The sequence below is a fragment of the Streptomyces sp. NPDC102274 genome (assembly GCF_044766385.1).
Classification (GTDB): Bacteria; Actinomycetota; Actinomycetes; order Streptomycetales; family Streptomycetaceae; genus Streptomyces.
Genome location: NZ_JBIWLW010000004.1, coordinates 169,729 through 225,945, shown reverse-complemented (window position 1 = coordinate 225,945; position 56,217 = coordinate 169,729). Strand labels below are relative to the sequence as shown.

The 56,217-nt window shown below is 68.4% G+C and carries 55 protein-coding genes and 4 tRNA genes (2 of these 59 cut by a window edge); 16 read left to right on the top strand and 43 right to left on the bottom strand.

From position 1 onward, the window contains the following. The 15 genes from rpmC to rpsL all read right to left on the bottom strand — a co-directional run. Positions 1-29 carry the start of a 50S ribosomal protein L29 gene (gene rpmC / locus ACIRQP_RS07600; RefSeq protein ID WP_129770858.1) on the bottom strand. 196 nt of this gene lie to the left of the window's left edge, so 29 of the gene's 225 nt are visible here — the first part of the coding sequence; the start codon lies at positions 27-29; its stop codon lies off the left edge, out of view. Further along, positions 29-448 carry a 50S ribosomal protein L16 gene (gene rplP / locus ACIRQP_RS07595; protein ID WP_014047785.1) on the bottom strand — a complete coding sequence of 140 codons (420 nt, stop codon included), beginning with the start codon at positions 446-448 and terminating at the stop codon, positions 29-31. The genes rpmC and rplP overlap by 1 nt, the downstream gene beginning before the upstream one ends. Before the next feature lie 5 nt (positions 449-453). Then, entirely contained in the window at positions 454-1,302 is an 849-nt protein-coding gene (gene rpsC, locus ACIRQP_RS07590) for a 30S ribosomal protein S3 (protein WP_030351439.1), read from the bottom strand. After that, on the bottom strand, positions 1,302-1,649 hold the full coding sequence (gene rplV, locus ACIRQP_RS07585; protein ID WP_004571827.1) for a 50S ribosomal protein L22: 348 nt from the start codon (positions 1,647-1,649) through the stop codon (positions 1,302-1,304). Before rplV ends, rpsC begins: the two co-directional genes overlap by 1 nt. Positions 1,650-1,689: 40 nt before the next feature. Beyond that, on the bottom strand, positions 1,690-1,971 hold the full coding sequence (rpsS, locus tag ACIRQP_RS07580) for a 30S ribosomal protein S19 (protein ID WP_030351437.1): 282 nt from the start codon (positions 1,969-1,971) through the stop codon (positions 1,690-1,692). Positions 1,972-1,983: 12 nt separating this feature from the next. Continuing rightward, entirely contained in the window at positions 1,984-2,820 is an 837-nt protein-coding gene (gene rplB / locus ACIRQP_RS07575) for a 50S ribosomal protein L2 (RefSeq protein WP_129770859.1), read from the bottom strand. A 50-nt stretch (positions 2,821-2,870) separates the two neighbouring features. Then, entirely contained in the window at positions 2,871-3,188 is a 318-nt protein-coding gene (gene rplW, locus ACIRQP_RS07570) for a 50S ribosomal protein L23 (protein WP_403884907.1), read from the bottom strand. Continuing rightward, positions 3,188-3,847 carry a 50S ribosomal protein L4 gene (rplD, locus tag ACIRQP_RS07565; protein WP_403884904.1) on the bottom strand — a complete coding sequence of 220 codons (660 nt, stop codon included), beginning with the start codon at positions 3,845-3,847 and terminating at the stop codon, positions 3,188-3,190. The genes rplW and rplD overlap by 1 nt, the downstream gene beginning before the upstream one ends. 8 nt (positions 3,848-3,855) lie before the next feature. Then, positions 3,856-4,500: a 50S ribosomal protein L3 gene (rplC, locus tag ACIRQP_RS07560; protein WP_030351433.1), complete on the bottom strand. Its 645-nt coding sequence runs from the start codon at positions 4,498-4,500 to the stop codon at positions 3,856-3,858. A 14-nt stretch (positions 4,501-4,514) separates the two neighbouring features. Further along, the gene (rpsJ, locus tag ACIRQP_RS07555; RefSeq protein ID WP_003948644.1) at positions 4,515-4,823 is read right to left on the bottom strand and encodes a 30S ribosomal protein S10; all 309 of its coding nucleotides are present in this window, start codon (positions 4,821-4,823) and stop codon (positions 4,515-4,517) included. Positions 4,824-5,472: 649 nt separating this feature from the next. Next, the gene (locus ACIRQP_RS07550) at positions 5,473-7,929 is read right to left on the bottom strand and encodes a GH92 family glycosyl hydrolase (RefSeq protein WP_403884901.1); all 2,457 of its coding nucleotides are present in this window, start codon (positions 7,927-7,929) and stop codon (positions 5,473-5,475) included. 235 nt (positions 7,930-8,164) lie between these two features. Next, positions 8,165-9,358: an elongation factor Tu gene (gene tuf, locus ACIRQP_RS07545; protein ID WP_129770864.1), complete on the bottom strand. Its 1,194-nt coding sequence runs from the start codon at positions 9,356-9,358 to the stop codon at positions 8,165-8,167. Between the two features lie 160 nt (positions 9,359-9,518). Beyond that, a complete protein-coding gene (gene fusA, locus ACIRQP_RS07540) occupies positions 9,519-11,645 on the bottom strand; it encodes an elongation factor G (protein ID WP_403884898.1) in 2,127 nt (708 codons plus the stop codon). Between the two features lie 38 nt (positions 11,646-11,683). After that, positions 11,684-12,154, bottom strand: coding sequence for a 30S ribosomal protein S7 (rpsG, locus tag ACIRQP_RS07535; protein ID WP_030351427.1), 471 nt, complete (start codon positions 12,152-12,154; stop codon positions 11,684-11,686). Positions 12,155-12,156: 2 nt separating this feature from the next. After that, positions 12,157-12,528 (bottom strand): 30S ribosomal protein S12, encoded by a 372-nt coding sequence (gene rpsL, locus ACIRQP_RS07530; RefSeq protein WP_003948652.1) that lies wholly within the window; start codon positions 12,526-12,528, stop codon positions 12,157-12,159. Positions 12,529-12,897: 369 nt separating this feature from the next. Here rpsL and ACIRQP_RS07525 point away from each other — a divergent pair, with 369 nt between their 5' ends. The 6 genes from ACIRQP_RS07525 to ACIRQP_RS07500 all read left to right on the top strand — a co-directional run bounded on the left by ACIRQP_RS07525 (position 12,898) and on the right by ACIRQP_RS07500 (position 19,669). Further along, positions 12,898-13,662 (top strand): Crp/Fnr family transcriptional regulator, encoded by a 765-nt coding sequence (locus ACIRQP_RS07525; RefSeq protein WP_403884895.1) that lies wholly within the window; start codon positions 12,898-12,900, stop codon positions 13,660-13,662. A gap of 146 nt (positions 13,663-13,808) precedes the next feature. Then, entirely contained in the window at positions 13,809-14,651 is an 843-nt protein-coding gene (locus ACIRQP_RS07520) for a hypothetical protein (protein ID WP_403884892.1), read from the top strand. Further along, entirely contained in the window at positions 14,648-16,858 is a 2,211-nt protein-coding gene (locus ACIRQP_RS07515) for a hypothetical protein (RefSeq protein WP_403884889.1), read from the top strand. Before ACIRQP_RS07520 ends, ACIRQP_RS07515 begins: the two co-directional genes overlap by 4 nt. A 55-nt stretch (positions 16,859-16,913) precedes the next feature. Beyond that, a complete protein-coding gene (locus ACIRQP_RS07510) occupies positions 16,914-18,338 on the top strand; it encodes a hypothetical protein (protein ID WP_403884887.1) in 1,425 nt (474 codons plus the stop codon). Continuing rightward, entirely contained in the window at positions 18,335-18,460 is a 126-nt protein-coding gene (locus ACIRQP_RS07505; protein ID WP_403884884.1) for a hypothetical protein, read from the top strand. The genes ACIRQP_RS07510 and ACIRQP_RS07505 overlap by 4 nt, the downstream gene beginning before the upstream one ends. A 279-nt stretch (positions 18,461-18,739) precedes the next feature. Then, positions 18,740-19,669: a M48 family metalloprotease gene (locus tag ACIRQP_RS07500; protein WP_403884881.1), complete on the top strand. Its 930-nt coding sequence runs from the start codon at positions 18,740-18,742 to the stop codon at positions 19,667-19,669. A 53-nt stretch (positions 19,670-19,722) separates the two neighbouring features. Here the strand turns inward: ACIRQP_RS07500 and ACIRQP_RS07495 are convergent, their stop codons facing one another. From ACIRQP_RS07495 to ACIRQP_RS07450, 10 genes are all read right to left on the bottom strand, one after another. Next, a complete protein-coding gene (locus ACIRQP_RS07495; RefSeq protein WP_403884878.1) occupies positions 19,723-23,637 on the bottom strand; it encodes a DNA-directed RNA polymerase subunit beta' in 3,915 nt (1,304 codons plus the stop codon). A 125-nt stretch (positions 23,638-23,762) separates the two neighbouring features. Then, positions 23,763-27,245 (bottom strand): DNA-directed RNA polymerase subunit beta, encoded by a 3,483-nt coding sequence (rpoB, locus tag ACIRQP_RS07490; protein ID WP_403884875.1) that lies wholly within the window; start codon positions 27,243-27,245, stop codon positions 23,763-23,765. Between the two features lie 590 nt (positions 27,246-27,835). Continuing rightward, positions 27,836-28,219 carry a 50S ribosomal protein L7/L12 gene (gene rplL / locus ACIRQP_RS07485; RefSeq protein ID WP_351396537.1) on the bottom strand — a complete coding sequence of 128 codons (384 nt, stop codon included), beginning with the start codon at positions 28,217-28,219 and terminating at the stop codon, positions 27,836-27,838. 84 nt (positions 28,220-28,303) lie between these two features. Next, positions 28,304-28,864: a 50S ribosomal protein L10 gene (gene rplJ, locus ACIRQP_RS07480; protein ID WP_403884871.1), complete on the bottom strand. Its 561-nt coding sequence runs from the start codon at positions 28,862-28,864 to the stop codon at positions 28,304-28,306. 247 nt (positions 28,865-29,111) lie between these two features. Further along, positions 29,112-30,032, bottom strand: coding sequence for a hypothetical protein (locus ACIRQP_RS07475; protein ID WP_403884868.1), 921 nt, complete (start codon positions 30,030-30,032; stop codon positions 29,112-29,114). 144 nt (positions 30,033-30,176) lie between these two features. Further along, a complete protein-coding gene (gene rplA, locus ACIRQP_RS07470) occupies positions 30,177-30,899 on the bottom strand; it encodes a 50S ribosomal protein L1 (protein WP_403884865.1) in 723 nt (240 codons plus the stop codon). Positions 30,900-30,980: 81 nt separating this feature from the next. Next, on the bottom strand, positions 30,981-31,415 hold the full coding sequence (rplK, locus tag ACIRQP_RS07465; RefSeq protein ID WP_030351419.1) for a 50S ribosomal protein L11: 435 nt from the start codon (positions 31,413-31,415) through the stop codon (positions 30,981-30,983). A 190-nt stretch (positions 31,416-31,605) separates the two neighbouring features. Beyond that, complete coding sequence (nusG, locus tag ACIRQP_RS07460; protein ID WP_403884862.1) at positions 31,606-32,493, bottom strand: transcription termination/antitermination protein NusG; 888 nt, start codon at positions 32,491-32,493, stop codon at positions 31,606-31,608. 85 nt (positions 32,494-32,578) lie between these two features. Then, positions 32,579-32,863 carry a preprotein translocase subunit SecE gene (gene secE, locus ACIRQP_RS07455; RefSeq protein WP_030351417.1) on the bottom strand — a complete coding sequence of 95 codons (285 nt, stop codon included), beginning with the start codon at positions 32,861-32,863 and terminating at the stop codon, positions 32,579-32,581. Between the two features lie 108 nt (positions 32,864-32,971). Next, positions 32,972-33,044: transfer RNA gene (locus ACIRQP_RS07450), tRNA-Trp, on the bottom strand. A gap of 227 nt (positions 33,045-33,271) precedes the next feature. Here ACIRQP_RS07450 and ACIRQP_RS07445 point away from each other — a divergent pair. Both ACIRQP_RS07445 and ACIRQP_RS07440 read left to right on the top strand, forming a co-directional pair. Further along, positions 33,272-34,498 carry a pyridoxal phosphate-dependent aminotransferase gene (locus ACIRQP_RS07445; RefSeq protein WP_403884859.1) on the top strand — a complete coding sequence of 409 codons (1,227 nt, stop codon included), beginning with the start codon at positions 33,272-33,274 and terminating at the stop codon, positions 34,496-34,498. Positions 34,499-34,612: 114 nt separating this feature from the next. Further along, positions 34,613-35,641: an adenosine deaminase gene (locus ACIRQP_RS07440; RefSeq protein WP_403884856.1), complete on the top strand. Its 1,029-nt coding sequence runs from the start codon at positions 34,613-34,615 to the stop codon at positions 35,639-35,641. A 70-nt stretch (positions 35,642-35,711) separates the two neighbouring features. Here the strand turns inward: ACIRQP_RS07440 and ACIRQP_RS07435 are convergent, their stop codons facing one another. The 8 genes from ACIRQP_RS07435 to ACIRQP_RS07400 all read right to left on the bottom strand — a co-directional run bounded on the left by ACIRQP_RS07435 (position 35,712) and on the right by ACIRQP_RS07400 (position 40,521). Beyond that, on the bottom strand, positions 35,712-36,767 hold the full coding sequence (locus ACIRQP_RS07435) for a UDP-N-acetylmuramate dehydrogenase (protein WP_403884853.1): 1,056 nt from the start codon (positions 36,765-36,767) through the stop codon (positions 35,712-35,714). Between the two features lie 90 nt (positions 36,768-36,857). Further along, positions 36,858-38,291: an MFS transporter gene (locus ACIRQP_RS07430; RefSeq protein WP_403884850.1), complete on the bottom strand. Its 1,434-nt coding sequence runs from the start codon at positions 38,289-38,291 to the stop codon at positions 36,858-36,860. Positions 38,292-38,383: 92 nt separating this feature from the next. Further along, a complete protein-coding gene (locus tag ACIRQP_RS07425; RefSeq protein ID WP_403884847.1) occupies positions 38,384-38,944 on the bottom strand; it encodes a TetR/AcrR family transcriptional regulator in 561 nt (186 codons plus the stop codon). Positions 38,945-39,070: 126 nt separating this feature from the next. Further along, positions 39,071-39,499 carry a MaoC family dehydratase gene (locus ACIRQP_RS07420; RefSeq protein WP_403884844.1) on the bottom strand — a complete coding sequence of 143 codons (429 nt, stop codon included), beginning with the start codon at positions 39,497-39,499 and terminating at the stop codon, positions 39,071-39,073. 5 nt (positions 39,500-39,504) lie between these two features. Beyond that, positions 39,505-39,957 carry a MaoC family dehydratase N-terminal domain-containing protein gene (locus tag ACIRQP_RS07415; protein ID WP_403884841.1) on the bottom strand — a complete coding sequence of 151 codons (453 nt, stop codon included), beginning with the start codon at positions 39,955-39,957 and terminating at the stop codon, positions 39,505-39,507. Between the two features lie 114 nt (positions 39,958-40,071). Continuing rightward, positions 40,072-40,236 (bottom strand): 50S ribosomal protein L33, encoded by a 165-nt coding sequence (gene rpmG, locus ACIRQP_RS07410; RefSeq protein WP_003956487.1) that lies wholly within the window; start codon positions 40,234-40,236, stop codon positions 40,072-40,074. A 92-nt stretch (positions 40,237-40,328) separates the two neighbouring features. Next, a tRNA-Met gene (locus ACIRQP_RS07405) sits at positions 40,329-40,401 on the bottom strand. Between the two features lie 47 nt (positions 40,402-40,448). Then, positions 40,449-40,521 (bottom strand) — tRNA-Thr (locus ACIRQP_RS07400). A gap of 217 nt (positions 40,522-40,738) precedes the next feature. On the opposite strand from ACIRQP_RS07400, the gene ACIRQP_RS07395 reads away from it, so the two are divergent. The 5 genes from ACIRQP_RS07395 to ACIRQP_RS07375 all read left to right on the top strand — a co-directional run bounded on the left by ACIRQP_RS07395 (position 40,739) and on the right by ACIRQP_RS07375 (position 45,362). Beyond that, positions 40,739-42,100, top strand: coding sequence for an amidohydrolase family protein (locus ACIRQP_RS07395; RefSeq protein WP_403884838.1), 1,362 nt, complete (start codon positions 40,739-40,741; stop codon positions 42,098-42,100). A gap of 49 nt (positions 42,101-42,149) precedes the next feature. Next, a complete protein-coding gene (locus ACIRQP_RS07390) occupies positions 42,150-42,809 on the top strand; it encodes an SDR family oxidoreductase (protein ID WP_403884835.1) in 660 nt (219 codons plus the stop codon). Positions 42,810-42,839: 30 nt separating this feature from the next. After that, on the top strand, positions 42,840-43,460 hold the full coding sequence (locus ACIRQP_RS07385; protein ID WP_403884832.1) for a GyrI-like domain-containing protein: 621 nt from the start codon (positions 42,840-42,842) through the stop codon (positions 43,458-43,460). A gap of 298 nt (positions 43,461-43,758) precedes the next feature. Further along, the gene (locus ACIRQP_RS07380) at positions 43,759-44,316 is read left to right on the top strand and encodes an RNA polymerase sigma factor (protein WP_403884829.1); all 558 of its coding nucleotides are present in this window, start codon (positions 43,759-43,761) and stop codon (positions 44,314-44,316) included. Then, entirely contained in the window at positions 44,313-45,362 is a 1,050-nt protein-coding gene (locus ACIRQP_RS07375; RefSeq protein ID WP_403884826.1) for a CU044_5270 family protein, read from the top strand. Before ACIRQP_RS07380 ends, ACIRQP_RS07375 begins: the two co-directional genes overlap by 4 nt. A 314-nt stretch (positions 45,363-45,676) precedes the next feature. Here the strand turns inward: ACIRQP_RS07375 and ACIRQP_RS07370 are convergent. Then, positions 45,677-45,758: transfer RNA gene (locus ACIRQP_RS07370), tRNA-Tyr, on the bottom strand. 218 nt (positions 45,759-45,976) lie between these two features. On the opposite strand from ACIRQP_RS07370, the gene ACIRQP_RS07365 reads away from it, so the two are divergent. The 3 genes from ACIRQP_RS07365 to ACIRQP_RS07355 all read left to right on the top strand — a co-directional run bounded on the left by ACIRQP_RS07365 (position 45,977) and on the right by ACIRQP_RS07355 (position 47,872). Beyond that, positions 45,977-46,465: a YajQ family cyclic di-GMP-binding protein gene (locus tag ACIRQP_RS07365; RefSeq protein ID WP_403884823.1), complete on the top strand. Its 489-nt coding sequence runs from the start codon at positions 45,977-45,979 to the stop codon at positions 46,463-46,465. A gap of 241 nt (positions 46,466-46,706) precedes the next feature. Continuing rightward, entirely contained in the window at positions 46,707-47,216 is a 510-nt protein-coding gene (locus ACIRQP_RS07360; RefSeq protein WP_403884820.1) for a methylated-DNA--[protein]-cysteine S-methyltransferase, read from the top strand. Next, positions 47,213-47,872 carry an alpha-ketoglutarate-dependent dioxygenase AlkB family protein gene (locus ACIRQP_RS07355; protein ID WP_403884818.1) on the top strand — a complete coding sequence of 220 codons (660 nt, stop codon included), beginning with the start codon at positions 47,213-47,215 and terminating at the stop codon, positions 47,870-47,872. Before ACIRQP_RS07360 ends, ACIRQP_RS07355 begins: the two co-directional genes overlap by 4 nt. A gap of 42 nt (positions 47,873-47,914) precedes the next feature. On the opposite strand, the gene ACIRQP_RS07350 is transcribed toward ACIRQP_RS07355, so the two are convergent. The 9 genes from ACIRQP_RS07350 to ACIRQP_RS07310 form a co-directional block, all read right to left on the bottom strand. Beyond that, a complete protein-coding gene (locus ACIRQP_RS07350; protein WP_403884815.1) occupies positions 47,915-48,184 on the bottom strand; it encodes a GlsB/YeaQ/YmgE family stress response membrane protein in 270 nt (89 codons plus the stop codon). A 187-nt stretch (positions 48,185-48,371) separates the two neighbouring features. Further along, complete coding sequence (locus tag ACIRQP_RS07345) at positions 48,372-48,764, bottom strand: YccF domain-containing protein (RefSeq protein ID WP_403884812.1); 393 nt, start codon at positions 48,762-48,764, stop codon at positions 48,372-48,374. After that, positions 48,761-49,624, bottom strand: a complete 864-nt coding sequence (htpX, locus tag ACIRQP_RS07340) for a zinc metalloprotease HtpX (protein WP_403884809.1) — start codon at positions 49,622-49,624, stop codon at positions 48,761-48,763. The genes ACIRQP_RS07345 and htpX overlap by 4 nt, the downstream gene beginning before the upstream one ends. Before the next feature lie 233 nt (positions 49,625-49,857). Further along, a complete protein-coding gene (locus ACIRQP_RS07335) occupies positions 49,858-51,396 on the bottom strand; it encodes an NADH-quinone oxidoreductase subunit N (RefSeq protein ID WP_403884806.1) in 1,539 nt (512 codons plus the stop codon). Next, the gene (locus ACIRQP_RS07330) at positions 51,393-53,030 is read right to left on the bottom strand and encodes an NADH-quinone oxidoreductase subunit M (RefSeq protein WP_403885379.1); all 1,638 of its coding nucleotides are present in this window, start codon (positions 53,028-53,030) and stop codon (positions 51,393-51,395) included. Before ACIRQP_RS07330 ends, ACIRQP_RS07335 begins: the two co-directional genes overlap by 4 nt. 27 nt (positions 53,031-53,057) lie before the next feature. Continuing rightward, a complete protein-coding gene (locus tag ACIRQP_RS07325) occupies positions 53,058-55,067 on the bottom strand; it encodes an NADH-quinone oxidoreductase subunit L (RefSeq protein WP_403884803.1) in 2,010 nt (669 codons plus the stop codon). Next, a complete protein-coding gene (gene nuoK / locus ACIRQP_RS07320) occupies positions 55,064-55,453 on the bottom strand; it encodes an NADH-quinone oxidoreductase subunit NuoK (RefSeq protein ID WP_403884800.1) in 390 nt (129 codons plus the stop codon). The genes ACIRQP_RS07325 and nuoK overlap by 4 nt, the downstream gene beginning before the upstream one ends. After that, positions 55,453-56,091 carry an NADH-quinone oxidoreductase subunit J gene (locus tag ACIRQP_RS07315; protein WP_403884797.1) on the bottom strand — a complete coding sequence of 213 codons (639 nt, stop codon included), beginning with the start codon at positions 56,089-56,091 and terminating at the stop codon, positions 55,453-55,455. Before ACIRQP_RS07315 ends, nuoK begins: the two co-directional genes overlap by 1 nt. Continuing rightward, a protein-coding gene (locus ACIRQP_RS07310; protein ID WP_403884794.1) for a NuoI/complex I 23 kDa subunit family protein crosses the window boundary here: on the bottom strand, positions 56,088-56,217 show its end. 431 nt of this gene lie beyond the right edge of the window; only the last 130 of its 561 coding nucleotides appear in the window; its start codon lies off the right edge, out of view — the gene reads right to left on this strand; its stop codon occupies positions 56,088-56,090. The genes ACIRQP_RS07315 and ACIRQP_RS07310 overlap by 4 nt, the downstream gene beginning before the upstream one ends.

Sequence of the window (56,217 nt, the reverse complement as noted above, 5' to 3'; positions counted from 1 at the left end):
AGTTCGGACGCCTTGGTCACGGCCGCCATCACGACTCACCTGCCTCGCGCCGAACGATCCGGCACTTCATCGGAAGCTTGTGAGCAGCGCGGGTAAGCGCCTCACGCGCAATCTTCTCGTTCGGGTAGGACAGCTCGAACATCACCCGGCCGGGCTTGACGTTCGCGATCCACCACTCGGGGGAACCCTTACCGGAACCCATGCGGGTCTCGGCAGGCTTCTTGGTGAGCGGACGGTCCGGGTAGATGTTGATCCAGACCTTGCCGCCACGCTTGATGTGACGGGTCATCGCGATACGAGCGGCCTCGATCTGACGGTTCGTCACGTACGCGGGGGTCAGCGCCTGGATGCCGTACTCGCCGAACGCAACCTGCGTCCCACCCTTGGACATTCCGCTGCGCTTCGGGTGGTGCTGCTTGCGGTGCTTGACCCTACGGGGGATCAGCATTTCGGTCAGGCCTCCGTTCCGCCGGTAGAAGAGGACGTCGCCTCAGCGGCCGGAGCAGCGGCGGCGTCGGCCTTGGGGGCCTCGGCTGCCGGGTTCTGCTGCGGCTTGCGGCCACGGCCGCCACGCTCGCCACCGCGGCCACCACGGCCGGCGGGACGGTCGTTGCCACCACCACGGGCCGGACGGTTGCCGGCGCGGGCCGCGGCGTTCTCGGCGCGCACCTCGGCGATGTTCTTGACGTCGCCCTTGTAGATCCAGACCTTCACACCGATACGGCCGAAGGTCGTCTTGGCCTCGAAGAAGCCGTAGTCGACGTTCGCGCGGAGCGTGTGCAGGGGCACGCGGCCCTCGCGGTAGAACTCCGAGCGGGACATCTCGGCGCCGCCGAGACGGCCACCGCACTGGATCTTGATGCCCTTGGCGCCGGCCTTCATCGTCGACTGCATGCTCTTACGCATGGCGCGACGGAAGGAGACACGCGAGGACAGCTGCTCGGCGACGGCCTGGGCCACCAGCTGAGCGTCCACCTCGGGGTTCTTGACCTCGAGGATGTTCAGCTGGACCTGCTTGCCGGTCAGCTTCTCCAGCTCGCCGCGGATGCGGTCGGCCTCGGCGCCGCGGCGGCCGATGACGATGCCCGGACGTGCGGTGTGGATGTCAACGCGGACGCGGTCGCGGGTGCGCTCGATCTCCACCTTGGAGATGCCGGCCCGCTCCATGCCCTTCGTCATCATGCGACGAATGGCGACGTCTTCCTTGACGTAGTCCTTGTACAGCTTGTCGGCGTACCAACGGGACTTGAAGTCCGTGGTGATACCGAGTCGGAACCCATGCGGGTTAACCTTCTGGCCCATTACCGGGTTCCTTCCTTGCTGCTGACGACCACGGTGATGTGGCTGGTCCGCTTACGGATCCGGTAGGCACGGCCCTGGGCACGCGGACGGAACCGCTTCAGGGTCGGGCCCTCGTCCACATACGCCTCGCTGATGACCAGCGAAGAGGCGTCGGTGTGGTCGTAGTTGTGCGCGGCGTTGGCGATGGCACTGTCAAGCACCTTGCCGACCGGCACGCTCGCGGCCTGCGGGGCGAAGCGCAGGACCGCCTGAGCCTCCGTGGCATCCATGCCACGGATGAGGTCCACCACGCGGCGGGCCTTCATGGGCGTGACGCGGATGTACCGCGCCTGGGCCCTGGCTTCCATGGTTGTCCCTTCGGTGTAAGTCATAGTCAGTCACCCCGCGTTAGCGGCGCTTCGACTTCCGGTCGTCCTTGACGTGGCCGCGGAAGGTGCGAGTCGGCGAGAACTCGCCGAGCTTGTGGCCGACCATCGACTCGGTGACGAACACCGGGACATGGATCTTGCCGTTGTGCACCGCGATCGTGTGGCCCAGCATGGCCGGGACGATCATCGAGCGACGGGACCAGGTCTTGATGACGTTCTTGGTGCCTGCTTCGTTCTGGACGTCCACCTTCTTGATCAGGTGGTCGTCGACGAAGGGCCCCTTCTTGAGACTGCGCGGCATCTAAACCCGCTCCTAGCGCTTCTTGTTCGTCTTGCGGCGGCGGACGATGTACTTGCTGCTTGCCTTCTTCGGCGAGCGAGTACGACCCTCCTTCTGACCCCACGGGCTGACCGGGTGACGTCCACCGGAGGTCTTGCCCTCACCACCACCGTGCGGGTGGTCAACCGGGTTCATCGCGACACCGCGGACGGTCGGGCGTACGCCCTTCCAGCGCATACGGCCGGCCTTGCCCCAGTTGATGTTCGACTGCTCGGCGTTGCCGACCTCGCCGATGGTGGCGCGGCAGCGGACGTCGACCAGCCGGATCTCGCCGGACGGCATACGGAGGTGGGCCATGGAGCCCTCCTTCGCCAGCAGCTGCACGGAGGCACCCGCGGAACGGGCGAACTTCGCGCCGCCGCCGGGCCGCAGCTCGATGGCGTGGATGGTCGTACCGACCGGGATGTTGCGCAGCGCCAGGTTGTTGCCGGGCTTGATGTCGGCGGCCGGACCGTTCTCGACACGCGCGCCCTGCGCCAGGCCACGCGGCGCGATGATGTAGCGCTTCTCGCCGTCCGCGTAGTGCAGCAGCGCGATGCGCGCGGTGCGGTTCGGGTCGTACTCGATGTGCGCGACCTTGGCCGGCACGCCGTCCTTGTCGTGACGACGGAAGTCGATCACACGGTAGGCGCGCTTGTGTCCACCACCCTGGTGGCGAACGGTCACACGACCGGCGTTGTTACGGCCGCCCTTGCTGTGCAGCGGGCGGACCAGCGACTTCTCCGGCGTGGACCGCGTGATCTCGACAAAGTCGGCGACGCTGGAGCCACGACGGCCCGGGGTCGTCGGCTTGTACTTGCGGATACCCATTGTCTCTCAGTCCTCGGAAGAATTCCGGATCCTGGACGTCTCGACCTCCGTCAGGAGGTCGGGCCGCCGAAGATGTCGATACGGTCGCCCTCTGCGACGGTCACGATGGCGCGCTTGGTGTTCGCGCGCTTACCGAAACCGGTGCGGGTGCGCTTGCGCTTGCCCTGGCGGTTGATCGTGTTGACCCCGGTGACCTTGACCGAGAAGACCGCTTCCACGGCCTGCTTGATCTGGGTCTTGTTGGCGGTGGGCAACACGATGAACGTGTACTTGTTCTCGTCGAGCAGCGCGTAGCTCTTCTCGGACACCACGGGCTTGACGAGAACGTCACGCGGGTCGTCGAAGGTCTTGCTGGTGATCTCGGCCATCAGGCTTCGCTCCCTTCGGTCTCAGCGGCCCGTCGATCCGCGGGGCCGGACACGAAGGACTCGAAGGCGGCCTTGGTGAAGACCACGTCGTCGGAGACGAGCACGTCATACGTGTTCAGCTGCCCCGGCGCCAGGATGTGCACCTGGGGCAGGTTGCGGGCGGACAGCCACGCGGCCTCGTCGGACCTCTCGGCGACCAGGAGCACGTTCTTGCGCTCGCTGATCTTGCCGATCAGGGTCCTCGCGGCCTTGGTGGACACCGCGTCCTCGACCAGGCCGGAAACGACGTGGATACGAGAGTGACGGGCCCGGTCGGTGAGGGCACCGCGCAGGGCGGCGGCCTTCATCTTCTTGGGGGTCCGCTGCGAGTAGTCACGCGGCACGGGGCCGTGGACGACGCCACCACCGGCGAACTGCGGAGCGCGGGTCGAACCCTGACGGGCGCGGCCGGTGCCCTTCTGGCGGTACGGCTTCTTGCCACCGCCACGGACTTCGCCGCGGGTCTTGGTCTTGTGCGTGCCCTGTCGGGCAGCGGCCAGCTGGGCGACAACGACCTGGTGGATCAGCGGGATGCTGACCTTCGCGTCGAAGATCTCCGAGGGGAGTTCGACGGTCCCGGCCTTGTCGCCTGCCGGCGAAAGGATGTCAACGGTGCTCATCAGTTACCTCAGGCCCCCTTGGCCGCGGTACGGACCAGGACGAGGCCGCCGTTCGGACCAGGAACCGCGCCCTTGATCAGGAGCAGGCCCTTCTCCGCGTCAACGGCGTGAACGGTCAGGTTCTGGGTGGTGACCCGCTCGTTGCCCATACGGCCCGCCATGCGGAGGCCCTTGAACACACGGCCCGGGGTGGCGCAGCCACCGATGGAGCCGGGAGAGCGGTGCTTGCGCTGGGTGCCGTGACCGGCGCCGAGGCCCTTGAAGTTGTGACGCTTCATGACACCGGCGAAGCCCTTGCCCTTGCTCTTGCCCGTGACGTCTACCTTGACGCCGGACTCGAACGTGGCGGCGGTGATCTCCTGGCCGAGCGTGTACTCGGCGGCGTCGGAGGTACGGAGCTCCACCAGGTGGCGGCGGGGGGTCACGTCGGCCTTGGCGAAGTGGCCCTTGAGGGGCTTGTTCACCTTGCGCGGGTCGATCTCGCCGAAGGCGATCTGGACCGACTCGTAGCCGTCGGAGTCATTCGTACGGACCTGGGTAACAACGCAGGGCCCGGCCTTGACGACGGTCACCGGGACGACACGGTTGTTCTCGTCCCAGACCTGGGTCATGCCGAGCTTCTCGCCCAGGACACCCTTGATCTGCTTTGCCATCTCTTCCGCGCCTCTCAGAGCTTGATCTCGATGTCAACGCCGGCCGGAAGGTCCAGGCGCATCAGCGAGTCAACGGTCTTGGGCGTCGGGTCGAGAATGTCGATCAGGCGCTTGTGCGTGCGCATCTCGAAGTGCTCGCGCGAGTCCTTGTACTTGTGCGGCGACTTGATGACGCAGTACACGTTCTTCTCAGTGGGCAGCGGCACCGGGCCCGCGACCGACGCACCAGTACGCGTCACCGTCTCGACGATCTTCTTCGCCGAGGAGTCGATGACCTCGTGGTCGTAGGCCTTGAGCCGGATGCGGATCTTCTGTCCCGCCATGGCTGCTTCGTAGTCCTGTCTCTCGTAACGCTCTGGAACCCGGTAGCTCCGCTCCCCGCTCCGACCCACGCGGTCGGGCGTGTCGCATCCTCGCCAATGAAAATCTCCCGAAGGAATTTCCCTGCCAAGGGGTGCGGTCGTACGACCGCGAGCCGGGGCCGGGCCGCGATATCGCGATTAGCCACCGGGCGCCTGGCCGGAGCCCCGCTCACGCTTCCCGGAAGATTCCCGTACGTCCGCCTCAGCGCTGCCCTGAGGGGCAGTTGGGGCGACGAGTACTGTGGGACTCGCTTCCGGTCCTCCCGGCGGGAGGCGCGCAGCATCGGCACTCAACCGAGCAACCTGAACAGTGTGCCATAGGGGCCCTGGCCCTGGCCAATCGCGGCCGGAAAGGGTACCCCACGCCGGGACAGCTGAATCAGCGGACCGGCCCGGGACTCCGAAAAGGGGAGCTCGGAGCGGCACCGAGGGCGACCCCGTACAGACGGTGACGATCGACGGACCCAGGGGCGGCATGGGGTGACGAGTACGGCCGCGCCGCTTTCCGCCCGGGGCCGGGACCGGGACCGACCGGCCCACGACGTACGCCCACGACGTACGCAGGGGGCCGGGGCATACGAGCCCCGGCCCCCTGCCTCTGTCGCTGTCGCTACGGACGGGGCAGTCCGCCGGGCGCGGTGGCCCAGCCCGTGTTGGGCTGATCCCTCAGCGCGAAGGAGAGCGAACCGCCGGACCGTACGAGTGAGCCGCCGGCCCACGAGGCGTTCCGCCGCTCGCCGTTGATCTCCACGGAGTCCACGTACAGGTTCGCGTCGGACGCCGCCGGGGCGGTGATCGTGATGGCGCGGCGCTCCCCCGTCCCCGCGATCACCGCGCGCGGGAACAGCGGACCGGTCAGCAGCAGGTCGGCGCTGCCGGGGGCCTGCGGGTAGATACCGAGCGCGGCGAACACGTACCACGCCGACATCGTGCCGAGGTCGTCATTGCCCGGAAGCCCCGAAGGACCGGTCCCGTACACCGTGTCGACGATCTCGCGGACGGTCTCCTGGGTCTTCCAGGGCTGCCCGAGCGCGTTGTACAGCCACGGGGCGTGGATGCCGGGCTCGTTGGTGGGGTCGTAGCGCAGCGCGTCACCGCCGCGGACCGACCAGGAGCCGTCGGGCTTGTGGAAGAAGCCGTCCAGCCGGGCCGCCGCGGTGTCCCGGCCGCCCATGGCGTCGGCCAGGCCCTGGACGTCCTGCGGCACCATCCAGGTGTATGTGGCGGCGCTGCCCTGGGCGAAGCCCCGGTCGGAGGCGGGGTCGAAGGGGGTGACCCACGTACCGTCCAGGTTCCTGGCCTGGATGTAGCCCGCGCCGTCGGTGGCCCGCGGGTTGAATACGTTCTTCCAGTAGCCGCCCCGCTCGCTCAGCTCCCGGTACTCCCGGTCGCGGCCGAGCTGCCCGGCCCACTGGGCGAGCGCGGCGTCGGCGACGGAGTCCTCCAGGGTCTCGGCGGCGCCGCCCCAGCAGTGGCAGGCGTCCTGCGCGGCGTAGTGCGAGTCGAGGTACTGGGCCAGATTGGGCCGCTGCCCCTCGCACTGGCCGGGGCAGCCCGCGTCGGAGAGCCCGTCCGGGTGCGGGACCGTGGCCTGACGGTAGAGGGAGTCGAAGGCGCCCTCGGCGTCGAAGTTCCGTACGCCCATGGCATAGAAGGTTGCCAGCGTCGCGGCCGTCGGGTCGCCCGTCATCACATGCGTCGCGCCGCTGATGTGCACCCAGCGGTCCCAGACCCCGTCGTTCTGCTTGGCGAAGTTGAACAGCGACTGGGCGAAGTCACCGGCGACCCGTGGTTCGAGCAGGGCGAGCAGCTGTACCTGTGCGCGGTACTGGTCCCAGCCCGAGAAGTTGCTGTACTGCGCCCCCTGTCCGCGCTCCACGCGCCGTGTGACGCGGTCCATACCGGGGTAGCGGCCGTCACGGTCGCTGATCAGGTTGGGCTGCTGAAGCGAGTGATAGAGGGCGGTGTAGAAGGTGGTGCGCTGCGCCTCGCTGCCGCCGCCGATCCGAACGCCGCGCAGCTTCCGGTCCCAGGCCGCCCGCCCGGCGGCCGCCACGTCGTCCACGCTCGCGCGGGGCGCTATCTCCCCGCGCAGATTGGCCTCGGCTCCGGCGAGGGAGACGTACGAGATACCGAGCCGCATCCGGACATCGTTGTCACGCGCCGTGTCGAAGCCGACGTACCCACCGGATCCCCGGCCGGCCCGGTCCGCGCCGGTGGCGTACCCCTCGCCGCCGTCGGCCGTGGTGGAACCGGCGGACAGCCGGTCGTTCTGCCAGGTACCGACACCGGAGAAGGCGCGGTCGAAGGAGGCGGTGAAGTAGAGGCGGTAGTAGCTGGTGCGGTTGTTCTCACCGCCATTGGCACGCCGTCCGCAGAACGCCCCGGTCTCCACCCACCCGGTGACCTTGCGCGCCTTCTCGTCGATGGCGATGTGCGCGTCCTCGCTGCCGTTGAGGGAGTTGGAGACCCGGAAGAGCAGGTTGGCGGGCTTGTCGGCGGGGAAGGTGAAGTCGGCGACACCGGCCCGCTCGCTGACCGCGAGATCGGTGACGGACCCCGAGTCCAGCCCCACCCGGTAACGGCCGGGCTCGGCCTTCTCGTTGGCGTGCGAGAAGTCCGCGGCGTACTTCGCGTCCTTGGTGTCGGCGGACGGCGAGGTGTCGACCTCACCGACGAACGGCATGATCGGCACGTCCCCCGCGGCCCCCGGATGGCAGCCCGCGCCATTGACATGGGTCAGGCTGAAGCCGCGCAGGCGCGTCGTGTTGTACGAGTAGCCATTGGCCGCGGCGCTATTGGTCTGATCGCCGGCGGTGCTGGTCGGGGACCAGGCGATCATCCCGAACGGCAGATTGGCGCCGGGGTAGGTGTTACCGCCGTTGGCGGACCCGATGAGCGGATCGACGTACCCCACGGGGTGCCGCACCGTCTCGGCGGACGACGCCGCGTCGGCGGTGGTACCGACGGCGAGGGACGCGACGAGCCCGGCCAGAGCCGCGACCACACCCCCGCCGAACAGCGCCGATCGGCTCCTTCGTCTCCGCCTCTTCCGGAACGCTTCCATCGCGAACCACGCCCTTTCCTGTGTAGCCACGTCCATTGAGACGGCTGTGACCTTAGGAGCGTTGGGCGGTCCGGTGTCATCCGGCGGGAAGCACAGCCGGTGAAGGTTGCGTGAACCGGCCTGAGTTGGCGCGGCAGGGACCGCGGCGGAAGCACAGGGCCCCGCGCCCCGTCCTTGCGGACGAGATGCGGGGCCCCTGCTGAAGCTCCGAGGAGCTACCAGGTCAGATCAGCGATTACTTGTTGATCTTGGTGACCTGGCCGGCGCCGACGGTCCGGCCACCCTCACGGATGGCGAACTTGAGGCCCTCCTCCATGGCGACGGGCTGGATCAGCTCGACCGTCATGACGGTGTTGTCGCCCGGCATGACCATCTCGGTGCCCTCGGGGAGGGTCACCACGCCGGTCACGTCCGTGGTACGGAAGTAGAACTGCGGGCGGTAGTTGTTGAAGAACGGGGTGTGACGGCCACCCTCGTCCTTCGACAGGATGTAGGCCTGGGCCTCGAAGCTGGTGTGCGGCGTGACCGAACCCGGCTTGATGATGACCTGGCCGCGCTCGACGTCCTCGCGCTTGATGCCACGGAGGAGCAGACCGACGTTCTCACCGGCCTGGCCCTCGTCGAGCAGCTTGCGGAACATCTCGATGCCGGTGACCGTGGTGGTGGTCTTCTCGGTCTTGATACCGACGATGTCGACGGTCTCGTTGACCTTCAGGACACCACGCTCGATACGACCGGTGACGACCGTGCCACGACCGGTGATCGTGAAGACGTCCTCGATCGGCATCAGGAACGGCTTGTCGACGTCGCGCTCGGGCTGCGGGATGGACTCGTCAACGGCCTTCATCAGGTCGAGAACGGTCTTGCCCCACTCGGCGTCGCCCTCAAGGGCCTTGAGCGCCGAGACCTTGACGACCGGCAGGTCGTCGCCCGGGAACTCGTACTCGGAGAGCAGCTCGCGGACCTCGAGCTCGACGAGCTCGAGGATCTCCTCGTCGTCCACCATGTCGGCCTTGTTCAGGGCGACAACGATGTACGGAACGCCGACCTGGCGGGCCAGGAGCACGTGCTCCTTGGTCTGCGGCATCGGGCCGTCGGTGGCGGCGACCACGAGGATGGCGCCGTCCATCTGCGCCGCACCCGTGATCATGTTCTTGATGTAGTCCGCGTGACCCGGGCAGTCGACGTGCGCGTAGTGACGCGACTCCGTCTGGTACTCGACGTGCGCGATGGAGATGGTGATACCGCGCTGGCGCTCCTCGGGAGCCTTGTCGATCTGGTCGAAGGCCGAGGCCTCGTTCAGGTCCGGGTACGCGTCATGCAGCACCTTGGTAATGGCGGCCGTGAGGGTCGTCTTACCGTGGTCGATGTGACCGATGGTGCCGATGTTGACGTGCGGCTTAGTCCGCTCGAACTTCGCCTTCGCCACTGGGGTCCTCCTGGAGTGGTTCTGTACGCCTTACTCATCGGCGCCAGGTGATCTTTGCTGGGATGCCGGCCCCCGGGGCGGCCCCGTCATGATCCGGTGGATCCGGCGGAACTGCCCCGGGACTTGCCGGTGACAAGCCTAAAGCGTGGACTCGGAAGAGTTACTCGCCCTTGGCCTTCGCGATGATCTCCTCGGCGACGTTCCGGGGAACCTCGGCGTAGGAGTCGAACTGCATCGAGTAGCTTGCGCGACCCGAGGTCTTGCTGCGGAGGTCTCCGACGTAGCCGAACATCTCCGACAGCGGTACCAGGCCCTTGATGACCTTGGCGTTGGACCGGTCCTCCATGGACTGGATCTGTCCACGGCGGGAGTTGATGTCGCCGATCACATCGCCCATGTAGTCCTCGGGCGTGGTGACCTCGACGGACATCATCGGCTCAAGGAGTACGGGAGACGCCTTGCGGGCGGCTTCCTTGAACGCCTGCGAACCGGCGATCTTGAAGGCCAGCTCGGAGGAGTCGACCTCGTGGTAACCACCGTCGAGCAGCGTCAGGCGCACGCCGGTCATCTCGTAGCCCGCGAGGATGCCGAACTGCATGGCCTCCTGCGCGCCGGCGTCCACCGAAGGGATGTACTCCTTCGGGATACGGCCACCGGTGACCTTGTTCACGAACTCGTACGAGGTGTCGCCACTCTCGATGGGCTCGATCATGATCTGCACCTTGGCGAACTGCCCGGTGCCACCGGTCTGCTTCTTGTGGGTGTAGTCCACACGCTCGACGGTCTTACGGATCGTCTCACGGTAGGCGACCTGCGGCTTGCCGACGTTCGCCTCGACCTTGAACTCGCGGCGCATGCGGTCGACCAGCACCTCGAGGTGAAGCTCGCCCATACCGCCGATGACGGTCTGGCCGGTCTCCTCGTTGCTGTGCACCTGGAAGGAGGGGTCCTCCTCCGCGAGACTCTGGATGGCTACACCCAGCTTCTCCTGGTCGCCCTTGGACTTGGGCTCGATCGCGACCTCGATGACCGGGGCCGGGAAGTCCATGGACTCCAGGATCACCTGGTTCTTGTCGTCGCACAGCGTCTCACCGGTGGTGGTCTGCTTCAGGCCCATGACGGCGACGATGTCTCCGGCGCCCGCCGACTCGATCTCCTCACGCTTGTTCGCGTGCATACGGTAGATCTTGCCGATGCGCTCCTTGCGGCCCTTCACTGAGTTCAGCACCGCGGTGCCGGACTCCAGAAGGCCGGAGTACACCCGGATGAAGGTGAGCTTGCCCAGGTGCGGGTCCCTCATGATCTTGAAGGCCAGCGCGGACAGCGGCTCGTCGACGGAGGGCTTGCGCTTGACGACCAGCTCGGGGTCCTTCACGTCGTGGCCCTCGATGGCCTCGACGTCGAGCGGGGTCGGCAGGTAGCGCACGACCGCGTCGAGCAGGGGCTGAACGCCCTTGTTCTTGAACGCGGTACCGCAGAACACCGGGGTGACGGTGGTGCCGGCGGACTTGCCGGAGGCGATGGTGATACGGCGGATCGCCGCGTACAGCTGCTCCACGGTGGGCTCGGTGCCCTCCAGGTACAGCTCCATCAGCTCGTCGTCGTTCTCGGAGACGGTTTCGAGCAGCTTGCCGCGCCACTCCTCGGCCGCCTCGACGTGCGTGGCCGGGATGTCGACGACGTCGTACATCTCGCCCTTGGTCGCCTCGGCGGACCAGACAAAGGCCTTCATCGTCACGAGGTCGACGACGCCCGTGAAGTCCATCTCGGTGCCGATCGGCAGCTGCATGACGATGGGGACCGCGCCAAGGCGGTCCTCGATCATGTCGACGCAGCGGTGGAACTCCGCGCCGGTCCGGTCGAGCTTGTTGACGAAGCAGATGCGCGGCACGCCGTAGCGGTCGGCCTGGCGCCATACGGTCTCGGACTGCGGCTCCACACCGGCGACACCGTCGAACACGGTGACGGCACCGTCGAGGACGCGGAGCGAACGCTCCACCTCGACCGTGAAGTCCACGTGACCCGGGGTGTCGATGATGTTGATGGTGTGGTCGACGTCGTCGAGCGGCCAGTGGCAGGTCGTCGCGGCGGACGTGATGGTGATGCCGCGCTCCTGCTCCTGCTCCATCCAGTCCATCGTGGCAGCGCCGTCGTGGACCTCACCGATCTTGTAGCTCACACCGGTGTAGAACAGGATGCGCTCGGTGGTCGTCGTCTTGCCCGCGTCGATGTGGGCCATGATCCCGATATTGCGGACCTTGGCCAGGTCAAGCGAAGTGGTGGCCATAAGGCTCAATCTTCTCTCGGTCTCGATGTGGGGAGCGACTACCAGCGGTAGTGCGCGAAGGCCTTGTTGGACTCGGCCATCTTGTGCGTGTCCTCACGCTTCTTGACCGAGGCGCCGAGGCCGTTGGAGGCGTCGAGCAGCTCGTTCATGAGGCGTTCGGTCATGGTCTTCTCGCGACGGGCGCGGGAGTAACCCACGACCCAGCGCAGAGCGAGGGTGGCGGCGCGACCGGGCTTGACCTCGATCGGCACCTGGTAGGTGGCGCCACCGACACGGCGGGACTTGACCTCAAGCGTGGGCTTGACGTTCTCAAGCGCGCGCTTCAGCGTGATGACCGGGTCGTTGCCGGTCTTCTCGCGGAGGCCTTCCATGGCGCCGTACACGATCCGCTCGGCAGTGGAACGCTTGCCGTTGAGCAGAAGCTTGTTGATCAGCGACGTGACAAGAGGAGAACCGTAGACCGGGTCGATGATGACCGGGCGCTTCGGGGCGGGGCCCTTACGAGGCATTCTTACTTCTCCTTCTTGGCGCCGTAGCGGCTGCGGGCCTGCTTGCGGTTCTTGACGCCCTGGGTGTCAAGGGAGCCGCGGATGATCTTGTAGCGAACACCCGGCAGGTCCTTCACACGGCCACCACGCACGAGCACGATGGAGTGCTCCTGCAGGTTGTGTCCCTCACCCGGAATGTAGGCCGTGACCTCGATGCCGGAGGTCAGACGCACACGCGCGACCTTCCGGAGGGCCGAGTTCGGCTTCTTCGGGGTGGTCGTGAAGACACGCGTGCAGACGCCGCGGCGCTGAGGGGAACCCTCAAGTGCGGGCGTCTTGTTCTTCTCGACCTTGTCCTGCCGGCCCTTCCGGACCAGCTGCTGGATCGTAGGCACTACTTCTCCGGTTTCTGTGTGCCGTTAGTGAAACTAACCTGGAACACCTCCGACCCACGCGGTCGGGTGTGTCGAATACTGCATAGCCTCGCCGGAGGGCGAGGAGGGGGCAGATTACGGTGGCCGGTGCTCAAGCTCGCGTGCGGTTGAGGACACGCACAGGAGCCCAGGCACACCCCAGGCACAAGGTCTGAGCGTACCTACCTCATGGACTCCGGTCAAAACAAATGCCGGGCCCCCCGACACGCCGGACGTCCCCCCGGTGAACGGCGGGCGACGGGAGGCAGTACCACCGTTCAAGTCTGCCCGATCCGCGTTCTCAGTAAATTGATCCGAGCCGGCGACGACCGGTGGGCGAACGGGGACACCATGACCGCACCATACGTGCCAGGCGGTGAGGGGCTCGATGACCGGGTGCCCTTCCTCGCCCGGCTGGAGAGCGCGGACCGCGCGGCGCTGCTCGCTCTCGGCCACACACTGACTTTCGCGCCACGCGCGCCGCTGCTGCACCAGCACGAGCCGTCCTCCCACGTTCTGCTGATCCTGCACGGGTGGACCAAGGTGACCGCCGTCGCGGCCAACGGCTATGAGGCGCTGCTCGCGCTGCGCGGCCCCGGCGACATCGTCGGCGAATCCGCCGCGCTCACCGGACGTCCGCGCGCGGCGACAGTGACCGCGCTGGCGCCGCTGCAAGCCACGGCCGTCGAACACGAGCGTTTCAGGGAGTTCCTCGCCCACTCGCCCGCAGTCTCGTTCAAGCTGCTCGGGCTCACTGCGGATCGGACGCGTGCCGCCGACCGGCGGCGTCTGGAATTCGCCTCGATGAGCGTCCGGGAACGGTTCGCCGTACTGCTCCTGGATCTTGCCCGCACCCATGGCCGCCGTACTGACGAGGGCATCGAACTCGCTGTGCCGCTGAGCAAACAGGAGCTGGCCGGCTCGGTAGGGGCGTCCAGGGAAATGGTGCAGCGGCTGCTCAAGGAGCTGCGGGACCGCAAGGCCGTGGCCACAGGACGGCGCGCGCTGGTGATCGTACGACCGGACGTCCTGCGACGGATCGCGCGAGCGGAGAGCCCCGCTTATCCAGAGGCCGTGTCGTCGGCTCCGGTCGACACTCCAGACCCTGCCTCATGACGCTGTGTGGCCACACCGCCCCCACGGGTAACTCTGTGCACACGGTCACACTTCGAATGCGTCATCCGCCCTCACTCCTGGGCGCTCGTCGTCGCCATGCTCTTCACCGGCGCGACACCAGCACCGCATCCCGGCGAAAGGCAGTCATGACCGACCCAGTCAGCCGCACCATTCTTCTTCTCGACATCGAGAAATTCAGCGAACGGGACGACGTCGAACAGGCGTATCTGCGCCGCATGCTCTACGACATCACCGACCGTGCTCTGGAGACGGCGGACATCGACGAAACGCGGCGGCTGCGCGCCGACCGTGGCGACTCCGTCATGGAGCTGATCGACGCGAACACTTCCCTGACAGCGCTGCTGCGCGCACTGCTCACCCATGTGCCCGCCCAGCTACGGACGGTGAACCGGATGGCGTCCAGTTCCGCCCAGATACGACTGCGGGCGGTTCTGGCCACGGGATACGTGGCGATCGACGAGCACGAGGGATGGGTCGGGTCGGACCTCAACCGTGCTTGCCGGCTGCTCGACGGCGAGACGCTGCGCGCCGCGTTACGGGAGCGTACGGACGACTTCGCGCTCTGCGTCTCACCGTCGGTGTACACGGGGATCGTGCGGCACAACCATCCCGGCATCCCTGCCGAGGATTTCCGTGCCATCAAGGTGACCAGCAAGAACGGGCCACTGGAAGCGTGGCTGCACGGACCGGTGCCGACGACAGAGGGGAACGAACCGGGCCAGGTCCGTGACCACACCGAGAACCAAGGCCAAGCCCATAGCCCGACGGATACGAGCGGCGCGCGGCCGGGCGCCGCTCCCGCCCCTCAAGCCCCTTCGGGCACCGGACCGGTATTCCACTTCAACAATGGTGCCACCGTGCACTTCGGCGGCGGTCTTGTCGCCGGAGATCAACACGGCGTCTCCGGTGGCCAGGTCACCGGAGACGTGATCATGGGCAGCACCACCGACCACGGTGAGCACGGATGAGCACGGCCGAGACGGAGACAGGCGGGCCGCAGCAGTCGGGACCCGCCGACGACTACGCCGACGAGGACGACACCCAGCAGTCCCCGGACAGCGACGACGGCTCCGAGGAGCCCGACCAGCCGCAAGACGCCTGGTCGGCCAGGCGGGACCTGATCGATCACAGCCCCAGGAGCATGAGGGTCGGATCCGGGGCCCGGTTCAGCGGCGGTCTCGTCGGCGGCTCCCAGCACGGCGTCAGCGGAGGACAGATCTCCGGAGACGTCATCATGGGCAGCAAGACGGAGATCTACCACTTCGGCGGCTCGGCGGCGGCCCACTCGTCCGGCGAGGTGCCCCAGGCGACGCTGGAACGGCTGGCCGCGCACTTCGTCTCCGAGGGAACCAGCTTCGACACCCTGGCCGAGCGGCTGCGCGCCGAACGCATCCTGGTGCTCTCCGGCCCGCACTTCACCGGTCGGCGCACCGCCGCCCTCATGCTGCTTCACCGCCTCGGGGCTTCCCCCGTACGCGCGCTCGACCGCGAGACGTCCCCGACCGGACTGGCTGACCAGCTCATTGACGACGGGCAGGAAGACGCCCCGCAGGAGCAGCACCGCGCCCGCGGCTATGTGCTTTGCGACCTGATCACGCGCCGCGGCCGACCACTGCGGGAGGCTCACATCCTCGCTGCCCGGGACCGGCTCGCCAAGGACGACGGGTATCTGGTGATCACTGTGAGCCCCACAGCCTCACTGGAGGACATCCACGAGGCCGAGTGGCGACCTCCCACCGCCAGAGCCGTGCTGGAGGCGCACCTACGGGTACTGACAGAGACCGGGACCACTCGCGAACTCCTGGATCTACCGTCGGTGACCGAATTCCTCGGCCGCAGCCATCAGCTACGCGAAGCCGCCGAATACGCCAAGGTCCTCGCGCGGTACTCAGCGGGGCAGACCGACGAGCAACGTATCGGACACTTCTCGCTGGCCGCTCTCGAAAGCCAGGTGCAAGAGTGGTTCGAGGAGGACGAGGCATCTTCTCATCTGCGCGACAAAGCGTTCCTCGTCGCGCTGGCTGCCTTCGACGGCGGGCCCTACGCGCTGACGGCCGAGCTGAGCGACTTGCTGTACGCCTTCCTCCAGAAGACCGAAAACCCCGCCCAGCCACCCACGGTCCCCGTCTTCGGTACGCACATCGGCAAACGCCTCCAGCTCGCTCGCGCCACCCGGTACGAAGAGGAAGAGCACACCGAATGGGGACCGGTCACCCAGCTCAAGGCCGCCTACCTCGACGATCGTGCCTCACTCGTGCTGCTGCGCGAGGTGTGGACGGGACATCCCTCCGCTCGCGCCGCGTTGGTCCGCTGGCTGCGACAGTTGGCCGAGGACGGCCGACCACTCGTACGGACCCGGGCGGCCTCGACCGTCGCCGTTCTCGCCTATACCGATCTGCCGTCCGCGATGGCTCTGATCATCGAGCCATGGGCCACATCCGGCCGATTCCGGCAGCGCCTCGTCGCCGTCAACTCCCTGGCACTCACTCACCTCCTCGGCACCCGGAATGTGCCGCGCATCCTAGACGCCTGGTGCCTGAGCGAGGATCAAGGGCTGTGCTGGGTGTCCATCCGTGCCCACGGTCTGATCGGCCCCGAGCGCCCGGAGGAGGCCCTGGCCGCACTGCGCCGCGCCGCGCGCCACCAGCAGAAGCAGGAAGACCCCGACGAGGTGCTGACGGTCGAACTCGCCGCTTCGGTCGAACTCCTGCTCCTCTCCGACGCCGCTGAGCAGGTCCTTTCCGAACTACTCAGGACTTTGCACGACGACCGTCCCGTCTTCGATCTAGCCCTGAACGGCTTCCTCAGCGCCTGTAACCAGACGAAGGACGACGAACCGTATGGGCGTCCGCTCATCCTCGACTGGTACGCGCAAGCCGCCGCTCAAGAGCCCGGCCAGGCACCAGCCGCCCGGGGCATCGTCGAAATGTGGCGAGCCGCGCTGGGAGACCGCCTCCACACACAACGCGCGCTCGACGTGCTACGCCACTGGGTGCTGGCGGCGAGCCGCGATTCCGCGACCGAGTGGGCGCTCGCCGCGCTGCTGGCCGAACTTGTCACCTCAGCCACGGAACGCCAGCGGCTCGCCCATCTGCTGCGCACCATGCCCGGCGAGGACGGCGCCTCTCCGCCGCCCGTGGCAGACCGCCTGCTGTCCGTCCTGCCGCGCCGCTGAGACCGCTCCGGCTTCGGCCGGGAACCCGTCAAGTCCTCCCGAGGAGAATCGCGCCATGCCCGACTTCCGCCGTCCACCCGAGTGGGAGCAACCGGCCGACCGGCACACCCAACTGATCGACCCGGTCCTCACCGTACGGCAGCTTTCACGATTCGAGTTCACCCGCAAGCAGCTCACCCGCATCGACCACGCCTTAGTCTTCTCCACGCCCAGAGGGGAGTACAACACATATCTGCCTCCACTGCGGCCGAGCCGGGGCCAGGCCGCCGCCAAGCGGTACTCCGCCGTGTACGAGGTGGACATGGGCGTCCATCCCGTCCAGGCCGAGATCAGGTTGCCCAGCGACAACGACGCCTTCGAATTCCGAGTCACCGCCGAAATGTCCTGGCAGGTGACCGACCCCGCGCACTTCGTGGAGAGCGGTCACCGGGACGTACCGCGCCTCCTGCTGAGCGAGTTGGAGCAGGCAGCCAGGCCGGTCACCCGCCGCTTCCCCATATCCCGGAGCGCGGAAGCAGAACAGGAGGTGCTGCGGGCCCTGTCCGCGCGTGGCCCCCTCGGCTCCACCGCCGGTCTCCGGGCTTCCTGGACCGTACGGCTGCGTGGCGACCAGGAGAACATTGACCACCAGCTACGTCTCCAGGCGATCGACCATGCCTCCACCGAGCAGATCCATACCGAACGGCGCGGTATGGAGTACGACTCCGAGCTGGACAGGCGCACGAGGCAGCAGGACTCCCTCCAGGTGGGCCGCGCCCTGGATTACGGACGCCAACAGCAAGAGCTCGTACTGCAACAACAGCGGTGGCAGCACGACCTGGCCATGGCACAGGGGCGCCAGCAGCTCGAACTGCAGAAGATCGAGGCGGAGAAGATCGATTTCTACCAGTGGCATCTGCAACAGGGCGGGGTGCACGGATGGGCGCTGCATCTCGCCCAACACCCCGAGGACTCCCGGCTCGTGATGAACAGCATGCGCGAGGACCAGCTCCGGTTGATCCAGTCCCAGATGGAACTCGTCGCCCAGCTCCTTGGCGGCGACGGCGCGGAGAGCTACGAACTGGAAGGGCCCAAGCAGTTGGCCCTGCGCACCATGAGTGACATCCTCAATCAACGGCTCCCCGGAGTGGCGCAGGAGTCCGCCCCGCCACAGCCGACCGTCCCCGCCCCGGCCGTGCAGGGTGCCTCTCCTTCCGTGCCCCCGTCTCCTGCCCCACAGGACCAGGTCCCCGCCGAACCGCCACTCCCCCCGCAACCGCCTCAGCCGCGTGTGCGGGATGCCGTGCCCAACGTCTCACCCGCCGCGCCCGCGCCCCCGGTGGACACCCCCGGAGCCTTCACGGGCTGGCGGCCACCACCGGGCTACGGAAGCGCATCTGTCCCGCCGGAACCCCCCGCGCATCAGCCGCCCGCCAGCACTCAGGACACCGAGAGCGCCAAGAGCCGGCACGTCAATGGTCCCGAGACCGAGGCCGGGTGACCGGTGCCGATGTCGCGGCGCCTCTCCTCACCGGTTCGCGGTCCGAGATCGCCCGCGCCGACAGCACGACCACCCGGTGCACCGGCACAGGCCTGCTCCCCGCCGCGCCGCTCATCGGCTGACGCCACCACATCGCGAAGGATGACCATGTCCCAGCCACCCTACCCAGGTGCCACGCCCGAGCCACCGCCCTACCGGGCGGCCAGGCCCAGCCATCGGCCGGTCCCGGCGCCCCTGGCACGCCACCGCGGTACCCCCAGGCCGGCCCCGCATCTGTGCAGTCTCCCGCTCCCCCGCCGCACCCGGGGCAGCCGGCCCCGTACGAGCCCCCCGCCCCGGCCCCGCCCCACCCCCGGACTGCCCCACACGACCTGGACTATCAGAACGCTCCGGGCAACCGGGTGCACTTCACCGCCCGCCAGCGCGGCGCCGACGCCACCTCCCTCGGGCGGCTGGCACTCCATCTTCCCGGCTTTCTGATGAGCCTGCTGGTGGTCCTGATGCTGACCAACATCCTTGAGCCCTGGCTCGGAATCCCCCACTGGGTACCTACGTTGATCTGGCTGGCCTCGGGCGCCCTTGTCTTCCACCGCCCGGCCGAGGACTTCTTCGCACGGTATCTGCTGCGGTTCCAACGCCCGCTGCCCCACGAGACCGCCCGCCTCGCTCCGGTATGGCGGGAGGTGACCGCACGAGCAGGGGTCGACGGCCGGCAGTACGAGCTGTGGATCGAGGACAGCCAGCACCTCAACGCCTACGCCGCGGCAGGGCACATAGTCGGCGTCACCCGGTTCGCCCTGGAGCGGTTGCCGAGCGCGCAGCTCGCCGCCGTACTCGCCCATGAACTCGGCCACCACACCGGAGGACACGCCTGGTCCTCCCTGCTGGGCCACTGGTACTCACTCCCCAGCCGACTCGCGTGGCAGGTCGTCCGCAGGGCAGTCGTCTTCGCGGTCACGTTCGCCGGGTATGTGTCCTGCCTGGCCGCCGGTGTCCTGGTGTTGGTGATCGCCGTCTTCACGCTCGCCACGGTCACCGTACTGTACGGGCTGCCGCTGGCGCTCCTCGTCGTCCCCTATCTCATGGCCGCCGTCGGGCGCCGCGCCGAACTGCGGGCGGACCAGCACGCCGCAGCGCTCGGTTTCGCTCCGATGCTCGCGCAGGTCCTGCACACCATGCACCACTCGGAGACCCAGGCGCGGCTCCACGCCGCGGCGGCCGCCGGGAAAGCGCCTGCCGAGCCGGGAGTCCTGGCCCGGCTGCTCGCCACGCACCCTGACTACCCGACGCGGCTGTACCGGCTTCAGCCCTACATCCAGCCGCGGGGCTGAGAAAACGCCGAAGGGCGGCCCCCGCCGAGGGGACCGCCCTTCAGAACAACTACTTACTGGTTGTACGGACCGTAGTCGTAGTCCTCCAGCGGAACGGCCTGGCCGGAGCCCGTGCCGAACGGCGAGTAGTCGATGTCGTCGTAGCCGACGGCCGAGTACATCGCGGCCTTGGCCTCCTCGGTCGGCTCGACCCGGATGTTGCGGTAGCGGGACAGACCCGTACCGGCCGGGATGAGCTTACCGATGATGACGTTCTCCTTGAGGCCGATCAGGGAGTCCGACTTGGCGTTGATCGCCGCGTCGGTGAGGACCCTGGTCGTCTCCTGGAAGGACGCCGCCGACAGCCACGACTCGGTGGCCAGCGACGCCTTGGTGATACCCATCAGCTGCGGACGGCCGGAGGCCGGGTGGCCGCCTTCCGTGACCACACGACGGTTCTCGGTCTCGAACTTCGAGCGCTCCACCAGCTCGCCCGGCAGCAGCTCCGCGTCGCCGGACTCGATGATCGTCACGCGGCGCAGCATCTGCCGGATGATGATCTCGATGTGCTTGTCGTGGATCGACACACCCTGCGAGTTGTAGACCTTCTGGACCTCGCCGACCAGGTGGACCTGGACCGCGCGCTGACCGAGGATCCGCAGCACGTCGTGCGGGTTGGTGGCACCCACGGTGAGCTTCTGGCCCACCTCGACGTGGTCGCCCTCGCCCACGAGCAGACGGGCACGCTTCGAGATCGGGAACGGCGTCTCGTCGCTGCCGTCGTCCGGGGTGACGACGATCTTCTTGGTCTTCTCGGTCTCCTCGATACGGATGCGGCCGGCCGCCTCCGAGATCGGGGCGACACCCTTGGGCGTACGGGCCTCGAAGAGCTCGACGACTCGGGGCAGACCCTGGGTGATGTCGTCACCGGCCACACCACCGGTGTGGAAGGTACGCATCGTCAGCTGGGTACCGGGCTCACCGATGGACTGGGCGGCGATGATGCCGACCGCCTCACCGATGTCGACCAGCTTGCCGGTGGCCAGCGAGCGGCCGTAGCAGAAGGCACAGGTGCCGACCGCGGACTCGCAGGTCAGGACCGAGCGGGTCTTGACCTCCTCGACCCCGGCGGCCACGACGGCGTCGATCAGGACATCGCCCAGGTCGACATTTGCCGGCGCGATGACCTTGCCGTCGACGACGACGTCCTCGGCGAGCATCCGCGCGTACACGGACGTCTCGACGTCCTCCGCCTTGCGCAGCACACCGTCGGCGCCGCGCTCGGCGATCCGCAGCTTCAGACCGCGGTCGGTGCCGCAGTCCTCCTCGCGGATGATCACGTCCTGCGAGACGTCCACCAGACGACGGGTCAGGTAACCCGAGTCGGCGGTACGCAGGGCGGTGTCGGCCAGACCCTTTCGGGCACCGTGCGTGGCGATGAAGTACTCCAGCACGGACAGACCTTCACGGAAGGACGCCTTGATGGGACGCGGGATCGTCTCGTTCTTGGCGTTGGACACCAGACCACGCATACCGGCGATCTGACGCATCTGCATCATGTTTCCGCGAGCACCCGAGTTGACCATCATGGAGACGGGGTTGGTCTTCGGGAAGTTCGCGTTCATCGCCTCGGCGACCTCGTTGGTCGCCTTGGTCCAGATCGCGATGAGCTCCTGCGTGCGCTCGTCCTTGGTGATCAGACCGCGCTCGTACTGCTTCTGGACCTTGTCGTCCTGCGCCTCGTAGCCCCGGACGATCCCCTTCTTCGCCTCGGGCACGATGATGTCGGAGATGGCGACGGTGACACCGGAACGGGTCGCCCAGAAGAAGCCGGCCGCCTTCAGGTTGTCCAGCGTCGCCGCCACGATGACCTTGGGGTAACGCTCGGCCAGGTCGTTGACGATCTCGGAGAGCTGCTTCTTGCCCACCGTGTAGTCGACGAACGGGTAGTCCTCGGGCAGCAGCTCGTTGAAGAGCGCGCGGCCCAGGGTCGTACGCAGCCGGAACGGGTCGCCCTGCTGCCACGGCACCGCGGTGCCGTCCGTGTCGGCCTCCTCGGCGACCGGCGGGGTCCAGCCGCGCGGCGGGATGGTGCCCACCGGGAAGCGGATGTCGACCTTCGCCTGGAGCGAGAGCTCACGGTTGTCGAACGCCATGGTCGCCTCGGCCGCGGAGCCGAAGGACCGGCCCGCGCCCTTGACCTCGCGCTCCTCCTCGTCCGTCGTGAGGAAGAAGAGACCGAGCACCATGTCCTGGGTCGGCATGGTGACGGGACGACCGTCGGCCGGCTTCAGGATGTTGTTCGAGGACAGCATCAGGATGCGGGCCTCGGCCTGCGCCTCCGCGGAGAGCGGCAGGTGGACGGCCATCTGGTCACCGTCGAAGTCCGCGTTGAACGCGGTGCAGACGAGCGGGTGGATCTGGATGGCCTTGCCCTCGACCAGCTGCGGCTCGAAGGCCTGGATGCCCAGACGGTGCAGGGTCGGCGCACGGTTCAGCAGCACCGGGTGCTCGGCGATGACCTCTTCGAGCACGTCGTACACGACCGTACGGCCGCGCTCGACCATGCGCTTCGCCGACTTGATGTTCTGCGCGTGGTTCAGATCCACCAGGCGCTTCATCACGAACGGCTTGAAGAGCTCCAGCGCCATGGCCTTCGGCAGACCGCACTGGTGCAGCTTGAGCTGCGGGCCGACGACGATCACGGAACGGGCCGAGTAGTCGACGCGCTTGCCGAGCAGGTTCTGACGGAAACGACCCTGCTTGCCCTTGAGCATGTCGCTCAGGGACTTCAGCGGGCGGTTGCCAGGACCGGTGACCGGACGGCCGCGGCGGCCGTTGTCGAACAGCGCGTCGACGGCCTCCTGCAGCATCCGCTTCTCGTTGTTCACGATGATCTCGGGGGCACCGAGGTCAAGGAGACGCTTGAGGCGGTTGTTGCGGTTGATCACACGGCGGTACAGGTCGTTCAGGTCGGAGGTCGCGAAGCGGCCACCGTCCAGCTGCACCATCGGACGCAGGTCCGGCGGGATGACCGGCACGCAGTCCAGCACCATGCCCTTGGGGCTGTTGCTGGTCTGCAGGAACGCCGAGACGACCTTGAGGCGCTTGAGCGCGCGGGTCTTCTTCTGGCCCTTGCCGGTACGGATGATCTCGCGGAGGCGCTCGGCCTCCTCGTCCAGGTCGAAGGACTCCAGGCGCTTCTGCAGCGCCGCGGCACCCATCGAACCGTCGAAGTACGTGCCGAAGCGGTCACGCAGCTCGCGGTAGAGCAGCTCGTCGCCCTCCAGGTCCTGGACCTTGAGGTTCTTGAAGCGGTTCCACACCTCGTCGAGCCGGTCGATCTCGCGCTGCGCGCGGTCGCGCAGCTGCTTCATCTCACGCTCGGCACCCTCGCGCACCTTGCGCCGCACATCGGCCTTGGCGCCCTCGGCCTCCAGCTCGGCCAGGTCGGTCTCAAGCTTCTTGGCGCGGGCTTCGAGGTCGGCGTCACGGCGGTTCTCGACCTGCTGGCGCTCGACGGAGACATGCGCCTCCAGCGACGGAAGGTCGCGCGTGCGGCGCTCCTCGTCCACGAACGTGATCATGTACGCGGCGAAGTAGATGACCTTCTCCAGGTCCTTCGGCGCGAGGTCGAGCAGGTACCCGAGGCGTGACGGGACGCCCTTGAAGTACCAGATGTGGGTCACGGGCGCGGCCAGCTCAATGTGGCCCATCCGCTCACGGCGCACCTTGGCGCGCGTGACTTCCACGCCACAGCGCTCACAGATGATGCCCTTGAAGCGGACACGCTTGTACTTGCCGCAGTAGCACTCCCAGTCCCGGGTCGGACCGAAGATCTTCTCGCAGAAGAGTCCGTCCTTCTCGGGCTTGAGCGTGCGGTAGTTGATGGTCTCCGGCTTCTTCACTTCGCCGTGCGACCAGGTCCGGATGTCGTCCGCGGTGGCAAGGCCGATCCGCAGCTCGTCGAAGAAGTTGACGTCGAGCACTTGTCGTCAATCCCTCTTTCGGGGGTTCGAGCCCCTCGCGTCAGCGAGTAGATGGGGCACTTCAGCAATGGTCTGAACGGGTCCGGGGAGAGCCGGCCGGATACGGGATCCGGCCGGCGAACCCGTCAGACCTCTTCGACGCTGCTCGGCTCGCGCCGGGACAGGTCGATACCGAGCTCCTCCGCCGCGCGGAAGACGTCCTCGTCCGTGTCACGCATCTCGATGGACATACCGTCCGAGGACAGCACCTCCACGTTGAGGCAGAGCGACTGCATTTCCTTGATGAGCACCTTGAAGGACTCGGGAATGCCGGGCTCGGGGATGTTCTCGCCCTTGACGATGGCCTCGTAGACCTTCACGCGGCCGGTCACGTCGTCGGACTTGATCGTCAGCAGCTCCTGGAGGGCGTACGCGGCGCCATAAGCCTCCAGCGCCCACACCTCCATCTCACCGAAGCGCTGACCGCCGAACTGGGCCTTACCACCCAGCGGCTGCTGGGTGATCATCGAGTACGGGCCGGTCGAACGCGCGTGCAGCTTGTCGTCGACCAGGTGGTGGAGCTTGAGGATGTACATGTACCCGATCGAGATCGGGTCCGGGAACGGCTCACCGGAGCGGCCGTCGAACAGGTGCGCCTTGCCGGACGGCTGGACCATCCGGTTGCCGTCGCGGTTCGGGATCGTCGCCTCGAAGAGACCCGAGATCTCATCCTCACGGGCACCGTCGAAGACCGGGGTGGCGACATTGGTGCCGGAGGCGACCTCATCGGCGCCGATGGCCTTCAGCCGCTCCATCCAGTCCTCGCTGCCCTCGACCTTCCAGCCCTGGCTGGCGAGCCAGCCGAGGTGGATCTCCAGGACCTGTCCCGGGTTCATTCGGGACGGGACGCCCAGCGGGTTGAGGATGATGTCGACCGGGGTGCCGTCCTCCAGGAACGGCATGTCCTCGATCGGCAGGATCTTCGAGATGACGCCCTTGTTGCCGTGACGGCCGGCGAGCTTGTCACCATCGGTGATCTTGCGCTTCTGCGCGACGTACACGCGAACCAGCTGGTTCACGCCCGGCGGCAGCTCGTCGCCCTCCTCGCGGTCGAAGACCCGTACGCCGATGACCTTGCCGGTCTCGCCGTGCGGCACCTTCAGCGAGGTGTCACGGACCTCACGGGCCTTCTCACCGAAGATCGCGCGGAGCAGTCGCTCCTCCGGGGTCAGCTCGGTCTCACCCTTGGGCGTGACCTTGCCGACCAGGATGTCCCCGGCGACGACCTCGGCACCGATCCGGATGATGCCGCGCTCGTCGAGGTCCGCGAGGACCTCCTCCGAGACGTTCGGGATGTCCCGGGTGATCTCCTCGGGGCCCAGCTTGGTGTCACGGGCGTCGACCTCGTGCTCCTCGATGTGGATCGAGGAGAGGACGTCGTCCTGGACCAGCCGCTGGCTGAGGATGATCGCGTCTTCGTAGTTGTGGCCCTCCCACGGCATGAACGCCACGAGGAGGTTCTTGCCGAGCGCCATCTCGCCGTTCTCGGTCGCCGGACCGTCGGCCAGAACCTGGTCGGCGATGACCCGGTCGCCCTCGTCCACGACAACCTTCTGGTTGACGGAGGTGCCCTGGTTCGAACGGGAGAACTTGTGCAGGCGGTACGTGGTGTACGTGCCGTCGTCGTTGGCGGTGGTGATGTAGTCCGCGGAGACCTCCTGGACCACACCGTCCTTCTCCGACTTGAGTACGTCACCGGCGTCGACGGCGCAGCGGTACTCCATGCCGGTGCCGACGAGCGGTGCCTCGGACTTGATCAGCGGAACGGCCTGACGCATCATGTTCGCGCCCATGAGGGCACGGTTGGCGTCGTCGTGCTCCAGGAACGGGATCATGGCGGTCGCGACCGACACCATCTGGCGCGGGGAGACGTCCATGTAGTCGACGTCGTCACCGGGGACGTAGTCGACCTCACCGCCACGACGGCGGACCAGGACGCGGGCCTCCTCGAACCGGAACTCGTCACTGAGCGGCGCGTTGGCCTGCGCGATGACGAACCGGTCCTCTTCGTCGGCCGTGAGGTAGTCGACCTCGTCGGTGACGACGCCGCCGGTGACCTTGCGGTACGGCGTCTCGATGAAGCCGAACGGGTTGATCCGGCCGTAGGAGGCGAGCGAGCCGATCAGACCGATGTTCGGTCCTTCAGGGGTCTCGATCGGGCACATGCGGCCGTAGTGCGACGGGTGCACGTCGCGGACCTCGAAGCCGGCCCGCTCACGGGAGAGACCACCCGGGCCGAGCGCGTTCAGTCGGCGCTTGTGGGTGAGACCCGACAGCGGGTTGTTCTGGTCCATGAACTGGGACAGCTGGCTGGTGCCGAAGAACTCCTTGATGGAGGCGACGACCGGCCGGATGTTGATCAGGGTCTGCGGCGTGATCGCCTCGACGTCCTGAGTGGTCATGCGCTCGCGCACGACGCGCTCCATACGGGCGAGACCCGTACGGACCTGGTTCTGGATCAGTTCGCCGACGTTACGGATACGACGGTTGCCGAAGTGGTCGATGTCGTCGGTCTCGACCATGATCGAGGTGCCGTTCTCGCCGACCGTCTCGGTCTCGCCTGCGTGCAGCTTGACCAGGTACTTGATGGTGGCGATGACATCGTCGGTGGTGAGCACGCCGGCGTCCAGCGGCTCGTCCGCGCCGAGCTTCTTGTTCACCTTGTAGCGGCCGACCTTCGCGAGGTCGTAGCGCTTCGGGTTGAAGTAGAGGTTCTCCAGCAGCGTCTGAGCGGCCTCGCGTGTCGGGGGCTCGCCCGGACGCAGCTTGCGGTAGATGTCGAGCAGCGCGTCGTCCTGGCCCTGGGTGTGGTCCTTCTCCAGGGTGGCGCGCATGGACTCGTACTCGCCGAACTCCTCCAGGATCTGCTCGGTGGTCCAGCCGAGAGCCTTGAGGAGGACGGTCACGGACTGCTTGCGCTTGCGGTCGATACGGACACCGACCATGTCGCGCTTGTCGATCTCCATCTCCAGCCAGGCACCCCGGGACGGGATGATCTTGGCGGAGAAGATGTCCTTGTCGGACGTCTTGTCGATCGACGAGTCGAAGTAGACGCCCGGCGAGCGGACGAGCTGGGACACCACGACACGCTCGGTGCCGTTGATGACGAAGGTGCCCTTGTTGGTCATGAGCGGGAAGTCGCCCATGAAGACCGTCTGGGACTTGATCTCGCCGGTCTCGTTGTTGGTGAACTCAGCCGTGACGAAGAGCGGGGCGGCGAACGTGAAGTCGCGCTCCTTGCACTCGTCGATGGAGTTCTTGGACGGCTCGAAGCGGTGATCGCGGAAGGTCAGCGACATCGACCCGGAGAAGTCCTCGATCGGAGAGATCTCCTCGAAGATCTCCTCCAGACCTGACTTCCTGGGGACGTCTTGCCCACTCTCCAGAGCCGCCTCGACACGAGCCTTCCAAGCGGCGTTACCGAGCAGCCAGTCAAAGCTCTCGGTCTGCAGCGCCAGGAGGTTCGGAACCTCGAGGGGCTCCTTGATCTTTGCAAAGGAGATGCGCAGCGGGGCGGTGCTGGCACCGTTGTTCGTATTCGTGGTCGAGGCGTTGCGCGAGGCGGCCAAGAGGGGGTCCTTCCGAGGGCTCGGACTCACTACGCGCGTACCGGTCCCAAGCCGGGCACGGAGAGGGAAAGCCCTGTTCAGGGCCGTTCACTCACCGATGCTCTTGCGAGGCGGTGCCCCTGGTGACGGGCAGGGAGCAGCTAACAGGCAGCGCAAAGGGTCAGTGTAGCCACTTGGCACACTGATGTCCAGAGCGGGTTTTCCGACACCCTCGTTTTTCTCAACACCCTTGTCTCAACTGCGGCAACTCAACTGCGGCAAGCCTCGCGCCGTAGGCGCACATCGATACTGCCCTCTTCGCCGTCGATCCATGCCTCGGATGCGGATCGATTGTGCCGACGCGTCCTGAGAATTGCGCGCTGCGTGCGGTTCGTCAAGGCCCCCCACCCCGCGCGGAAGGTCACGGGGCGTACGGAGGCACGGCGATGATCACGATACTCGCCGCGCGCCGAAGAGCAAGGCAGCCCCCACGGGAGCGCGAAAGGGCGACCACCCGACTGGGTGATCGCCCTTCGCGTCAACACTGCGCCTCGCGGCGCCGAGACAGCCTCCGTACGCCTACAGGCGCCCGGTGACGGACTCGTACGGGGTCACTTGACCTCGACGGAGGCGCCGGCGCCCTTGAGGGACTCGGCGGCCTTGTCAGCGGCCTCCTTGGCGACCTTCTCCAGGACGGGCTTCGGGGCGCCGTCCACGAGGTCCTTGGCCTCCTTGAGACCCAGGGAGGTCAGCTCACGCACGACCTTGATGACCTGGATCTTCTTCTCGCCGGCACCCGTGAGGATGACGTCGAACTCGTCCTGGACCTCTTCGGCCTCGGCCGGGGCACCGGGGGCACCGGCGACCGGCGCGGCGACCGCGGCGGCGGCGGTGACGTCGAACTTCTCCTCGAACGCCTTCACGAACGCGGAGAGCTCGATGAGGGTCATGTCCTCGAACTGCGCGAGCAGGTCTTCCTGGCTGAGCTTCGCCATGATGGCGGTCCTTCCACTAATTCGGCTGGTGCCGTATGTACAGTTCCGCGGGCGTACCGGCCCGCTGCGACCGAGCGAGCGTGATTACTCGGAGTCGGCCTCGACGGGAGCCGGCGTACCGGCACCGCCCTGCTCTTCCTTCTTGACGCGAAGCGCTTCCGCGGTGCGGACGAACTTCGACGGAAGCGCCTGGAAGAGCGAGGCAGCCTGCGACTGCTTGCCCTTCATGGCACCTGCCAGCTTGGAGAGCAGAACCTCGCGGGACTCAAGGTCCGCGAGCTTCTTGATCTCGTCGGCGCTCAGCGCCTTACCATCGAGGACGCCGCCCTTGATGATGAGATTCGGGTTGTCCTTGGCGAAGTCACGAAGACCCTTCGCCGACTCCACCGGGTCACCGGTGACGAAGGCAACCGCCGTCGGACCCGCGAAGAGGTCGTCCAGCGTGTTGATCCCGGCCTCGTTGGCCGCGATCTTGGTCAGCGTGTTCTTCACCACGGCGTACTGGGCGTTCTCACCGAGAGAACGACGCAGCTCCTTGAGCTGCGCCACGGTGAGACCCCGGTACTCGGTCAGCACGGCGGCGTTCGAGCTGCGGAACTTGTCCGTCAGCTCGGCTACCGCGGCAGCCTTGTCGGGCCTTGCCATGAGCATCGGCCTCCTTCCGGGTGATGAGGACCGCTCAGAAGGGGCTGGGCAAAACGAAACGCCCCGGCGCAGGCGCACGGGGCGTAGCTCGACCGAATGGAATCCGGGAGCTGTCCACAGTCACCTGCGCAGGTCGTCCGCAGCTAGCGGATCCTTCGGCCGCCGCACCCTCTTACGAGCACACGGCAACGACCAGCGGTCTTTGGCTTCTGGGGCAGACTACGTGAGGAGGAACGCGCCGGGCAAATCAGCTGCCGGCGCCGGCGTCGCCCAGCTCACCCAGCAGCTCGGCGAAGTCGAAGGTGTCTCCGGCCGGCGGGGCCTGGACCTGCGCCTTCGCTCCGTAGTCGGAGTAGTGCGCCGATATGTTGACCTCGCCCTGAGCGGTGTCCATACCGATGTCCATCTTCACCGGATAGGCGTCCTCGTTGACCCAGACCTCCGTGTCGTACCCCTTCAGGCCCGACTTCTTCATCGAGTCGAGGAGGTCCGCGCGCTCCTTCGCGCTGAGCACGTCGAGCGAGCCATTGGACTTCACCATCTCGTCGAGCGTGAGCGTGCCCTTGTAGTGCTCGGCCTGGACGCCGTCGACCTTCTCGCTGCCGAGGTGCTTCAGATTCGGCGAGTCGAGCAGCAGGGCGAGCTGCTGGGCCGGGTCCTGGTTCATGTTCTCCAGGCCGCCCGTCAGCTGCTTCTGGACCGCCTCGTCCCCGGACGCCTCGGCCAGCGCGCTCAGGTCGAGCTTCATCCAGCGCTTGCCGTCCATGTCCTTGGCCGCGTCGGGGCCCATGTCCATATACATGGCGTTGTCGAGCCAGACCATACGGATCTCGTCCGGGGCCGCGGCGTCGGCGGAAAGCGCCGATCCGTCCATGGTCATGTCCATCACCGTGGGGTCCCACCCCATGACGCCGGACATTTCCATGTCGCCCGCCGCGCCCGCCGCGCCCGGCATCGACATCGTCATGCGGACCTTGGCCGACTTCGCCTCGGAGGTCTTCTTGTAGGCGGCGGTGATGACATCCGCGGCCCCCGACGAGGTCTGTGCCTTCTCCAGGGCCGGGGCCCCTTCCTTCGTACCGCCGTCGCTCTGACAGCCCGCGACAGCGGCGATGACGGCCACGGCCGCCAGCGAGACGCCCCCGCGCCTCCACACAGACATGCTCATATCCCACCCCTTGGTTGTGCGTTCAACTCCTCTGCACGGTAACGCACGTCGCTGACAAGCCGTAGGGACGAAAGCCGGTCCCCGCACCTCCGGAGAGGTGCGGGGACCGGCTTTCGTACGCGAGACCCGCGGCTGCCGTCAGTGTCAGACGGCGGCCGGGTCCTCCTCCACGAGGAGGTTGCGGGTGCGGTTGGCGTCCAGCGGGATGCCGGGGCCCATCGTCGTGGCCAGGGTCGCCTTCTTGATGTAGCGGCCCTTGGCGGCGGACGGCTTGAGACGGAGGATCTCCTCCAGCGCCGCGGCGTAGTTCTCGACCAGCTTCGTCTCGTCGAAGGAGACCTTGCCGATGATGAAGTGCAGGTTCGAGTGCTTGTCGACGCGGAACTCGATCTTGCCGCCCTTGATGTCGTTCACAGCCTTGGTGACATCGGGGGTGACGGTGCCGGTCTTCGGGTTCGGCATCAGACCACGCGGGCCGAGGACGCGGCCGAGGCGGCCGACCTTGCCCATGAGGTCCGGGGTGGCGACGACGGCGTCGAAGTCCAGACGGCCCTTCGAAACCTCGTCGATCAGTTCGTCGGCGCCGACGATGTCGGCGCCCGCGGCACGCGCGGCCTCGGCACGGTCACCGGTCGCGAAGACCAGGACCCGGGCGGTCTTGCCGGTGCCGTGCGGAAGGTTCACGGTGCCACGGACCATCTGGTCGGCCTTGCGCGGGTCGACGCCCAGACGCATGGCCACCTCGACGGTGCCGTCGAACTTGCTGGTGGTGGTGTCCTTGGCGATACGGACGGCCTCGAGCGGGGCGTACGAACGCTCCCGGTCGATCTTGGCGTCCGCGCCGCGGAGAGCCTTGCTGCGCTTCACTTCATCTCCTGTGGTTCATCAGGTGTGGAGGTCGTGGTCCGGGCCGCGCATGGCCCTGCCACTGGGGCTTGCCCGGTCGGGTCAGCCCTCGACCGTGACGCCCATGGAACGGGCGGTGCCGGCGATGATCTTCTCGGCGGCGTCCAGGTCGTTGGCGTTCAGGTCGGGCATCTTGGTGGTGGCGATCTCGCGCACCTGGTCGCGGGTGAGCTTCGCGACCTTCTTGACGTGCGGCTCGCCTGAGCCCTTGTCCACGCCCGCGGCCTTGAGGATCAGCTTGGCGGCCGGCGGCGTCTTGGTGATGAAGGTGAAGGAGCGGTCCTCGTAGACCGTGATCTCCACCGGCACGACCATGCCACGCTGCGACTCGGTCGCGGCGTTGTAGGCCTTGCAGAACTCCATGATGTTGACGCCGTGCTGGCCCAGCGCGGGGCCGACCGGCGGAGCCGGGTTGGCCGCGCCGGCGCTGATCTGGAGCTTGATAAGCCCCGTGACCTTCTTCTTCTTGGGAGGCATTGCTCTCTCCGGGTCCTAGTGAGAGTTTTCAGCCAGCCGTCCGGTCATCCGGATGGAGGCATACCGCACAACGATAACGGGTATGGCTGTGCGGCCAAAAACCGACAGGTCAGACAGCTGTATGAGCCTGTCTGACCTGTCGGAAGCTGCGGTCGCGGGCGGGCGCCGAAGCGCACGCCGCCCGCTGGGCTCAGTTCTTCTGGATCTGGTCGAAGCTCAGCTCGACCGGGGTCTCGCGGCCGAAGATCTCGACCAGGCCCTTGACCTTCTTCGAGTCGGCGTTGATCTCGTTGATGGTCGCCTGGAGCGTGGCGAACGGACCGTCGGTGACGGTGACCGAGTCGCCGACCTCGAAGTCCAGCACCTGGACCTCGACCTTGCGGGACGGAGCGGGCTTGCCCTCGGCCTCCGCGGCCTCACGGGCGGCCTTCTCCTCGGCCTCCGGCGCGAGCATCTTGACGATCTCGTCCAGGGTCAGCGGGTACGGGTCGTAGGCGTTGCCCACGAAGCCGGTGACACCGGGGGTGTTGCGGACGACGCCCCAGGACTCGTTCGTCAGATCCATGCGCACCAGGACGTAACCCGGGAGCTTGTTCTGGCGAACGTTCTTGCGCTCGCCGTTCTTGATCTGGACGATCTCTTCCTCGGGGACCTCGGCCTGGTAGATGAACTCCTCGACGTTCAGCGAGACGGCGCGCTGCTCCAGGTTGGCCTTCACGCGCTTCTCGTAGCCCGCGTAGGTGTGGATCACATACCACTCGCCGGGCAGCCCGCGGAGTTCCTCACGAAGGGCGGCGACAGGGTCGGCGGGGGCCTCGGGCTCCTCGTCGGCGTCGATCCCGTCGGTGTCGCCCGCGGCCTCGTCAGCGGCCGCTTCGTCGGCGTCGTCCTCCGCGGGGTCGTCCTCCGCGGAGTCGTCCTCGATATGGAGCGCGGCTTCCTCGGCCGGCTCGCCCGCGGCGACGTCAGCGGCTTCGGCCTGGTCTGGCTCGACAGCGTCCGCCGCCTCGACGATGCCGGTCTCGTCCTCGCGGGACTCCACCGACTCGCTGGCGTCGTTCAGTTTCGGGTCAGACACGGTGGCTGCTTCTTCCTGGCTCAATGGGTGGAACACGCGAAAGGGGCGCCGCGCCGGTCCGCCGGGTCCGGGCGCCCTCGCGGGATCAGCCGAAGACGTACTTGATTGCTTGCTGGAAGCCATAGTCAATCACGGTCACCAAACCGATCATGACGACGACGAAGACAATCACCACGGTGGTGTACGTAGTCAGCTGGTTGCGAGTCGGCCAGACGACCTTGCGCAGCTCGGCGACGATCTGACGGTAGAAGAGCGCGAGACGGCCCAGGGGGCCCTTCTTACCGCGCTTGCCGCCCTTGCGAGGCTTCTTCGACTCGGCGGACTCGTCGTCCGCATCAGGCTTGTCGATGGAGCCCACGGCGTCCGTCACGCTCTCTCACCTGATTCCGGGTCGTGGCCGTGCCGCGCCCGGGGGAGCCGCACGGCGATGCATTCAATGTACGTACATGCGCACACATCCTGGCGAAGATGTGTGTAGCAGGGCCGGAGGGACTTGAACCCCCAACCGCTGGTTTTGGAGACCAGTGCTCTACCAATTGAGCTACGACCCTTTGCGTTTTCCCCAACCTACCGCATCCGACCGGATGCACGGAGTGCGCGGTACGGACCTGGCGGCTGAGGGCCAACGACGAGTGAGTGTACGTGGTCGCGGCCCCCGCGTCGAACAGCTTCCCCCAGGACGGTCGCGGCCCACGTCCCGCGACGCGGTCTTCCTTCCGTGTGTCCACCCAGCGAAACCTGTGTGCCAGGGAGGTTTCGGGTCTGGGACCATGGGCCCATGAGCGCTGCAACCCCTCCGACCGAGCGCCGGGTCTCCGCCCGTATCGGCGCGATCTCCGAGTCCGCGACTCTCGCCGTGGACGCCAAGGCCAAGGCCCTGAAGGCAGCCGGGCGTCCGGTGATCGGCTTCGGCGCCGGCGAGCCCGACTTCCCGACGCCCGGCTACATCGTCGAGGCCGCTGCCGAGGCGTGCCACAACCCCAAGTACCACCGCTACACGCCCGCCGGGGGGCTCCCCGAGCTCAAGGCCGCGATCGTCGCGAAGACGCTGCGCGACTCCGGCTACGAGATCGAGCCCTCCCAGGTCCTGGTGACCAACGGCGGCAAGCAGGCGATCTACGAGGCGTTCGCGGCCGTCCTGGACCCGGGTGACGAGGTCATCGTCCCGGCTCCGTACTGGACGACGTACCCCGAGTCGATCCGGCTGGCCGGCGGTGTCCCGGTAGAGGTCGTGGCCGACGAGACCACCGGCTACCGGGTCTCCGTCGAGCAGTTGGAGGCCGCGCGTACCGAGCGCACGAAGGTCGTCCTCTTCGTCTCCCCGTCCAACCCGACGGGCGCCGTCTACAGCCCCGCCGACACCGAGGCCATCGGCCGCTGGGCCGTCGAGCACGGCCTGTGGGTGATGACGGACGAGATCTACGAGCACCTCGTGTACGGCGACGCCGCCTTCACCTCGCTGCCGGCCGTCGTGCCGGAGCTGCGCGACAAGTGCATCGTGGTCAACGGTGTGGCCAAGACCTATGCGATGACCGGCTGGCGTGTGGGGTGGATCGTCGGCCCCAAGGATGTCGTCAAGGCCGCGACCAACCTCCAGTCGCACGCGACGTCCAATGTCGCCAATGTCTCGCAGGCCGCGGCGATCGCCGCCATCTCCGGTGACCTCACCGCGGTCGTCGAGATGCGCGCCGCCTTCGACCGGCGCCGCCGGACCATCGTGCGGCTGCTGAACGAGATCGACGGCGTCGTCTGCCCGGAGCCGGAGGGTGCCTTCTACGTGTACCCGTCGGTGAAGGCCCTGCTGGGCAAGGAGATCCGCGGCAAGCGCCCGCGGACGTCGGTCGAGCTGGCCGCGCTGATCCTGGACGAGGTCGAGGTCGCGGTCGTCCCCGGAGAGGCGTTCGGCACACCCGGCTATCTGCGGCTGTCGTACGCGCTCGGTGACGAGGACCTGGCGGAGGGCATCGGCAGGGTCCAGAAGCTGCTGGGCGAGGCCACGGACTGAGCAGGTGCGCAACGGGCCCCCGGCGATCGCCGGGGGCCCGTTTTTGCGTTCGGACAAGATCTCGATCGGGGAATGTGGCTGCCGGTCGGCGCGAGCATGGGGCAGGATCTACGAATGGAGAGCACCACCCGCCCCCGCGATCTCAGCCTGCTGCCCAAGGCTCATCTGCATCTGCATTTCACCGGTTCGATGCGGCCCACGACGCTGCTCGAACTCGCCGACAAGTACGGCGTTCATCTCCCCGACGCGCTGACCAGCGGCGAACCGCCCAAGCTGCGCGCGACCGACGAACGCGGCTGGTTCCGTTTCCAGCGGCTCTACGACATCGCCCGGTCCTGTCTGCGGACGCCCGAGGACATCCAGCGGCTGGTGCGCGAGGCGGCCGAGGAGGACGTACGGGACGGCTCGGGCTGGCTGGAGATCCAGGTCGACCCCACCTCGTACGCCCCCCATCTCGGCGGACTGATCCCGGCCCTGGAAGTCATCCTGGACGCCGTGGACACCGCGTCCAGGGAGACCGGTCTGGGGATGCGGGTGCTGGTGGCGGCGAACCGTGTGAAGCATCCGCTGGAGGCCAGAACGCTGGCCCGGCTCGCCGTGCGGTACGCGGACCGGGGTGTCGTCGGCTTCGGGCTCTCCAACGACGAGCGCCGGGGGATGGCCAGAGACTTCGACCGGGCCTTCGCGATCGCCAGGGACGGCGGGCTGCTGGCCGCGCCGCACGGCGGTGAGCTGACCGGGCCCGCGTCCGTACGCGACTGCCTGGACGATCTGCGGGCGGCCCGCATCGGGCACGGCGTCCGCGCGGCAGAGGACCCGAAGCTGCTGCGCAGGCTCGCCGAACGCGGGGTGACCTGCGAGGTCTGCCCGGCCTCGAATGTCGCGCTGGGCGTCTACGAGAAGCCGGAGGACGTCCCGCTGCGGACGCTGTTCGACGCCGGGGTCCCGATGGCGCTGGGCGCGGACGACCCGCTGCTCTTCGGCTCGCGGCTGGCGGCGCAGTACGAGCTGGCCCGCCGGCACCACGGCTTCGACGACACCGAACTGGCCGAGCTGGCACGGCAGTCGGTGCGGGGTTCGGCGGCGCCGTGGGAGGTACGGGAAAAGCTGCTGACGGGCATCGACCGCTGGCTGGCCGACTGACGCTTCGCACCACGCCCCGGCTCCTGTCCGGCCGGACAGGACCCAGCCGGTCAGGAGTCAGCCGGACAGGCTAGAGGCTCACGCCGACCGTCACCGGCTCGTTGACCAGCGTGATCCCGAACGCCTCCTGGACCCCGGCCACCACCTCGCGGGCGAGCACGAGCAGATCCTCGGTGGTCGCCGCACCCCGGTTGGTGAGGGCGAGGGTGTGCTTGGTGGAGATACGGGCCGGGCCCGTGCCGTACCCCTTGGTGAAACCGGCCCGGTCGATCAGCCAGGCCGCGGAGGTCTTCGTACGCCCCTCCCCGTCCGGGAATCCGGGCGGCGTCACCTCGTCGCCGAGGCGGGCCCGTACGCGCGCGACGAACTCCGCGTGCTCCCGGTCGGTCAGGATCGGGTTGGTGAAGAAGGAGCCGGCCGACCAGGTGTCGTGGTCCTCCGGGTCGAGCACCATGCCCTTGCCCGCCCGTAGCTTGAGGACGGTGTCCCGCGCGGTCTCCGCCGGGACGCGGTCGCCGGGCTCGACACCGAGGGCGCGGGCCGTCTCGGCGTACTTGAGGGGGGCGGAGAGCCCATGCGCGTCCTCCAGGGCGAAGCGGACCCGCAGCACGACCCAGCGACCGGGGTGCCGCTTGAACCGGCTGTGGCGGTACGAGAAGCCGCAGTCGGCGTTGGTGAGCGTGACCGTCCGCCCGGTGGAGCGGTCGTAGGCGACGACTTCGGTGAGGGTGCTCGACACCTCCTGGCCGTACGCGCCGACATTCTGGATCGGCGTGGCGCCGGCCGAGCCGGGGATCCCGGCGAGGCATTCGATGCCCGCCAGGCCCGCTTCGACGGTACGGGCGACGGCGTCGCTCCAGATCTCGCCGGCGGCCAGTTCCAGCGTGGTGCCGTCGAGCGAGAAGCCCTTGGTCGCGATGCGCAGGGCGGTGCCGTCGAAGCCCTTGTCCCCGATGATCAGATTGCTGCCGCCGCTGATGATCAGCAGCGGCGTACCGGCGTCGTCCGCCTCGCGCACGGTGGCGATCACTTCGTCGTCGGTGACCGCCGTGACCAGGCGGGTCGCCGGGCCGCCGAGGCGGAAGGTGGTCAGTGGGGCGAGGGGAGCGTCGTGGAGTTCCTGCACGGGACAAGAGTACGGGCCGCCGGGACCTGGGAATCGGATCTCGACGGCCCATAGGTCCTGCTCCGGCGGGACAGGAATCAGACGGCGGCGTCAGACGGCGGCGGGCTCGCGCTCGCCCAGGTCTTCCTTGGCCGCCGGCGCCCGCCGGGCACCGCGCCCCGGGATGAGCAGGGCCGTCAGCGCGCCGAGCGCCACCAGCCCCGCGCCGATCCAGAGGGCCGGTACGGTGCCGTCCCTGAAGGTGTCGGGCGTACGGTAGCCGCCCTGCGCGGCGAAGATCGCGCCGAGGATGGCCACACCGAGCGCTCCGCCGACCTCGCGCAGGGCGTTGTTCGTACCGGAGGCGATGCCCTGCTCGGCCGGGCTGACGCTGGACATGACCAGGCTGGCGGCCGGAGCGAAGTAGAGCCCCATCCCGACCCCACTGATGATCAGTGCGGGCAGTTGCACCGCGTACGACATGTCCGGCTCGACGACCAGTGCGAACAGCCCCAGCCCGAGCGCCTGGAGGGCCAGGCCCGTGACCACGACGGGCCGGCCGCCGATCCGGTCCGTGAGCACCCCGGCGATCGGCGCGACGAGCAGCGGCATGGCGGTCCACGGGAGCATCCTCAGCCCGGCCTGGGTGGGCGTATAGCCGAGGACACCTTGCAGGAACTGGCTGAGCAGGAAGATCGAGCCGAACATGCCCAGGAACATCAGGAGGCTGGCGCCGTTGATGCCGGCGAAGCCGCGGTTCTTGAACAGCCGCATGGGCAGCATCGCGTACGGGTGGCGCAGTCCGTGCAGGACGAAGGCGACGAGCAGCGCGCCGCCGGCTGTCAGGCCCAGCAGGACGGGGAAGCTGGTCCAGCCGTCGGCGTTGGCCGTGACCAGGGCGTAGACGATGCCGAAGAGGCCCGTACTGACGAGGAGCGTGCCGGGGATGTCGAGGCGCGCGTTCGGCGCGTACGACTCCTGGAGGCGTAGCCGGGCGAGGGGCAGCAGGGCGAGGCCGATCGGGACGTTCAGCCAGAAGATCCACTGCCAGGAGAGGTGTTCGGTGAGGGTGCCGCCGACAAGTGGACCGCTGGCGACGGCGAGGCCGGTGACGGCGCCGAAGACGCCGAGGGCGGCTCCTCGCCGTTCGGCGGGGACGGCGGCGGTGAGCAGGGTGAGCGTGAGCGGCATCATGATCGCCGCGCCGACGCCCTGGACGGCGCGCGCGGCGATCAGCGCGTCGATGCCGGGTGAGAGTGCTGCGGCGGCCGAGGCACCGGTGAAGATCGCGAGGCCGGCCAGGAAGAGTCTGCGGCGGCCGTACCGGTCGCCCAGCGCGGCGCCGGACATGAGGAGGACCGCGAACGTGAGCGTGTAGGCGTTGACGGTCCATTCCAGGTCCTCCAGCGCGCCGCCGAGTTCTTCGCGGATGGAGGGCAGGGCGGTGGTGACGACGAGGTTGTCCAGGGCCGCCATGAAGCTGGCGACACCGGTGATGACCAGGGTCCAGATGGCTCGGGACCCGCCGGCCGGTGGCTGACTCATTGTTCTCCCCCTGATGGGCATGACACTTATTAGTTATCGATGACTAACTTTCATGGACATACGGAGACGCCGAGCACTCCCCCGGTGACCGTTCAGCCCTCGGACGGCCGCGCCGAGTCGTAGAAGCCGGACCAGACGCGGTGATCGGGCGCGAAACCCAGCGAGACAAGGGTGTTGATCAGCATTCCGTACGCCAGGAACGTCGTGGTCTCGCCCACGTCCGCCCCGAGCACCAGATGCACCGTGTCCCAGAGCGTCTGCCAGCCGGCCCGTACCGTGTCGCCGAACTCATGGTCACCCGCGGCCTCGGCGGTCGCCACCGCGACATACATCTGCATCTGCATCAGCAGTTTTTCCGGATCATCGGCGATGAGCCGCTGGTAGGCGTTGGCCATGGCATGCAGGGCCGCTTCGCCCTCCAGCCCTTCCGATGCCTCCGTCATGACGCGTGTGGTGTCCGCCAGACAGCGTTCGGCGGCGGCGAGGAACATGGCCTGCTTGTTCGGGAAGAGCCGGAAGAGATACGGCTGCGAGACTCCGACCCGGTGGGCGATCGCCTCCGTGGAGGTGCCGAGGTAGCCGCCCCGGGCGAACTCCGCGACCGCCGCACGGACCACGCTCTCGCGTCGCTCTTCTGCGCTCATCCTGACCATGGAGCCAAGTTATTGGCCAATCACTACCCACGTCAAGCGTAAGGGGCGCCCGCCGATTGCGGGCACCCCTTACACAGCGCGTACTCAGGACACAGCGCTCACTCAGGACGCACAGGACACGCTCACTCAGGCGAGCCGGACAACCGCGCGGGACATGCCCAGCACCTTCTGGCCCGCGCTCATCGCCGTCAGATCCACCCGGACCCGGTTGTCCTCCAGCTTGGCCGCGACCTTCGCGCTGACCTCGATCAGCGCGCCCTGGTCGTCATTGGGCACCACGACCGGCTTGGTGAAGCGGACGCTGTACTCGACGACGGCTCCCGGGTCGCCCACCCAGTCGGTCACCACCTGGATCGCCTCGGCCATGGTGAACATGCCGTGCGCGATGACGTCCGGAAGCCCGACCTCCTTGGCGAACTTCTCGTTCCAGTGGATCGGGTTGAAGTCCCCGGAGGCGCCCGCGTACCGCACCAGCGTGGCGCGCGTGAGGGGGAAGCCACGGGCTGGCAGCTCCGTACCGATCTCGACCTCGTCGTAACCGATCTTCGCGGTCACCGGCCTCACGCCCCCTCGGCGGCGCGGGCCACCAGCTTGGTCCACGCGGTCACGACATGCTCGCTGGCCTCGTCGCACACTTCACCGCGGACATCGATGATGTCGTTCCCGGCCAGGGACTTGATCGCCTCGATGGTCGAGGTGACGCTCAGCCGGTCGCCCGCCCGCACGGGACGGGTGTACGCGAACTTCTGGTCGCCGTGCACCACACGGCTGTAGTCCAGACCCAGCTGCGGATCGGCGATGACCTCACCCGCGGCCTTGAAGGTGATCGCGAACACAAAGGTCGGCGGCGCGATCACATCGCAGTGCCCGAGGGCCTTGGCGGCCTCCACATCGGTGTACGCCGGGTTGGGGTCGCCCACCGCCTCGGCGAACTCGCGGATCTTCTCCCGGCCGACCTCGTACGGCGCGGTGGGCGGATAGCTCCGCCCCACGAAGGACTGATCGAGCGCCACTGACTCGCTCCCTCCTGATGTTGATGACCACAGGCCTGCTGGAGACCCTGATGTAGACAAGGAAACGACACGAGGCCGTCCCCAACCGGGGACGGCCTCGCATACGAGCCTGATTCAGCGCGTTTCGCGGTGCGCGGTGTGCGAGTTGCAGCGCGGGCAGTGCTTCTTCATCTCAAGACGGTCCGGGTTGTTACGCCGGTTCTTCTTGGTGATGTAGTTCCGCTCCTTGCACTCCACGCAGGCCAGCGTGATCTTCGGGCGGACGTCGGTGGCAGCCACGTGAGTGCTCCTTGGACGGACAACGGATGAACGGATGAACGCAGAAAAGAGTAGCCGATCGAAGGACCGACCCCACAATCGGCTACTTTGTGTAGCGGTGACCGGACTTGAACCGGTGACACAGCGATTATGAGCCGCTTGCTCTACCGACTGAGCTACACCGCTTCGATGTTGGATCTCCTCGCCCGAAGGCGAGGATCACCGAACATCTGAGCCCCAATACGGAATCGAACCGTAGACCTTCTCCTTACCATGGAGACGCTCTACCGACTGAGCTATTGGGGCGAGCGATGAAGACATTACACGGTCGATTGCCGATCGCCCAAATCCGTTTTCCGCCCCTCGCCCCACGCGTCCCGCGGTGTCCCGTACGCCACTGGTGGGCTCGCCGGTACGACTATTGCGCTCCTCCTCGAAGGCCGGCTGAGGCGCCCCTAGGCTCGACTCACGCTGCGTGACGTGCACGCCGGAGTCCGACCAGAAAGCCCTCATCAGGAGCCCGATGCCCGACAGCCAGCCGCAGCCGCAGCCGCAGCCGTCCGACGGAGCCCCGGCCGACTCCACCGCGCTCGTCCTGTGCGGCGCCCGTCTGACCGACGGCCGCACCGTGGACGTACGGCTCAGCTCGGGCCGGATCGAGGCCGTGGGAACGGCGGGCAGTCTCGCCGCGCACGGCACGCGGCTGGATCTGGCCGGTTATCTGCTGCTCCCCGCCCCGGCCGAGCCGCATGCCCACAGTGACACCGCCCTCACCGCGCTCACCCCCGACGGACCGGGCTCCTACTCCCCCGAGGATGTGCAGCGCCGCGCCACCGAGGCCGCCCTGCTGCAGCTCGGTCACGGCGCGACCGCGCTGCGCTCCCACGTTCGGATCGGGGACGCGCAGGAGCTGGGCCGGATGGCGGCGGTGCTCCAGGCCCGGCGTTCGCTGCGCGGTCTCACCGATCTGACCGCCGTCGCCGTACCGCGCCTGCTCACGGGCCTCGCGGGCGCCGACGGGCTCGCGATGCTGCGGGACGCGGTGAAGATGGGCGCGGGGGTGTTGGGCGGCTGCCCCGACCTGGACCCGGATCCGGCCGGGTACGCGGAAGCGGTGCTGGGGATCGCGGCCGAGCACGGCTGTCCCGTCGATCTACATACGGACGGTGACGATCCGGTCCGGCTCGCCCGGCTCGCCGCGATGGCGGGCGGCCTGCGGCCCGGGGTGACGCTCGGGCCGTGCGCGGGGCTGGCCAGGCTGCCCGCCGGGACGGCGGCGCGGGCCGCCGGCCAGCTGGCGGCGGCCGGCGTGACGGTGGTCTGTCTGCCGCAGGGCGGCTGCGGAGGCGTGGAGCGCACGGATGTGGAGCGGGTGGGCGCGGACCGGCGCGGCGGCGCGGGCCGACGGGGTACGGAGCCGCCCGGCGCGGAGTCATGGGGCTCCGGGCTACCGGGCGCAGAGCGCGGCGTCGCCCCCGTACAGCTGCTGCGGGCGGCCGGAGTGCGGATCGCGGCCGGCAGCGGGGCGCTGCGGGACGTATCGAATCCGGTCGGGCGCGGGGACCCGCTGGAGGCCGCCTACCTGCTGGCGTCGCAGGGCGGGATGCGGGCGGCGGACGCGTACGACGCGGTGAGCGGGGCGGCGCGGGAGGCGATGGGGCTGCCCGAGGTGCGGGTAGAGGCGGGCTTTCCGGCGGAGTTGCTGGCGGTGCGCGGGGAGCGGATCGAGGGCGTGCTGTCCCTCGCGTACAGCAGGATCGTCATTCACCGCGGGCGGGTGGTGGCGCGGACGAGCGCCGTACGGGAGTACTGCGACTCGGCGGCGGCCGTCGCGCTGGAACTGCCCCGGCAGGGACGGTCCGTCCTGGGTAACCCCGGCCCCTGAGCGGGATGGCGGGTCAGCGGTGAACGGCCCCGGACGTACGGTCGTGAGCATGCGAATCGTGATTGCAGGAGGACATGGTCAGATCGGGCTGCGGCTGGAGCGCCTGCTCGCCGCGCGCGGACACGAGACCGCGGGCATCATCCGCGACCCCGCGCAGGCGGAGGATCTGCGCGACGCCGGTGCCGAACCGGTCGTACTGGACCTGGAGTCGGCCTCGGTCGAGGAAGTGGCCGCGGCGCTGAAGGGCGCGGACGCGGCGGTGTTCGCCGCGGGCGCGGGCGGCGGGAGCGGAGCGGCCCGCAAGGAGACGGTGGACCGGGGCGCGGCGGTGCTTTTCGCGGACGCCGCTGAGCGCGCGGGCGTACGCCGTCACCTCGTCGTCTCGTCCATGGGCGCGAACCCGGATCACCGGGGCGACGAGGTCTTCGACGCGTATCTGCGGGCCAAGGGCGCGGCGGACGCGTACGTACGGTCCAGGTCCGGGCTCGACTGGACGATCCTGCGGCCGGGGATCCTTACGAACGACCTCGGGACGGGGCTCGTGCGGCTCGCGGAGTCGACGGGGCGGGGGCCGGTGCCGCGCGACGATGTGGCGGCGGTGCTGGCCCAGTTGGTGGGGACCCCGGGGACCGCGGGTCTGACGCTGGAGCTGATCGGCGGGACGGTGCCGGTGGCCGACGCCGTGAAGGCCGCGGCGGGCGGACGATGAGTTCCGGGCCCTGGGGCTGTCCTTGCTCTCATGAACGAGGACATGTGTAACGAGGGCATGCGCAACAAGGACATGCGTAGCGAGAACATCGGCTCGAACGAGGACATCGACTCAGAGGAAGAGGACATGGACGGGAGCAAGCGCGTGCACCTGCCGAAGATCGTCCGACGGGGCGAGCAGCCGTACGTGGCCATCGGAAAATCCGTCCGTATGGACGAATTCCCGACGATCGCCGACCGGCTGCCGGAGCTCATCGGCTGGGTGCTCGGCCAGGGCCTGGAGCCGGAGGGGGCGCCGTTCTTCCGCTACCGCACCGTCGACATGGACGGCGAGTCGGAGGTGGAGGCCGGCGTCCCGCTGGTGTCGGCGCCGGAGCCGGAGGGCGAGATCCGCGTCGGGACGCTGCCCGCCGGCCACTACGCGACGATCACCCACCTCGGCCATCCCGATGGGCTGTTGGAGGTGGCCGGTGGGCTGCGGGAGTGGGCGGAGCACGAGGGGCTGGAGTGGGACATGACCGTGGTCGACGGGGTGGAGCACTGGGGCTGTCGGCTGGAGTCGTACAAGACCGACCCACGGGTGGAACCGGACCTGGCCAACCGGGAGACGGAGCTGGCGTTCCGGCTCGCCGACCTGGCCCCGGGTGGCTAGGGCGTGTTGCGAAGGTAGCGCCGTAGCGCGGCCTTGACCGGACGGCCGGCCGGACGGACGGCCTGGCTGGACGGACGGACATGGGAATGGCCCTTGGTCCACGTCTCCGTGAATCAAGGGCCATCTCTGTCGCACGGCGCCGCTGCCGGCGGGCCGAACAGCAGCGAGCCCGGCACCACGGTCCGCGGGCGCGCAACGGCCCGGACGGGAGCCTCTGCGCCGCCGCGCGAACGCTCCGGGGCCTTGGCGACAAGTACAGGGTGAGGCCGCTGTCCACGCGGCGACGATGGGAGGTCCGGTGGAAACGGACGAAGATCTACTCACCCGCTCGATACGGGAGCCCGAGGCGTTCGAGCTGTTGGTGGTACGGCATTCGGGGGCGCTGCACGGCTATCTGTCGCGTCGGGCGCCGGGAGCCGCGGACGATCTGCTGGCAGAGGTATGGCTGCAGGCCTTCACAGGCCGCGGTACGTACGACGTGAACCGCGGCACGTCGCGCACCTGGCTCTTCGGAGTGGCCAGGAACGTGCTGGCCGCGCACCGGCGCCGACACGAACGGGACGCGAGGGCGCTCCCCGGAAACGAGGAGAGCAGCGATCCGTGGCACGCGATCGACCAGCGACTTGACGCCGCGGCGGTCGCGCCGCTGATCCGCCACACACTGGCCGGTCTGCCGAACGTGGAACGCGAACTGCTGTTGCTCGTCGCCTGGGAGCAGCTCACGCCCTCGGAGGCCGCCGCCGTGGTCGGCATCCCCGCGGGCACGGCCCGCTCTCGGCTGCACCGCGCCCGTACCCGGCTGCGCGCCGCGCTCGACTCCACCCCATCGCTTTCGCTGACAGGAGACTTCGCATGACCAAGCACGAGGTGGACGTCCTCGACTTCCCCGGCGCCGACCGTCTGCGGGCCGCGGCCGACGTCGCCCCGCCGAGCCCCGCGGCCGTCAGCGCCGCACTCACGGCGGTACGCGCCGCCGCGGCGAAGAGCGACACGGTGGTGCCCCTCGCCTCCCGGCGCGACCGTATGCGGCGGATCCTGGTCTCCGCCGCGGCGGTTGCGGCCATCGCGACAGGCGCGGCCGTCTACCCCATCGTCGGTATCGGAAGCAGCCCGCCGGCAGCCGAGGCCGACGCGGCGAGTTTCCTCCACAGCGTGGCGGACACCGCTGGTGCCAAGTCCGTCTCCAACGCCCCGTACTGGAAGGTGAAGAAGCGTACGTGGGTCACCTCCGGGCTTCCCGGTCGGGTGTACCCCACGGAGACCCGGACCGAGTGGCTCGGCCGGAACAGTTGGTTCCTCGCGGGCCTCGGCGACAGCGAGGTCATGGAGTTCACAGGTCTGGCAAATGGCTGGTCCCTGGCATCCAATGGCCGTGCGCGGATGACCAACGGCTACCACGTCGCACAGCCCGGTCGCCATGAGCAGACATCGTGGCGTGTTGGCCCGATCGTGTCCGGCCGGGTCAACAGCGAGATCATCACCTGGGACGAGCTGAAGACCCTTCCGACGGAGCCGAAGGCGCTCAGGGCAAAGCTCCTCAATGGAGCCACCGGACCCGACGCCGAGAAGAATCTCTTCAACGGCATCGATTCTCTTCTGAGTAACGCACCCGCGGGCCCCCGGCTGCGTGCCGCGCTCTTCGAGGTCCTCGCCGACATCCCGGACGTAGGCCTGGTCGGCCATGTCAAGGACAGTGCGGGACGCAGCGGCACCGCCGTGGAACTGAAGATGGGGTACGGGAGCAGTCGCCTGATCATCGACCCCAAGACCTCCCGACTACTGGAAGCGACGTCGGCCACTCGGAGCGGCCCGAAGTCCGACGCCGGCGTCATTCGCACCACCTATCTCTCCGCCGGACCGGCTGAGAAAGCTCCTCGTCCCGGCACACGGTCCAAGGACTGATATCCAAGGACTGGTACCGGGGCCGCGATCACCTACGTCGAAGGCCCGACCGGATTCCCGTTCCCGGTCGGGCCTTCGACGTATTGCCCGGTGAACGCATTGGCCGCGCAAGGCCGTCCGGGGCCTGCACCCTTCCCACTTTCGCCCTTCCCACCTGCGCCCTTCCCACCAGGCCCGGTTGCACTTCTCCGGTGAACGAAGGTGGCCGAGCGGCCTCATGGCTGTATGACCTTCGCCATACGGCCGTCGTCTCTTCCCACAAGAAAGCGGCCCCTGGCCTGCGTTTCCGCAGATCAGGGGCCGTTTTTATCGCGTGGCGGCGCCAGGATTCGAACCTGGGAAGGCTAAGCCGACGGATTTACAGTCCGCTCCCATTGGCCACTCGGGCACACCGCCATGGGATGTCGTTGCCTGGTGGAGAGGCCGCTGTGGGCGGTGCTCCCTGGCAACGACGTAAACGATACCCGATGCCCGGGGGTGCTCTGCCACCGGATTGATCAGCACTCGGGACGGGCGTGGGTGACTAGGCTTTACGGCAGCGGCCGGCGGTGTCCGGTCGCTCAGCGAGCATGCGATGAGCACCCGAACAGCACCGATACAAGGAGCCACAGGACATGGCCGACTCCAGTTTCGACATCGTCTCGAAGGTCGAGCGGCAGGAGATCGACAACGCCCTCAACCAGGCAGCGAAGGAGATCTCGCAGCGTTACGACTTCAAGAACGTCGGCGCCTCGATCGGCTGGTCCGGCGAGAAGATCCTCATGCAGGCGAACTCGGAGGAACGGGTCAGCGCGATCCTCGACGTCTTCCAGTCCAAGCTGATCAAGCGCGGGATCTCCCTCAAGGCGCTGGACGCGGGCGAGCCCCAGCTGTCCGGCAAGGAGTACAAGATCTTCGCGTCGATCGAGGAAGGCATCTCCCAGGACAACGCCAAGAAGGTCGCGAAGATCATCCGCGATGAGGGCCCCAAGGGCGTCAAGGCGCAGGTGCAGGGCGAAGAGCTGCGGGTCAGCTCGAAGAGCCGCGACGACCTGCAGACCGTGATCTCCCTGCTCAAGGGGCAGGACTTCGACTTCGCGCTCCAGTTCGTGAACTACCGGTGACGCGGGAACGACCGGTGGCGTAGGCGGCGACCGCTGATGTGGACGGCGACGGGTGATGTGGCCGGCGCGGGTGCGGGCGGGCGCTCCGCACCCGCGCCGGCCGCCGCCGCCGGGCGCGCTGTCCGAATTCCGCCAGCTTCCGCGGTTCGGGAGGCGGAGACTCGTTACTCGTAGCAGCTGAACGGGACTGCTGAACGCGACTCGTGGACAGCTGAACGCTCTGCGAGGAGAGGAACGAGTGATGACCGGGACCATGTACACGACGATCGACAGCCCCCTGGGCGAACTGCTGCTCGTCGGCGAGGAGTCCGCCACCGCGAAGGGCGGCGTCGCGCTTGCCTCGCTCTCGCTGCGGGGACAGAAGGGCGCGGCCGTCGTCCAGGACGGATGGGTCCGGGCGCCGGAGGCGTTCGAGGAGATCACCGGACAGCTCAGGTCGTACTTCGAGGGCACGCTCACGCGGTTCCGGATCGAGTACACGGACAGCGGTACGGACTTCCAGCGGCGGGTCTGGCAGGCGGTGGACGCCATTCCGTACGGCGAGACCGTGACGTACGGGCAGATCGCCGGGCAGGTCGGCTCGTCCGGGGCCGGGGTGCGGGCCGTGGGGACCGCGATCGGGCGGAATCCGCTGCTCGTCGTACGGCCGTGTCATCGGGTGATCGGCGCGGACGGGGCGCTGCGGGGGTACGCGGGCGGGGTGGACAGCAAGGAGCGGCTCCTCGGCCTGGAGGGCGCGCTGGTGCGATGAGCGGGGACCTGTTCCCGAGGCCGCGAGCCGTCGTCGCTCCCGGCGCCGTGCACGTGCCCTCCTGGCTGTCGGATGAGCGGCAGCGGGAACTGGTGGACGCTTGCCGTGGCTGGGCCCGAGGGCCGGTACCGATCCGGCACACGGTGCTGCCGAACAGCGGTGTGATGTCCGTACAGACCGTCTGCGTGGGCTGGCACTGGCAGCCGTACGCGTACACCCGTACCGCGGGCGATGTGAACGGCGCGCGGGTCGCGGAGTTCCCGGACTGGCTCGTCGAGTTGGGGCGCGAGGCGCTGGTGGAGGCGTACGGCGATCCGGCGGCCGGCGCGGCGTACACCCCGGACACGGCGCTGATCAACTTCTACGAGGGCGGCGCCAAGATGGGGATGCACCAGGACAAGGACGAGAAGTCCGGGGCGCCGGTGGTGTCCCTGAGCATCGGCGACCGGTGTGTCTTCCGCTTCGGCAATACGGAGAGCCGGGGGCGGCCGTACACGGATGTCGAACTCTCCTCCGGGGACCTCTTCGTCTTCGGGGGACCGTCGCGGTTCGCGTACCACGGGGTGCCCAAGGTCTATCCGGATACGGCCGCCCCGGCCACGGGCCTGCGCGGCGGCCGGTTGAACATCACCCTGCGCGAGACCGGCCTCACGTAGCGGAGTCGGCGGGTCGAGGCCGGCGCGCTCGGAAGTGGCCGATCAGCGCGCTCGGGAGTGGCCGAAAATAACTCGGTAGAGAACGAGCAGCACAAGAGCGCCGCCGATGGCCGAGATCCACGTCGCCCCGTCGTAGAACTCCTTGCTGATGGGATGGTCGAGCCACCGCGCCGAGATCCAGCCGCCGATGAAGGCTCCCGCGATACCGATGAGGGTCGTACCGACCAGTCCGCCCGGGTCCCGGCCGGGGAGCAGAATCTTGGCGGCGGCTCCGGCGAGAAGTCCCAGAATGATCCAGCTGATGACACCCATGCCTTGAACCTGCCTTTCGTACGGTCGTGCCTGGGAAGACGCGGTACGGGCGGGTGGCGGTTGCACCTGGATTCCGCCCGGCCGGACAGAACTCGTACCACTCGCGGCGAATAGCGGCGATTCGGGGAAAACGCAAGGCGGGGGCAGTGGCCGATCAGCAGGCGGCCAGGGGGCGGTCTGCGGCCGGTCAGCGGGCCGCGAACGGCTGGTCGGTGGGGACGATTTCCTTGCCGAGCGGCATCAGCGAGATGGGAATCAGCTTGAAGTTGGCCAGGCCGAGCGGGATTCCGATGATCGTGACGCAGAGGGCGATGCCGGTGAAGACATGGCCCAGGGCGAGCCACCAGCCCGCGAGGACCAGCCACAGCACATTGCCGACGCACGAGGGCGCTCCCGCGTCGCGGCGGTCGACCGCCATATAGCCGAAGGGCCACAGGGCGAAGATACCGATACGGAACGCGGCCACCCCGAAGGGGATGCCGATGATCGTGATGCAGAGCAGCAACCCCGCCAGCACATACCCGAGGCACATCCAGAAGCCGCACAGTACGAGCCATATGACGTTCAGGATTGTCTTCATGGTTGACGACCTGCCATCTGTTCCAGCCGGGCGATGCGCTCCGCCATCGGCGGGTGGGTGGAAAACAGCTTCGAGACCCCTTCCCCGGGCCGGAAGGGGTTCGCGATCATCATGTGACTCGCGGTCTCGATCCGTGGCTCGGGCGGCAGCGGAAGCTGTTTCGTCCCCGCGTCAAGTTTACGCAGCGCGCTGGCCAGAGCGAGGGGGTCACCGGTGATCCGGGCGCCCGAGGCATCGGCCTCATACTCCCGCGAGCGGCTCACCGCCAGTTGGATGACCGAGGCCGCGAGCGGGCCCAGAATCATGATCAGCAGCATGCCGAAGATGCCGGGGCCGTCATCGTCGTCGGACCGGCCGATGGGGATCAGCCAGGCGAAGTTCACCAGGAACATCACCACTGAGGCGAGGGCTCCCGCGACGGACGAGATCAGGATGTCCCGATTGTAGACATGGCTCAGCTCATGGCCGAGGACTCCGCGCAGCTCGCGCTCGTCCAGGATCTGGAGAATGCCTTCCGTACAGCAGACGGCGGCGTTGCGCGGGCTACGGCCGGTGGCGAAGGCGTTGGGGGCCTGGGTGGGCGAGATGTAGAGCCGTGGCATGGGCTGGCGGGCGGCGGTCGAGAGCTCACGGACGATGCGGTAGAGCTGAGGCGCCTCGAACTCGCTGACGGGGCGCGCGCGCATGGCGCGCAGGGACAGCTTGTCGCTGTTCCAGTAGGCGTACGCGTTCGTGCCGATCGCCACGAGAAGCGCGACGATCAGGCCCGTACTGCCGAAGAAACTGCCGATCGCGATGATGAGTGCGGACAGTCCCCCGAGGAGTACGGCGGTCCTGAGCCCGTTGTGCCGGCGGTGCACGGTACGCCCTCCAAGTGGTGCGGCAGGGGAACCCTTTGCTGGTGCTGCTCCACTCTTCAGTGGACCCTTCCGTACTGGTCAACGCCAGGCGGGCGGCACGGGTTCCCTTGTGCGGCCGGACAGGGGCGTACGCCGTCCGGGTGGCGGTGGTACGGGGAGGTGGTGCGGGCGTGGTGCTGCGCGACCCGGCGTACGGGGTACGGACGACCCGGCGTACGGGCTCGGTACGGGGCTCAGAACAGGCCGGTACCGGCGAAGCGCAGTACGAGCTGGGGCACCCCGGAGAGGGCGACAGCGGCGGCGGCCGTGAGCGCGATCGTGACGGCGACGTCGCCGGCCTCCGCCGCGCCGGTAACGGCCTCCGGGGCCGGGCTTCCGGCCTCAGCGGGCTCCGGCGCGCGGAAGAGGACCGACGTCCACTGGAGGTAGTAGTACAGCGCGATCACCACATTGGCGGCCATGATGACGGCCAGCCAGCCGAGGCCGGCGTCGACGGCCGTCGAGAAGACCGTGACCTTGGCGAACAGGCCGATGATGCCCGGCGGCAGTCCGGCCAGGCAGAGCAGGAAGAAGCCCATCGCCAGGGCGACGAGGGGCTGCCGCGCGTAGAGGCCCTGGTAGTCGGCGAGGCGGTTCAGCGGCTTCGTACGGGCCACCAGCACGACGACCGCGAAGGCGCCGAGGTTCACGACGGCGTACATCAGGGCGTACGCGACGGTGGATCCGATCCGGTCGCCGCCCGCGTACGCCGCGGCGGCGATCGGCACCAGGAGATAGCCCGCCTGGGCCACGGACGACCAGGCCAGCAGCCGTACCGCGCTCCACGCGCGGGTGGCCGACTGCCGCAGTGCGGCGACATTGCCGAGGGTCATGGTGAGCGCGGCGATGACCGCGAGGACCGGGCCCCACACCTCCCGGTACGAGGGGAACGCGATGACGGTCACCAGGATGAGGCCGGAGAAGCCGACCGCCTTCCCGACGACGGAGAGGTACCCGGCGATGGGCAGGGGCGCGCCCACATAGGTGTCGGGCACCCAGAAGTGGAACGGGGCGGCGGCCGTCTTGAAGGCGAAGCCGACGAGCGTGAGGGCGACGCCCGCCTTGGCGAGGGTGTCCAGCTGGCCGGGGACATGGCCCAGTTCCGCAGCGATCCGGGTGAGGTGGAGGGTGCCGGTCGCGGCGTACACGAAGCTGACGCCCAGCAGCATCACGGCGGTCGCGGTCACCGACGAGAGGAAGAACTTCAGCGCGGCCTCGGAGGAGAGCCGGTCGCCGCGCCGCAGTCCGACGAGGGCGAACACGGGCAGTGACGCCACTTCGAGGGCGACGACCAGAGTGGCGAGATCACGCGAGGCGGGCAGCAGCGCGGCGCCGGCGGCCGAGGCGAGCAGCAGGAACCAGTACTCCCCTACCGGGAGTTTCCTGCTGTCGTGGAGCGAGATCAGCGCGGTGAGCAGCGCTCCTCCGAGCACCAGCAGCTGGATGACCAGCGCGAAGTGGTCGGCGGTGTAGCTGCAGACGTCGGCGTCGGCGGTGAGGCAGAACGTCGAGCGGTCACCGGCGCGCAGCGGGAGGAGGGTGAGGAGCCCGGCGACGAGACCGGCGATCGCGATAGCGCCGAGGAGCGGTTTGCGGTGCTCCGGTACGAAGAGATCGGCGACCAGCACGACCAGGGCGACCACCGCCGTGATGGTGGGGGGCGCGATCGCGAGCCAGTCGATCGACTGGACGAGGCTGGCGCCGGCGGCGGCGCTCTCGGCGGCCACGTTCACGACTTGCCTCCTGCGAGGAGCTTCTGCACGGCGGGGTCGGTGAGGCCGAGCAGGACCGCGGGCCAGAGTCCGGCGAGGACGGTGAGGGCGACGAGCGGGGTCCAGGCGGCGAACTCATAGGTCTGGACGTCGGCGAAGCGCGCCGGCTCCGGCGCTCCTGCACGCGGCGCCTCGCGCTGGGCTTCCCGCGGGGCTGCCTGCGGTTGCGCGCCCATGCAGACGCGGCGTACGACGATCAGCAGATACGCGGCGGTGAGCAGCGTGCCGAAGCCGGCGATCACCATGAAGGTGAGGAAGGCGGGGCGGCTCAGCCCCTCCGCGGGGTTGAAGGCCCCGAACATCGCGAGCATCTCACCCCAGAACCCGGCGAGGCCGGGCAGGCCGAGGGAGGCGACGGCCGCGAAGGCGAGCAGGCCGCCGAGGCGGGGGGCGCGGCCGTAGAGCGCGGCGCCTGTCGCTCCGGCGAGCGTGTCCAGGTCGGCGCTGCCGTACCGCTCCTTGACGGCTCCGACCAGGAAGAACAGCAGGCCGGTGATGAGGCCGTGAGCGATGTTGGCGAAGAGCGCGCCGTTGACTCCGGTGGGTGTCATGGTCGCGATGCCGAGCAGGACGAAGCCCATGTGGCCGACGGAGGAGTACGCGATCAGCCGTTTGAGGTCGCCGCCCGCGCCCTGCTTGGCCAGGGCGAGACAGGCCAGGGAGCCGTAGATGATGCCGACGACGGCGAAGGCGGCGAGATACGGCGCGAAGGTCCGCATGCCGTCGGGGGCGATGGGCAGGATGATACGGACGAAGCCGTACGTACCCATCTTGAGCAGCACGCCGGCGAGGAGCACCGAGCCGACGGTCGGGGCGGCGGTGTGGGCGTCGGGCAGCCAGCTGTGCAGCGGCCACATCGGGGTCTTGACCGCGAGGCCGAGGCCGATCGCCAGAACGGCGATGAGCTGCACGGATGTGCTGAGCCCACGGCCGTTGTCAGTGGCGAGTGCCACCATGTCGAATGTGCCCGCGTTGAGCCCGATCAGCAGCAGGCCGAGCAGCATGACCACGGAGCCGAGCAGCGTATAGAGGATGAATTTCCAGGCGGCGGCCTGCCTGCCGCCGGTGACGCCTTCCGAGCCGCCCCAGCGGGCGATGAGGAAGTACATCGGGATCAGCACCATCTCGAAGGCCAGGAAGAAGAGCACGAGGTCGAGGACGGCGAAGGTCGCCAGCGTGCCGGACTCCAGCAGGAGCAGCAGGGCGACGAATCCCTTGGGCGAGGGGCCCTTGGGCGGCGGCGTCGGCCGCTGATCTCGCTGCTTGAAGTAGCTGTAGAGCGCGCAGAGGAAGGTCAGCAGCGCGGTCAGGACCAGAAGGGGGAGGGAAATGCCGTCGATGCCGAGGTGGATCCGGACGTCCAGCGCCGCGATCCAGCTGATGTCCGTCGTGGCCTGCATCTTTGACGGCTGGTCATGGTCGAAGCCGAGTGCCAGGACGATCGTGGCGATGAGGATCGCGCCGGTCACGGTCACGCCGTGGCGCAGCACGGCCTGGTCGGGGCTCTTGCCCCGCAGTCCTGGCGGGGCCGGGAGGAGCGCCGCGACGGCCCCGATGAGCGGCCCGACGACGATCAACGCGAGAAGGAACTGCATCACGGACTCACTGATATCGATCACGGCTCACGCTCCGGCGGCGACGAGTACGGCGGCGATCGCCAGGACGACGGAGCCGGCCAGCAGGGCGCTGAGGTAGGTCTGCACGTTTCCGGTCTGGGCGCGGCGTACGGCGGTGCCGAGCCAGCCGGCGCCGGTGCCCGCGCCGCGTACGTACGTGTCGACGACCTCGCGGTCGAGGAAACGGACCAGCTGGGCGGCTGCCAGGACGGGGCGTACGAACAGACGGTGGTAGACGGCGTCGAGATGGAAGCCGGCCGCCGCGTGGCGGTGGAGCGGCCCCAGCAGGAGGCGGGCGGGGTCCGCGGGGTCGGGGGCGCCCGCGATGGAGCCGTACACCTGGGTGTGGATCTCGATGGCTTCCCTCTCCGCGAGGGCGGGCTCCGTGTCGGGGTGGTGGACGACGGCCCCGATGGGGGTGCGGGAGGCCAGCGCCGAGCTGTGCCGCCAGCAGCCGTAGGTGATCAGACCGCCGACGAGTGCGACGCCCGTGCCCAGGACGGACGTGGTGAGGTTCGGGGCGAGGCTGTGTCCGTCGAACCAGCCGGGGAGATAGCCGATGGCCAGACCGAGGCCGATGGAGGGGATGGCGAGCACCCACAGGACGGCGTTCATGGAGAGGGGCTGCTTGCCGTAGTCGGGGACCTCGGTGCCCCGGCCGCGGAAGGTGAGCAGCCAGAGTCGGGCCGCGTATGCGGCGGTGAGGAGGGCGGTGAGCAGCCCGGCGATCAGCACGGTCCAGCCCGCGGCTCCCGGGGCGGCGCCGCCGGATTCGCCGAAGGCCGTGTGCTCGGCGGCGACGAGGACCGACTCCTTGGAGAAGAAGCCGGCGAAGGGAGGGATCGCGGCGAGCGCGAGCAGTGCGACCGTCACCGTCCAGTAGGCGTCCGGGATGCGTTGGGAGAGGCCGCGCATCCGGGACATGGCGGCCAGCGAGTTGGTGCCGGCGGCATGGATGATCACACCGGCACCGAGGAAGAGGAGCGCCTTGAACGCGCCGTGCGCGATGAGATGGAAGACGGCCGCGCCACGGTCGCCCACGGCCAGGGCGCCCGACATATAGCCGAGTTGGCCGATGGTCGAGTAGGCGAGGACCCGCTTGATGTCGTCCTGCGCGAGGGCGGCGAGCGCCGAGCCGACCATCGTGATCGCGGCCATCACGGCGAGCACCACCAGGGCGGCGGCCGAGGCGGCGAAGACGGGGAGGAGCCGGGCCACGAAGTAGATACCGGCGGCGACCATCGTCGCGGCGTGGATCAGCGCGGAGACGGGTGTGGGGCCCGCCATCGCGTCGGGCAGCCAGGTGTGCAGAGGGAACTGCGCGGACTTGCCGGCCACACCCGCGAGCAGCAGCAGCGCGATCAGGGTGGGGTGGTCGAGGCCGCCGTCGGCGACCGTCTTCAGCACGCCGGTGATGCGGAACGTCCCGGCGTCGGAGGCGAGCGCGAACAGCCCGATCAGGAAGGGGACATCACCGAGCTTGGTGACGAGGAAGGCCTTGAGGGAGGCCGCGCGCGCCTCGGGCGTCTCCCAGTAGTGGCCGACGAGGAAGTACGAGCAGATGCCCATGATCTCCCAGCCGACCAGCAGCACCATCAGGTCGCCGGAGTAGACGACGAGCAGCATGGCGGAGGTGAAGAGCGAGACCAGAGCCGCGTACGAGGGGTAACGCGCGTCGCCGCGCAGATAGCCCGTCGAGTAGATCTGCACGCACGACGCGACGACGCCGACGAGGACGGCGACCAGAGCCGCGAAGCCGTCGATGTGCAGGGCGAGGTCGATGGGGACCGAGCCGGTGGGGGTGAGCTGGGTCGCCGCGTCCAGCGGTGCCTTCCCGTCGCCGTCGCCGCCGCCCTGGCGTACGGCCACGACGATGGCGAACGCCGCGGCGGCCAGGGTCGGCAGGATGGCCAGCGGGCGTACGAACCCGGGTGAGACGCGGCCGAGCAGCAGCCCGGCGACGGCGCCCAGGAAGGGCAGGAGGGGGACGAGAACGGCGAGGGTCGTGGTGGTCACGCGGTGGCCTCGGCCTTCTGCGCCGGGCGGGCGTCGGTCGCTTCCGGCCCGGCGCTCCCGGGGGTGTCGGGGCTGCCGGGGCCTTCCGCGGTGTCGCGGAGTCTGTCGATGTCCGAGGTGCCGCGGTTGCGGTAGACCATCAGGACGATCGCCAGGCCGATGCCGATCTCCGCGGCGGCGATGGCGATGACGAAGAGGGTGAGCGCCTGGCCGGCGTGCAGGGTGTCGCGGAGCCAGACGTCGAAGGCGACCAGATTGAGGTTGACGGCGTTGAGCATCAGCTCGACGGACATCAGGACGAGGATCGCGTTGCGCCGCGCGAGCACTCCGTACAGCCCGGTGCAGAACAGGAGGGCCGCGAGCACGGCGGGATAGGCGAGATGCATCAGCGCTGCTCCTTACCGCTACGGCTGTTCTTGGCGGCGGTGCCGTTCTTGGCGGCGGTGCTGTTCTTCGGGGCGCTGCTGTCCTTCGGGGCGTTGCTGTTCGCTGTCGCGCCGCGTTTCCGGGAGAGCACGATCGCGCCGACGAGCGCGGCCAGCAGGAGCACGGAGAGCGCCTCGAAGGGCAGCACCCAGTTGCGGAACAGGAAGTGACCGGTCACTTCGGTGGAGCCCTGGGCCGGCCCGTCCAGGTCGATCCAGGTCGTACGGAACGCGTCGACGACCACCCAGACAAGGGACACGGCCGCGACGACGGCGACCGCGAGGGCGACCGGGCGGTTGCCCGAATCGGCGTCCGGGGAGCGGCCGATGGGCGCCTTGGTGAGCATGAGCCCGAAGAGGAGGAGGACCACCACGGAACCGAGATAGATCAGGACCTGCACCCAGGCGATGAACTCCGCCGTGAGCAGCAGATATTCGACGGCCAAGCCGCCGAGCGTGACAACCAGCCAGAGGGCGGCGTGCACCAGCTGTTTGGTCGTGACGGTGACGAGGGCCGCGCCGAAGGTGACCAGACCGACGAGGAGGAAGGCGATCTCGACCCCGCTGGGTGACAGGAAGCCGTGCGCTGCGAGGCTCACTCGCCCCCCTCCTGTTCCGGCTCGCGCCGGGCAGCCGTCGCGAGCTTCTCGGCGGTCTTGCGGGCGGCGCCGAGCTCCTTCGGCTCCTCGGCGGCCGGGTCGAGAGCGGGCGGCGCGGGCACCGTC

Coding starts and splice junctions, on each gene's coding strand:
- rplP (WP_014047785.1), bottom strand. CDS start 448: ATGCTGATCCCCCGTAGGGTCAAGCACCGCAAGCAGCACCACCCGAAG.
- rpsC (WP_030351439.1), bottom strand. CDS start 1,302: ATGGGCCAGAAGGTTAACCCGCATGGGTTCCGACTCGGTATCACCACG.
- rplV (WP_004571827.1), bottom strand. CDS start 1,649: ATGGAAGCCAGGGCCCAGGCGCGGTACATCCGCGTCACGCCCATGAAG.
- rpsS (WP_030351437.1), bottom strand. CDS start 1,971: ATGCCGCGCAGTCTCAAGAAGGGGCCCTTCGTCGACGACCACCTGATC.
- rplB (WP_129770859.1), bottom strand. CDS start 2,820: ATGGGTATCCGCAAGTACAAGCCGACGACCCCGGGCCGTCGTGGCTCC.
- rplW (WP_403884907.1), bottom strand. CDS start 3,188: ATGGCCGAGATCACCAGCAAGACCTTCGACGACCCGCGTGACGTTCTC.
- rplD (WP_403884904.1), bottom strand. CDS start 3,847: ATGAGCACCGTTGACATCCTTTCGCCGGCAGGCGACAAGGCCGGGACC.
- rplC (WP_030351433.1), bottom strand. CDS start 4,500: ATGGCAAAGCAGATCAAGGGTGTCCTGGGCGAGAAGCTCGGCATGACC.
- rpsJ (WP_003948644.1), bottom strand. CDS start 4,823: ATGGCGGGACAGAAGATCCGCATCCGGCTCAAGGCCTACGACCACGAG.
- ACIRQP_RS07550 (WP_403884901.1), bottom strand. CDS start 7,929: ATGGAAGCGTTCCGGAAGAGGCGGAGACGAAGGAGCCGATCGGCGCTG.
- fusA (WP_403884898.1), bottom strand. CDS start 11,645: ATGGCCACCACTTCGCTTGACCTGGCCAAGGTCCGCAATATCGGGATC.
- rpsG (WP_030351427.1), bottom strand. CDS start 12,154: ATGCCTCGTAAGGGCCCCGCCCCGAAGCGCCCGGTCATCATCGACCCG.
- ACIRQP_RS07525 (WP_403884895.1), top strand. CDS start 12,898: ATGACCGCACCATACGTGCCAGGCGGTGAGGGGCTCGATGACCGGGTG.
- ACIRQP_RS07520 (WP_403884892.1), top strand. CDS start 13,809: ATGACCGACCCAGTCAGCCGCACCATTCTTCTTCTCGACATCGAGAAA.
- ACIRQP_RS07515 (WP_403884889.1), top strand. CDS start 14,648: ATGAGCACGGCCGAGACGGAGACAGGCGGGCCGCAGCAGTCGGGACCC.
- ACIRQP_RS07510 (WP_403884887.1), top strand. CDS start 16,914: ATGCCCGACTTCCGCCGTCCACCCGAGTGGGAGCAACCGGCCGACCGG.
- rplL (WP_351396537.1), bottom strand. CDS start 28,219: ATGGCGAAGCTCAGCCAGGAAGACCTGCTCGCGCAGTTCGAGGACATG.
- rplJ (WP_403884871.1), bottom strand. CDS start 28,864: ATGGCAAGGCCCGACAAGGCTGCCGCGGTAGCCGAGCTGACGGACAAG.
- ACIRQP_RS07475 (WP_403884868.1), bottom strand. CDS start 30,032: ATGAGCATGTCTGTGTGGAGGCGCGGGGGCGTCTCGCTGGCGGCCGTG.
- rplK (WP_030351419.1), bottom strand. CDS start 31,415: ATGCCTCCCAAGAAGAAGAAGGTCACGGGGCTTATCAAGCTCCAGATC.
- ACIRQP_RS07445 (WP_403884859.1), top strand. CDS start 33,272: ATGAGCGCTGCAACCCCTCCGACCGAGCGCCGGGTCTCCGCCCGTATC.
- ACIRQP_RS07440 (WP_403884856.1), top strand. CDS start 34,613: ATGGAGAGCACCACCCGCCCCCGCGATCTCAGCCTGCTGCCCAAGGCT.
- ACIRQP_RS07430 (WP_403884850.1), bottom strand. CDS start 38,291: ATGAGTCAGCCACCGGCCGGCGGGTCCCGAGCCATCTGGACCCTGGTC.
- ACIRQP_RS07425 (WP_403884847.1), bottom strand. CDS start 38,944: ATGGTCAGGATGAGCGCAGAAGAGCGACGCGAGAGCGTGGTCCGTGCG.
- ACIRQP_RS07395 (WP_403884838.1), top strand. CDS start 40,739: ATGCCCGACAGCCAGCCGCAGCCGCAGCCGCAGCCGTCCGACGGAGCC.
- ACIRQP_RS07390 (WP_403884835.1), top strand. CDS start 42,150: ATGCGAATCGTGATTGCAGGAGGACATGGTCAGATCGGGCTGCGGCTG.
- ACIRQP_RS07385 (WP_403884832.1), top strand. CDS start 42,840: ATGAACGAGGACATGTGTAACGAGGGCATGCGCAACAAGGACATGCGT.
- ACIRQP_RS07375 (WP_403884826.1), top strand. CDS start 44,313: ATGACCAAGCACGAGGTGGACGTCCTCGACTTCCCCGGCGCCGACCGT.
- ACIRQP_RS07365 (WP_403884823.1), top strand. CDS start 45,977: ATGGCCGACTCCAGTTTCGACATCGTCTCGAAGGTCGAGCGGCAGGAG.
- ACIRQP_RS07360 (WP_403884820.1), top strand. CDS start 46,707: ATGACCGGGACCATGTACACGACGATCGACAGCCCCCTGGGCGAACTG.
- ACIRQP_RS07355 (WP_403884818.1), top strand. CDS start 47,213: ATGAGCGGGGACCTGTTCCCGAGGCCGCGAGCCGTCGTCGCTCCCGGC.
- ACIRQP_RS07350 (WP_403884815.1), bottom strand. CDS start 48,184: ATGGGTGTCATCAGCTGGATCATTCTGGGACTTCTCGCCGGAGCCGCC.
- ACIRQP_RS07345 (WP_403884812.1), bottom strand. CDS start 48,764: ATGAAGACAATCCTGAACGTCATATGGCTCGTACTGTGCGGCTTCTGG.
- ACIRQP_RS07330 (WP_403885379.1), bottom strand. CDS start 53,030: ATGCAGTTCCTTCTCGCGTTGATCGTCGTCGGGCCGCTCATCGGGGCC.
- nuoK (WP_403884800.1), bottom strand. CDS start 55,453: ATGCATCTCGCCTATCCCGCCGTGCTCGCGGCCCTCCTGTTCTGCACC.